At 76.4% G+C, this 57,671-nt stretch carries 40 protein-coding genes and 1 rRNA gene; 24 read left to right on the forward strand and 17 right to left on the reverse strand.

All coding sequences use genetic code 11. From position 1 onward, the window contains the following. The 13 genes from rrf to ACFYUY_RS30590 form a co-directional block, all read left to right on the forward strand. Window positions 1-75: ribosomal RNA gene (rrf, locus tag ACFYUY_RS30530) — 5S ribosomal RNA — on the forward strand; the annotation flags it as partial. A 597-nt stretch (window positions 76-672) separates the two neighbouring features. Further along, window positions 673-2,691: a winged helix-turn-helix domain-containing protein gene (locus tag ACFYUY_RS30535; RefSeq protein ID WP_387905434.1), complete on the forward strand. Its 2,019-nt coding sequence runs from the start codon at window positions 673-675 to the stop codon at window positions 2,689-2,691. Between the two features lie 302 nt (window positions 2,692-2,993). Further along, window positions 2,994-5,012 (forward strand): non-ribosomal peptide synthetase, encoded by a 2,019-nt coding sequence (locus tag ACFYUY_RS30540; RefSeq protein ID WP_387905436.1) that lies wholly within the window; start codon window positions 2,994-2,996, stop codon window positions 5,010-5,012. Then, window positions 5,009-8,359: an amino acid adenylation domain-containing protein gene (locus tag ACFYUY_RS30545; RefSeq protein WP_387905437.1), complete on the forward strand. Its 3,351-nt coding sequence runs from the start codon at window positions 5,009-5,011 to the stop codon at window positions 8,357-8,359. Before ACFYUY_RS30540 ends, ACFYUY_RS30545 begins: the two co-directional genes overlap by 4 nt. Next, window positions 8,356-11,403 (forward strand): type I polyketide synthase, encoded by a 3,048-nt coding sequence (locus tag ACFYUY_RS30550; protein ID WP_387905440.1) that lies wholly within the window; start codon window positions 8,356-8,358, stop codon window positions 11,401-11,403. The genes ACFYUY_RS30545 and ACFYUY_RS30550 overlap by 4 nt, the downstream gene beginning before the upstream one ends. Continuing rightward, the gene (locus ACFYUY_RS30555; RefSeq protein WP_360209550.1) at window positions 11,400-11,579 is read left to right on the forward strand and encodes an MbtH family protein; all 180 of its coding nucleotides are present in this window, start codon (window positions 11,400-11,402) and stop codon (window positions 11,577-11,579) included. Before ACFYUY_RS30550 ends, ACFYUY_RS30555 begins: the two co-directional genes overlap by 4 nt. Before the next feature lie 31 nt (window positions 11,580-11,610). Further along, window positions 11,611-17,940: a condensation domain-containing protein gene (locus ACFYUY_RS30560; RefSeq protein WP_387905443.1), complete on the forward strand. Its 6,330-nt coding sequence runs from the start codon at window positions 11,611-11,613 to the stop codon at window positions 17,938-17,940. Between the two features lie 38 nt (window positions 17,941-17,978). After that, complete coding sequence (locus ACFYUY_RS30565; RefSeq protein ID WP_360209556.1) at window positions 17,979-19,346, forward strand: MFS transporter; 1,368 nt, start codon at window positions 17,979-17,981, stop codon at window positions 19,344-19,346. Then, complete coding sequence (locus ACFYUY_RS30570) at window positions 19,343-19,591, forward strand: acyl carrier protein (RefSeq protein WP_360209559.1); 249 nt, start codon at window positions 19,343-19,345, stop codon at window positions 19,589-19,591. The genes ACFYUY_RS30565 and ACFYUY_RS30570 overlap by 4 nt, the downstream gene beginning before the upstream one ends. Then, the gene (locus ACFYUY_RS30575) at window positions 19,588-22,227 is read left to right on the forward strand and encodes a 3-oxoacyl-[acyl-carrier-protein] synthase III C-terminal domain-containing protein (RefSeq protein ID WP_387905446.1); all 2,640 of its coding nucleotides are present in this window, start codon (window positions 19,588-19,590) and stop codon (window positions 22,225-22,227) included. Before ACFYUY_RS30570 ends, ACFYUY_RS30575 begins: the two co-directional genes overlap by 4 nt. 14 nt (window positions 22,228-22,241) lie before the next feature. Beyond that, a complete protein-coding gene (locus ACFYUY_RS30580; RefSeq protein ID WP_387905448.1) occupies window positions 22,242-24,128 on the forward strand; it encodes an HAD-IIIC family phosphatase in 1,887 nt (628 codons plus the stop codon). After that, window positions 24,121-24,432 carry an acyl carrier protein gene (locus ACFYUY_RS30585; protein WP_387905450.1) on the forward strand — a complete coding sequence of 104 codons (312 nt, stop codon included), beginning with the start codon at window positions 24,121-24,123 and terminating at the stop codon, window positions 24,430-24,432. Before ACFYUY_RS30580 ends, ACFYUY_RS30585 begins: the two co-directional genes overlap by 8 nt. After that, window positions 24,429-24,857 carry a VOC family protein gene (locus tag ACFYUY_RS30590; protein ID WP_360209571.1) on the forward strand — a complete coding sequence of 143 codons (429 nt, stop codon included), beginning with the start codon at window positions 24,429-24,431 and terminating at the stop codon, window positions 24,855-24,857. The genes ACFYUY_RS30585 and ACFYUY_RS30590 overlap by 4 nt, the downstream gene beginning before the upstream one ends. A 9-nt stretch (window positions 24,858-24,866) precedes the next feature. Here the strand turns inward: ACFYUY_RS30590 and ACFYUY_RS30595 are convergent, their stop codons facing one another. The 3 genes from ACFYUY_RS30595 to ACFYUY_RS30605 all read right to left on the reverse strand — a co-directional run bounded on the left by ACFYUY_RS30595 (window position 24,867) and on the right by ACFYUY_RS30605 (window position 30,065). Continuing rightward, on the reverse strand, window positions 24,867-26,471 hold the full coding sequence (locus ACFYUY_RS30595; protein ID WP_387905453.1) for a phytoene desaturase family protein: 1,605 nt from the start codon (window positions 26,469-26,471) through the stop codon (window positions 24,867-24,869). Between the two features lie 121 nt (window positions 26,472-26,592). Further along, window positions 26,593-29,253, reverse strand: coding sequence for a TIM-barrel domain-containing protein (locus ACFYUY_RS30600; RefSeq protein WP_387905456.1), 2,661 nt, complete (start codon window positions 29,251-29,253; stop codon window positions 26,593-26,595). A 176-nt stretch (window positions 29,254-29,429) separates the two neighbouring features. Next, window positions 29,430-30,065 (reverse strand): SDR family oxidoreductase, encoded by a 636-nt coding sequence (locus tag ACFYUY_RS30605; protein WP_360209580.1) that lies wholly within the window; start codon window positions 30,063-30,065, stop codon window positions 29,430-29,432. Between the two features lie 188 nt (window positions 30,066-30,253). Between ACFYUY_RS30605 and ACFYUY_RS30610 the strand changes: the two genes are divergently transcribed. Next, window positions 30,254-30,967, forward strand: a complete 714-nt coding sequence (locus ACFYUY_RS30610) for a TetR/AcrR family transcriptional regulator (RefSeq protein WP_387905646.1) — start codon at window positions 30,254-30,256, stop codon at window positions 30,965-30,967. Between the two features lie 52 nt (window positions 30,968-31,019). Here the strand turns inward: ACFYUY_RS30610 and ACFYUY_RS30615 are convergent, their stop codons facing one another. Both ACFYUY_RS30615 and ACFYUY_RS30620 read right to left on the reverse strand, forming a co-directional pair. Next, window positions 31,020-31,919 (reverse strand): hypothetical protein, encoded by a 900-nt coding sequence (locus tag ACFYUY_RS30615; RefSeq protein ID WP_387905459.1) that lies wholly within the window; start codon window positions 31,917-31,919, stop codon window positions 31,020-31,022. Next, window positions 31,916-32,929, reverse strand: a complete 1,014-nt coding sequence (locus ACFYUY_RS30620; protein ID WP_360209585.1) for an SPFH domain-containing protein — start codon at window positions 32,927-32,929, stop codon at window positions 31,916-31,918. The genes ACFYUY_RS30615 and ACFYUY_RS30620 overlap by 4 nt, the downstream gene beginning before the upstream one ends. 177 nt (window positions 32,930-33,106) lie before the next feature. On the opposite strand from ACFYUY_RS30620, the gene ACFYUY_RS30625 reads away from it, so the two are divergent. From ACFYUY_RS30625 to ACFYUY_RS30640, 4 genes are all read left to right on the forward strand, one after another. Next, window positions 33,107-35,872: an AAA family ATPase gene (locus ACFYUY_RS30625; RefSeq protein ID WP_387905461.1), complete on the forward strand. Its 2,766-nt coding sequence runs from the start codon at window positions 33,107-33,109 to the stop codon at window positions 35,870-35,872. A gap of 151 nt (window positions 35,873-36,023) precedes the next feature. Beyond that, window positions 36,024-36,977 carry a helix-turn-helix domain-containing protein gene (locus tag ACFYUY_RS30630; RefSeq protein WP_360209591.1) on the forward strand — a complete coding sequence of 318 codons (954 nt, stop codon included), beginning with the start codon at window positions 36,024-36,026 and terminating at the stop codon, window positions 36,975-36,977. 211 nt (window positions 36,978-37,188) lie between these two features. Then, complete coding sequence (locus tag ACFYUY_RS30635) at window positions 37,189-38,241, forward strand: alpha/beta hydrolase (RefSeq protein WP_387905463.1); 1,053 nt, start codon at window positions 37,189-37,191, stop codon at window positions 38,239-38,241. 196 nt (window positions 38,242-38,437) lie between these two features. Further along, a complete protein-coding gene (locus ACFYUY_RS30640; RefSeq protein ID WP_360209597.1) occupies window positions 38,438-39,463 on the forward strand; it encodes a helix-turn-helix domain-containing protein in 1,026 nt (341 codons plus the stop codon). Here the strand turns inward: ACFYUY_RS30640 and ACFYUY_RS30645 are convergent. From ACFYUY_RS30645 to ACFYUY_RS30670, 6 genes are all read right to left on the reverse strand, one after another. Beyond that, entirely contained in the window at window positions 39,460-41,745 is a 2,286-nt protein-coding gene (locus ACFYUY_RS30645; protein WP_387905466.1) for an ATP-binding protein, read from the reverse strand. The two genes, ACFYUY_RS30640 and ACFYUY_RS30645, sit on opposite strands and share 4 nt — an antisense overlap. A gap of 127 nt (window positions 41,746-41,872) precedes the next feature. Further along, a complete protein-coding gene (locus ACFYUY_RS30650) occupies window positions 41,873-42,616 on the reverse strand; it encodes a YoaK family protein (RefSeq protein WP_387905469.1) in 744 nt (247 codons plus the stop codon). Beyond that, window positions 42,597-43,121 (reverse strand): DoxX family protein, encoded by a 525-nt coding sequence (locus ACFYUY_RS30655; protein WP_387905471.1) that lies wholly within the window; start codon window positions 43,119-43,121, stop codon window positions 42,597-42,599. Before ACFYUY_RS30655 ends, ACFYUY_RS30650 begins: the two co-directional genes overlap by 20 nt. Before the next feature lie 59 nt (window positions 43,122-43,180). Beyond that, on the reverse strand, window positions 43,181-43,843 hold the full coding sequence (locus tag ACFYUY_RS30660; RefSeq protein WP_360209607.1) for a hydrolase: 663 nt from the start codon (window positions 43,841-43,843) through the stop codon (window positions 43,181-43,183). An 84-nt stretch (window positions 43,844-43,927) separates the two neighbouring features. Beyond that, window positions 43,928-45,805, reverse strand: coding sequence for an amidohydrolase (locus ACFYUY_RS30665; protein WP_387905649.1), 1,878 nt, complete (start codon window positions 45,803-45,805; stop codon window positions 43,928-43,930). A 373-nt stretch (window positions 45,806-46,178) separates the two neighbouring features. Next, window positions 46,179-47,015: an alpha/beta hydrolase gene (locus ACFYUY_RS30670; protein ID WP_360209610.1), complete on the reverse strand. Its 837-nt coding sequence runs from the start codon at window positions 47,013-47,015 to the stop codon at window positions 46,179-46,181. 233 nt (window positions 47,016-47,248) lie between these two features. On the opposite strand from ACFYUY_RS30670, the gene ACFYUY_RS30675 reads away from it, so the two are divergent. Continuing rightward, window positions 47,249-48,238, forward strand: a complete 990-nt coding sequence (locus ACFYUY_RS30675) for a hypothetical protein (RefSeq protein WP_387905474.1) — start codon at window positions 47,249-47,251, stop codon at window positions 48,236-48,238. 46 nt (window positions 48,239-48,284) lie between these two features. Here the strand turns inward: ACFYUY_RS30675 and ACFYUY_RS30680 are convergent, their stop codons facing one another. From ACFYUY_RS30680 to ACFYUY_RS30690, 3 genes are all read right to left on the reverse strand, one after another. Further along, window positions 48,285-49,031: an FAD:protein FMN transferase gene (locus ACFYUY_RS30680; RefSeq protein WP_387905651.1), complete on the reverse strand. Its 747-nt coding sequence runs from the start codon at window positions 49,029-49,031 to the stop codon at window positions 48,285-48,287. 31 nt (window positions 49,032-49,062) lie between these two features. Then, window positions 49,063-49,569, reverse strand: a complete 507-nt coding sequence (locus ACFYUY_RS30685) for an FMN-binding protein (RefSeq protein ID WP_387905477.1) — start codon at window positions 49,567-49,569, stop codon at window positions 49,063-49,065. 147 nt (window positions 49,570-49,716) lie between these two features. After that, entirely contained in the window at window positions 49,717-51,072 is a 1,356-nt protein-coding gene (locus tag ACFYUY_RS30690; protein ID WP_360209621.1) for a ferredoxin reductase family protein, read from the reverse strand. Between the two features lie 229 nt (window positions 51,073-51,301). Here ACFYUY_RS30690 and ACFYUY_RS30695 point away from each other — a divergent pair, with 229 nt between their 5' ends. Together ACFYUY_RS30695 and ACFYUY_RS30700 are read left to right on the forward strand one after the other, a co-directional pair. Next, a complete protein-coding gene (locus ACFYUY_RS30695) occupies window positions 51,302-52,018 on the forward strand; it encodes a response regulator transcription factor (RefSeq protein ID WP_360209623.1) in 717 nt (238 codons plus the stop codon). Beyond that, complete coding sequence (locus tag ACFYUY_RS30700; RefSeq protein ID WP_387905480.1) at window positions 52,015-53,514, forward strand: sensor histidine kinase; 1,500 nt, start codon at window positions 52,015-52,017, stop codon at window positions 53,512-53,514. Before ACFYUY_RS30695 ends, ACFYUY_RS30700 begins: the two co-directional genes overlap by 4 nt. Here ACFYUY_RS30700 and ACFYUY_RS30705 read toward each other — a convergent pair. Beyond that, entirely contained in the window at window positions 53,486-54,511 is a 1,026-nt protein-coding gene (locus ACFYUY_RS30705) for a DJ-1/PfpI family protein (RefSeq protein WP_360209627.1), read from the reverse strand. The genes ACFYUY_RS30700 and ACFYUY_RS30705 overlap by 29 nt on opposite strands. Window positions 54,512-54,672: 161 nt before the next feature. Between ACFYUY_RS30705 and ACFYUY_RS30710 the strand changes: the two genes are divergently transcribed. From ACFYUY_RS30710 to ACFYUY_RS30720, 3 genes are all read left to right on the forward strand, one after another. Next, window positions 54,673-55,263: an isochorismatase family protein gene (locus tag ACFYUY_RS30710; protein ID WP_387905484.1), complete on the forward strand. Its 591-nt coding sequence runs from the start codon at window positions 54,673-54,675 to the stop codon at window positions 55,261-55,263. A 205-nt stretch (window positions 55,264-55,468) separates the two neighbouring features. Next, on the forward strand, window positions 55,469-55,936 hold the full coding sequence (locus ACFYUY_RS30715; protein WP_360209631.1) for a DUF6325 family protein: 468 nt from the start codon (window positions 55,469-55,471) through the stop codon (window positions 55,934-55,936). A gap of 74 nt (window positions 55,937-56,010) precedes the next feature. After that, a complete protein-coding gene (locus ACFYUY_RS30720) occupies window positions 56,011-56,289 on the forward strand; it encodes an SHOCT domain-containing protein (protein ID WP_387905487.1) in 279 nt (92 codons plus the stop codon). Window positions 56,290-56,369: 80 nt separating this feature from the next. Here ACFYUY_RS30720 and ACFYUY_RS30725 read toward each other — a convergent pair whose 3' ends face one another. Both ACFYUY_RS30725 and ACFYUY_RS30730 read right to left on the reverse strand, forming a co-directional pair. Then, entirely contained in the window at window positions 56,370-56,870 is a 501-nt protein-coding gene (locus ACFYUY_RS30725) for a hypothetical protein (protein ID WP_387905490.1), read from the reverse strand. Window positions 56,871-56,959: 89 nt separating this feature from the next. After that, window positions 56,960-57,481 (reverse strand): hypothetical protein, encoded by a 522-nt coding sequence (locus tag ACFYUY_RS30730; protein ID WP_360209637.1) that lies wholly within the window; start codon window positions 57,479-57,481, stop codon window positions 56,960-56,962. Window positions 57,482-57,671 lie beyond the last annotated feature (190 nt).

The following is a 57,671-nucleotide window of genomic DNA, read 5'->3' on the forward strand; positions in this document are numbered from 1 at the left end:
AACCCGGAAGCTAAGCCTCACAGCGCCGATGGTACTGCAGGGGGGACCCTGTGGGAGAGTAGGACGCCGCCGAACAATCATTCACGAAGAACCCCTGATCCGGTCCGGATCAGGGGTTCTTTGCGTTTCCGGGTTTTTCCCTCTGCGATCAGCGCCGCCGGACGGGCCGTAGCAGATCGGCCTGATCATGACGATCAAGTCGATCAAGCCGCGCGGGCTGCCGGCCGGAGGTCGGGACGGCTGGAATCGACGGAGAACGATCAGCCTCCCTGCCCGGACGGCAGTGGCCGACAGCGCCGCCACGAGGCGGTATGACCCACGTCACAGTGCCGAACCCTGGCTGTGCGCAGAACGTTCACATAATCTCCCGGAGCGAGTTGCCGAAGCGTGCGGTCGCGGACTGCCGGATTGCCGGTGTCCGCAACGGGGGGCCGGAGAGGGCATCTGCACATGTCGATGTTCATCGAAATCGAAGTCGAATCGGCATCCCCCTGTCCCTCGTGCCGGCTGATCCGCCGCACTTGAGGAAAACGATCCACCTGGCGAGCCGAGGCCGACCCGTCCGTCGGCCCCCTCGGTCAGGTGTTGCGTGCACAGAATGAAATGTCCGCGAACGACTTCATTCGGAGGATCGACGTGAACCTGGGCAGATACGTCGCGTCAGGCGACCGTGTGGCCGCGGAACTCCTGCTCGCCGGCAACGGTGACCCCGTGGCCGACCAGGGAGTGTCCGGCATCGGGGGAGTCCCCGCACCCGACGGGGCACCGTCCGGCCTGCGGGCGGTACTTACCGCCTACGCGACCAGCGGGCTGGCCGAGGCGGTCGCCGTGCTGGGCACCGTCCGGGACGAGGGTCTCGCGGTGCGCGACCGGGTGCAGCTGGCCTGCCTGGCTTCGGTCTGGTACCGCAGCTGGGGCGACGTGGACCGCAGTGCGGCCTGCGCGCGCCGCGCGGTCGCGGAGGGCCGCGGTCTGGACGCCGCGAGCCGGGCGGCCGGGCACCGGGCGATGGCCCTGCACGCCGGCCACACGGGCGACGAGGCGCTCGGCGACGAGCACCGTCGATTAGCACTGGACCTCGCGCCGTCCGGCCACCCGGCACTGCTGGGGCTGATGACCAGTCTGTACCGCGCCCGGCACGCCATCGACCGCGAGGAGTTCGGCGTGGCCCTCACGGAGGCGGAGGTCGGGGTCCGGTTGTGCCGGACCGGCGGGCACCTCGGCCTGGAACCGTTCGCACTGAGCGTCGGTGCGGACGCGAAGTCCCGGGCGGGCCGGCTCGACGACGCGCTGGTGGACGCCGTGCATGCCGCAAGACTGCGCGAGACCACGGGAGTCCGGCACGACGAGGCCTACGGCCTGCTCGTCCTCGGGGCGGTGCACCGCCGAAGACGGGACCTCGGGCAGGCCAGGGCGGCGCTGGAGGCGGCGGCCAAGGAGCTGCCGCCCGGGCCCGCGGCCCGGGCGCTGGACGCCGCGATTCACGGCGAGCTCGGCCGGGTGGTCGTCGCCGACGATCCGGTGCTGGCCCGGCAGCACGTCCAGTCGGCCGTGGCCGGTGCGGACGGCGCCGGGCGGGCCGCCGCGCTGCTGGCCCGGGCCTGGGTGGCGCTGGTCTGCGGGGACACCGGCACGGCGATGGCGGACGGCGAGGAGGCCAGGCTGATCGCCGAGCGGCGGGAGCAGCCCGCGACCGGCGCCGAGGCCATGGAGCTGTTGGGCCTGGTCGCGGTGGATCCGCGGGCCGCCGCCGCCCTGTTCGAGCAGGCCAGGCTGGGATACCGCGCGGTCGGGGACCGCCCGGGTGAGGCGCGGGTGCGGACGGTGGCGGCGGCCGAGCGCGGCGCGACGGGGAGCCGGACGGCCCGCTCCGAGGAGGAGACCCTGCGTCACCGGGGGGTGTCGCTGGCCCCCGGGGTGGCGGACGCGCTCACGGTCGTGGCCCGGCGGACGCCGCTGATCGCCGTGCTCTGCCTCGGCGGGTTCCGGGTACTGCGGGCCGGATCCGGCATCGCCCCGAACGAGTGGCAGTCGAAGAAGGCCCGCGACCTGCTGAAGATCCTGGTCTCGGCCCGCGGCCGCCCGGTGCCGCGTTCGAGGCTGATGGAACTGCTCTGGCCCGGCCAGTCCCCGGCCGCGGGCGGCAGCCGTCTGTCGGTCCAACTCTCCACGCTGCGAAGGGTGCTGGACCCGGACCGGCGGATCCAGCACGCCAGCCTGATCGACGCCGACCGCTCGGCGGTCGCGGTCAACCTCGACCTGGTGCACGTGGACGTGGAGCGCTTCCTGATCGCCGCCTCCGACGCGTGCGCGGCGCACCGGCACGGTGACGCCGCCGCCGACGAGCTGCTGGTGGCGGCCGAGGCCCTGTACGTCGGTGAGTTCATGCCCGACGACCCGTACACCGACTGGACGCAGGAGCTGCGCGACGAGGCCCAGACGGCCTACGTCAGCGTCCTGCGCGCCCGGGTGACGCGCTCCTCCGACGTCGACCAGCGGGTCTCGTGCCTGCTGCGGATCCTGCGCTGCGACTCCTACGACGAGGAGGCGCACATGGAGCTTGTCAGGGTCCTGCGGGGTGCCGGCCGGCACGGGGAGGCGCGGCGGCGCTACCGCTTCTACGCCCGCTGCATGCAGGAGATCGGCGTCGCCCCGGCCGCACCGCACGAGTGGGCGCCGGAACCCGCCTGACGCGGAGCTCTCCCCGGGCCGGCCGGCGGGCCCTCGAAACCCGCCCCCCGGTACCGCTCCCACCCCTCTCCCCACCCTCTCCCGGTACCTCTCCCCACCGTTCTCCCCACCGTTCTCCCCGGCGTCCCGCGGTCGGCCGTCAGGGCCGTGACCAGCCGTTCCAGGCCCGCCGGAAGGCGACTCGAAGAAGACTCGAAGGCCACTCGAAGGCCGCTCGAAGACTGCCTGAACCGCCCCTGAAGAAAACCGGAAAGCCCCCTGGCGAGACTGGCCGCGCACCACCTCGACAGGGAGGAACGACGGTGAGCGACCGGCGTGATCAGGAGCGGTCCGACCGGACCACGGCGAGCGTGTCGCCCTACCCGGGCGACCGCACCGTGCACGGACTGCTGGAGGACTGGGCGGACGGGACGCCGGACGCGCCGGCGCTGCGCTACGGCGAGGCGGCGCTGACGTACCGGCAGCTGGACGAGCGGGCGAACCGCCTCGCGCACCACCTGCTCCGCAACGGGGCCGGTGCCGAGGCGAGGGTCGGTCTGGCCGTCCGCGACGAGAACTGGGTCGTCGGCGCGCTGGCCGCGCTGAAGGCCGGCGCCTGCTACGTGCCGCTGGACCCGGAGTACCCGGCCGAGCGGCTGGCGTACATGGCGCGGGACGCGGGGGTCGACGTCGTGCTGAGCACCCGCCGGCACGACGTCGACCTGCCCGGGCGGCGGATCGACGTCGACGCGCCGGACCTGGCGGCCGAACCCGCCACCCGGCCGGACGCCCGGGTCGGCCCGCAGTCCCTCGCGTACATCATGTACACCTCCGGCTCGACGGGCGGGCCGAAGGGCGTCGCCGTCACCCACCGGAACATCGTCCGGCTGGTGCGCAGCGCGGACTCGATCGAGGTCCGGCGCACGGACACCGCGGCGCAGGCGGCCACCATCTCGTTCGACGCGGCCACGCTGGAGACCTGGGGCGCCCTGCTCAACGGGGCCCGGCTGGTCGGGCTGTCCAGGGACGACGTGCTGGTGGCCGAACGGCTGCGCGGCGCGCTGGCCGCGCACGGCGTGGACGTGCTCTTCCTGCCCACCGCGCTGCTGCGGCAGGTGGCGGCGGAGGACCCGGCGGTGTTCCGCGGGCTGCGCAGCCTCTCCTTCGGCGGGGAACAGGCCGACGCCCGCACCCTGGCGAGGGTGGCCGCGCACTGCCCGGACACCGAACTGGTCAACCTCTACGGCCCCACCGAGATCACCACCTACGCCACGGCCCACCGCTGCGGGGACGTGACCGGCGCGGACCGGACGGTGCCGATCGGCCGGCCGGCCGCCAACAGCGCCGCGTACCTGCTGGACGAGGACCTGCGGCCGGTGCCCGCCGGAACCCCGGGGGAGCTGTTCCTCGGCGGGGACGGTGTGGCCCGCGGCTACCTCGGGCGGCCGGGGCTGACGGCCCGGCGGTTCCTGCCGGACCCGTTCGCGGCGGAGCCCGGCGCGCGCATGTACCGCACGGGCGACCTGGCCCGGAGGCGGGCGGACGGCGCCCTGGAGTTCCTGGGGCGGGTGGACCGGCAGGTGAAGGTGCGCGGGCACCGGGTGGAGCCGGCGGAGGTCGAGGAGGTGCTGCGGGGGCTGCCCGGTGTGGTCGAGGTCGTGGTGTCGGCCGACCGGGACCCGCACGGTGGCCTGAGGCTGGTCGCCCACGTCGTCCTGGACGGCGTCGGCCCGGCGGACGTGCGGGCCGGACTGGCCGGGCGGCTGCCCGGGTACCTGGTGCCCGCGGTGTTCGTGGTGCTGCCGCGCCTGCCGTTGAACGCCAACGGCAAGGTCGACCTGGCCGCTCTGCGGGTCCCGTCCGCCGACGGGGGCGACGACGGGAGGTCCGACGCGGACCCGGACACCGGGGCGACGCCGGCCGAGCGGGAGCTGCTGGCCATCTGGCGCGAGTCGCTCGGGGTCCCGGTCCACGGGGTGGACGCCGACTTCTTCGACCTGGGCGGCAACTCGCTGGCCGCGGCCCGGGTGCGCTCCCGGCTGTCCGCCGCCACCGGGGTGGAGGTGCCGCTGCACCTGGTCTTCGACCACCCCACGGTCGCCTCGCTCGCCGCGGCCGTGGCCGCGCTGACGCCGCCGCGGGGCCCCGCGGGCCCGGTCGCCGCCGAGGCCGCAGCCGAGGCCACCCCCGCGGTGGAGGGAGCGCAGCGCGACGTGGCCGACCTCCTGGCGGAGTTCGAGGGCCTGGATCCCGTCGGCCCCGAGCCCGCGGGCCCGGAGGCCGCGGCGGCCCCCGTGTCCGTGCGTGCCGGCCGCCCGCGAGCCGAGGAGACGATCCGATGACCGCGCCCGACCCGCTCGACCGGCTGCGCGCGCTGCCGGACGACCGCAGGACCGCCTTCCTGCGCAGGCTGCGGCAGGAGCGCGCACAGTACGACCTGCACCCGCTGACCGCCGCCCAGCGCCGGATGTGGCTGCACGACCGGCTCTGGCCGGGCAGCCCGATGTGCCAGGTGCACTTCCGCTTCGAGCTGGCGGGCCCGCTCGACGAGGCCGCCCTGGTCGAGGCCTTCGACCGGGTGCTGGCCCGTCACCAGGCGCTGCGCACGGTGTTCCTGGAGATCGACGGCGAACCGTGGCAGTGGGTGCTCCCGCGGGCGCCGGAGGGCGCACGGCTGCGGCTCGGCGCCGACCACGAGGGTGGGCCGTTCGACCTGGCCGCCGCACCGCCGGTGCGGGCGACGCTGGTCCAGGACGGAGCGGAGCGCCGGGTGCTGCACCTGGAGCTGCACCACATCGTCTGCGACGGCTGGAGCATGGGCCTGCTCTTCGACGACCTCTCCCGCGCCTACGGCGGCGCGCTCCCGGGGCCGGCGCCACGGCACGTCGACGTGGCGGCCGAGTCGGAGGCCGAGGAGCTGGTGGAGTTCTGGCGCCGGCACCTCGACGGGGCGCCCGCCGCGATCGGCCTCCCGACGGACCTGCCGCGGCCGCCGGTGCTGGACGAGTCCGGCGCCGAACTGTCCTTCGACTGGCCAGCCGAACTCGCCCACGGTACGACCGGGTTGGCCGCCGAGGTGGCCGGCACGCCGTACATGGTGCTGCTCGCGGCCTGGCAGGCCGTCCTGTCGCGCTACGGCGGACCGGACTTCGTGGTGGCGACGCCCGTCGCCGGGCGGACGACGCTGGCGGCCGAGGGTGCCGTCGGGCTGTTCGCCAACACCGTCGCGCTCCGGGCCGCGGTGCCGGGCACGCTCACCTTCCGCGGCCTGCTGGAGCGGGTCCGCGGGACCACGCTCGCCGCGCTCGCCCACCAGGAGCTGCCGTTCGACTCCCTGGTGGACAGGCTGCGGGTGGAGCGGGACCCGGGCAGCACACCGCTCGCGCAGGTGATGTTCGCGATGGAGAGCGGCTGGGCGGAACGCCTGCGGCTGCCCGGCGTCACCGTGCACGGCGTCGAACTGCCCACCGGCACGGCGATGTTCGACCTCACCCTGACCCTGACGCCGGGGCCGGACGGCATCGCGGGCCGGCTGGAGTACCGCACCTCGCTGTTCACCGCCGCCACCGCGGCCCGGATCGTCGGGCACGTGCGCACCCTGCTGACGGCGGCGCTCGCCGACCCGGACCGCAGGATCGAGGACCTCCCGCTGCTGACGGCGCAGGAGCGGCGGACCGTCGACGCCTGGAGCGGGACCCGGCCGCCGGTGGCGCCCTGGCGTCCGGTCACCGAGCTGATCGCCGCCGTCCCGGCGGAGCGGATCGCCGTGGTCCACGGCGGCCGCCCGGGGCCCGGCACTCCGGGCGGCGACGGACCCGGCCGGGAGGGCACCGACCGCCACGGTACCGGGGAGCGGCTCAACGGCACCCGCGAGCGGCTCAGCTACGGCGAACTCCGCGCCCGGGCCGAGCGGATCGCCGCCGCGGTGCGCGCCGCCGGAGCCGTCGACGAGACGCCGGTCGGGGTGTGCCTGCGGCCCGGGCCGGACGCCGTGGCGGCGTTCCTGGGGATCCTGGCGGCGGGCGCGGTGTACGTCCCGCTCGATCCCGACCTGCCGGCCGAGCGGCTCCGGTACCTGGTCGAGGACTCCGGCACCGCGCTGGTCCTCGCCGAGCCCGGCACGTTCGCGCTGCTGCCCGAAGGACCGACCGTGCTGACATCCGGCCCGGAGTCCGGCCCGGCCCGCGACGGTGCGCGCGACCCGCAGCCCGCCGCGTCCCGACCCGCCGTCACCCTGCGCCCGGACCAGGCCGCCTACCTGATCTACACCTCCGGGTCGACCGGCCGCCCCAAGGGCGTGGTCAGCACGCACCGCGGACTGACCAACCTGGCCGACGCGATCCACGACCTGCTGGCGATCGGACCGGACGACCGGGTGCTCGCCTTCCACGCGCCCGGCTTCGACGCGGCCGTCTCCGACCTGCTCACCGCCCTGTGCGCCGGCGCCGAACTGCACCTCGCGCCGCGCGCGGAGCGGATGCCGGGCCCCGACCTCGCCCGCACCCTGCGGGAGCGGCGCATCACGATGGTCGACGTCCCGCCGATCGCCCTGCAGGCGATGGACCCGGCGGAGCTGCCCGACCTGCGGGTGCTGACCGTCGGCGGCGAGGCCTGCCCGGTGGACGTCGCCGAGGTGTGGCGCGCCGGACGCGCCTTCCACAACACCTACGGCCCGACCGAGGCCTCGGTGATGGTCACCGGCGGCCGCTACCGGGGCGGTCCGACGGTGCCGATCGGCCGGCCGCTGACCGGCACCCGGATCCACGTGCTGGACGACGCGCTGCGACCGGTGCCGATCGGCGTGGTCGGGGAGCTGTACCTCGGCGGGGCCGGGGTCGGGCGCGGCTACCTCGGGCGCCCGGGGCTCACCGCCGCGGCCTTCCTGCCGGACCCGTTCGCGGGCGGCGGTGCCCGGCTCTACCGCTCCGGGGACCTCGCCCGCTGGCGTGACGACGGCACCCTGGACATCCTCGGCCGCCGCGACGGACAGGTGAAGATCCGCGGCAACCGGGTCGAGCCCGGCGAGGCCGAGGCGCGGTTGCGGGAGTGCCCCGGGGTCGCCCGGTGCGCGGTGGTGGTCCGGGAGGACGAGCCGGGGCGCCGACGGCTGGTCGGCTACCTGGTGCCGGACGGCGCCGGTGCGCCCGGCGCCGACTCCCTGCGCGAAACCCTGCTGCGCAGCCTGCCGGACTACCTGGTGCCGGAGGCGTTCGTGGTCGTCCCGGACCTGCCGACGACCCCGAACGGCAAGCTCGACCACCGCGCACTGCCCGTGCCGACGACCGCCCGGCCCCGGCTCGGCACCCCGTACCGGGCGCCGCGGGGGGCCACCGAGACGGCCGTGGCCGCGGTCTGGCGGGCCGTGCTCGGCCTGGACCGGGTCGGCGCCGACGACAACTTCTTCGACCTGGGAGGGAACTCGATGCTGGTGGTGAAGGTCCACACCGGGCTGCGGGAGGCGCTCGGCGTGCGGCTCGCCGCGGTCGACCTGTTCCGCTACCCGTCCGTCGCGCGGCTGGCCCGCTTCCTCGACGCCGACGGGGGCACCGGGCGGGACACCGCCGCGCCCGCCCGTCCGGCCGCGGCCGCCACTGCCAGCACTGCCGCCACCGCCACGACCACCGCCCCCGGACGGCGGGCCCTGGCGGCCCGCACCCGGCGGCTGCACGCGGGGGAGGGGCAGTCATGACCGAGGACGGTGGACTGGACATCGCCGTCGTCGGGCTGGCCGGCCGCTTCCCCGGCGCCGAGGACGTGACGGCCCTGTGGCGGGCGCTGCTGGACGGCCGCCCGACGACCAGCCGGTTCACGCCGGAGGAGCTGGCCGGCTCGGTGCCCGCCGCGGAGTACGGGCGCCCGGACTACGTGCCGGTGTTCGGCGTCCTGGACGGCGCGGACCGCTTCGATGCGGGCTTCTTCGGCTACTCACCGCACGACGCCCGGCTGATCGACCCGCAGCAGCGGGTGTTCCTGGAGTGCGCGTGGCAGGCGCTGGAGTCGGCCGGGCACGTCGCCGACGTCGACGAGCTCGCCGTCGGGGTCTACGGGGCCACCGGGATGAGCGGCTACCTGCTCCACCACCTGCTGCCCGCGGGGGAGGCCGTCGGCTCGGAGTACGAGATGTCGGTGGCCAACGACAAGGACGCGGTGGCCACCCGGGCCGCCTACCACCTCGGTCTGCGCGGCCCGGCGATGGCCGTCCAGACGGCGTGCTCCTCCTCGCTGGTCGCGGTGCACCTGGCCGCGCAGGCCCTGCTCGCGGGGGAGTGCGACGTGGCGCTGGCGGGGGCCGCGCACGTGCGGCTGCCGCTGCGGGCCGGCTACCGGTACGAGGCCGGCGGCATCATGGCCCGCGACGGGGTGTGCCGCCCGTTCGACGCGTCGGCCACCGGGACGGTCGGCGGCAGCGGGGTCGCGGTGGTCGTGCTGCGGCGCCTCGCGGACGCGCTCGCCGACGGCGACACCGTCCACGCCGTGCTGAAGGGCTCCGCGGTGAACAACGACGGCCGCGCCAAGGTCGGCTACACCGCGCCGAGCGTCGAGGGCCAGGTGGACGTGGTGCGCACCGCCCATCTGGCGGCCGCCGTGGACCCGGCGACGATCGGGTACGTCGAGGCGCACGGCACCGGCACCGCCCTCGGCGACCAGGTCGAACTCGCGGCCCTGCGCGAGGTGTTCGGCTCCTCCGGGGGGCGGCGCGCGCTCGGCTCGGTCAAGGCCGTCACCGGGCACCTGGACGTCGCGGCCGGGGTCACCGGCCTGATCAAGGCCTGCCTCGCCGTGCGGCACGGCGTCGTCCCGCCCAGCCCGTACTTCGCCACCGCCCACCCCGACCTGGCCGGGGACGCCTCCTTCCTCGTCGGCACCGCGCCGGCGCCGTGGCCGGTGGTGGGACCGCCCCGGCGGGCCGGCGTCAGCTCCTTCGGGATCGGCGGCACCAACGCCCACGTCGTCGTCGAGCAGCCGCCGGAGCCCGCGGTGCTCCCCACGGCCCGCACCGAGCACGTGCTGGTGCTGTCGGCCAGGACGGCGCCGGCGCTGGACCGGGCCCGGGAGGAGCTGCGCGCCCACCTGGCCGGGGCCGGGGCGGACCTCGAACTCGCCGACGTGGCGCACACCCTGAGCCGCACCCGGCGCCGGTTCGAGCACCGGCTCGCGCTGGCCTGCCGGAGCACCGGGGAGGCCGTCGACGCGCTCTCCCGCCCGGCGGCCCTGGACACGGCCGACGGCGAGGACACGGACGGCACGGTCGCCTTCCTCTTCCCGGGCCAGGGCGCGCAGCACGCGGGCATGGGCGAGGAGCTCTACCGGACGGAGCCGGTCTTCCGCGAAGAGCTGGACCGGTGCGCCGACACGCTCGCCCCGCTGCTCGGCCTCGACCTGCGCGACGTCCTCCACCGGGCCCCCGACGACGACCTGCTGCGGCAGACCCGGATCACCCAGCCGGCGCTGTTCGCCGTCGAATACGCGCTGGCCAGGCTCTGGGAGCACCGCGGTGTGCGGCCCGCGGCGGCCGCCGGCCACAGCGTCGGCGAGTACGCGGCGGCCTGCCTGGCCGGGGTGTTCCGGCTGCCGGACGCGCTGGCGATCGTGGCCGCCCGGGGGCGGCTGATGCAGTCGCTGCCGCCCGGCGCGATGCTCTCCGTGCCGCTGCCGGCCGCCGAGTTGGCGGCCCGGCTGCCGCAGGGGGTGGAGCTGGCCGCGGCCAACGCGCCGGCCCTCTCCGTCGCCTCGGGTGCACCGGGGCCGGTCGCCGAACTCGCCGCGAAGCTGCGCGCCGAGGGCCTCGACTGCCGGGAGCTGCGCACCTCGCACGCCTTCCACTCGGCGATGATGGAGCCGGTGCTGGGCGAGTTCGCGGAGTTCGTCGGCCGGTTCGAGGCGCGGGCCCCGCGCTTCCCGGTGCTCTCCGGCCTCGACGGGGAGCCGCTGTCCGCCGCCGACGCCGCCGATCCGGCCTACTGGGCGAGGCAGTTGCGCGAGCCCGTCCGGTTCGACGCCTGCGTCCGGCGGCTGCTCGCCGGGCCGTCCGCGCTGCTGGAGGTCGGCCCCGGCGCCGCCCTGACCACCCTGGTGCGTCAGCACCGGGCCGGCGGGGGGCGGAGCACGCCCTCGCTGCCCGGGCCCAGGGAACGGGGCGGCGAACGGCTGGCGATGGCCGCCGCGACCGGCCGGCTGTGGCTGGCCGGGGTCGACGTCGACCTGCACGGGGGCGGGCCGGCCGAGCGCCGCCGCCGGGTGCCGCTGCCGACCTACCCCTTCGAGCGGGAGCGGCACTGGGTCGAGCAGCCCGGCGCGGCCGCGCCGCGGACCGCGGAGCCGGCCGCCGCACCCGGGCCGGCCGGGACCCCGGAGGAGGTCGTCCGGCGGATCTGGAGCGACCTGCTCGGCATCCCCGAGATCGGCCCGGACCAGGACTTCTTCGGTCTCGGCGGGCACTCGCTGCTGGGCACCAAGGTGGTCGCCCGGATCCGTGAGGCGCTCGGCGTCGACCTGCCGGTCGGCGCGCTGTTCGACACACCCACCCTCGGCGGCCTGACGGCCACCGTCACCACGCTCCTGGCCGGGCGGGACGGGCCGCAGGAGCCCGCCGTGCAGGAGCCCGCAGCGCCGGAGCAGCCGGACGGCCTGGCCGGGCTGCTCGCCGAGATCCGGGCGATGACGCCCGCACAGGTCAGACAGGAGCTCGGCGGCCAGGCCCCGGGCGGGACACCGAGGGAGGACCGGCCGTGACCGGGGACCAGCACTACCGGGTCGTCGTCAACGACGAGGAGCAGTACTCGATCTGGCCCGCCGACCGGGAGGACGCGCCGGGCTGGCGCGACGCCGGGTACCGCGGCACCCGGGCGGACTGCCTGGAGCACGTCGAACGCGTCTGGACCGACATGCGCCCGCTCGGCGCCCGCTGACACGACAGGGAAGAGGAAGGGGTACGGACCGATGGCACAGGACGTGTCGGCGCAACTCGCCGACCTGACACCGGACCAGCGGGAGCTGCTGCGGTTGCGGCTGGCCGGGCGCGAACGGCGCCCGGAGCGGTTGCCGCTGTCGTTCACCCAGGAACAGCTCTGGTTCCTCGACCGGATGGACCCGGGCACCGCCGTCTACAACGTGCCGTTCGCCCTGGAGCTGGACGGGCCGCTGGACCGGGACGCGCTCGCCGCCGCCCTGAACGCCGTGGTGGCCCGGCAGGAGGCGCTGCGCCTGGTCTTCGCCGAGGACGACGACGGGCCCCACCAGTACGTCCTGCCCGCGGCCGAGGTCCCGCTGCCGGTGGTGGACCTGCGGGGGCTGCCCGCCGAGGAGCGCGCGGCGCGGGCCGACCGGACCGCCGCCGAACACGGCCTGGTCGCCTTCGACCTGACCCGCGGCCCCCAGCTCGCCGCCTGCCTGCTGGCCCTGGCCGACGACCGGCACCGGCTGCTGGTGACCGTCCACCACATCGTCTACGACGCGTGGTCCGGCGACGTCTTCGCCACCGAACTGGTCGAGCACTACCGCCGGTTCGCCGAGGGCACGCCGGTGGACCTGCCGGTGCTGCGCACCGGCTTCGCCGACCACGCCCGCGGCCAGCGCGAACCGGCCGCGCTCGCCGCCCTGGAGGAGCACCTGGCGTACTGGCGGGAGCGGCTGGCCGACGCCCCGCTCACCAGCACGCCGCGCCCGGACCGCCGCCGCCCGCCGGTGCAGACGCACCGCGGCGGCCGGCACGTCCGGGCCTTCCCGGCCGAGCTGACCGCGGCGATGACCGCACTGGCCCGGGAGGCCGGGGTCACCTTCAACGCCGTCGCCCTCGCCGGGTTCGGCGCTGCGCTGTCGCAGCACACCGGCCACCGCGACCTCGTCCTCGGCACCCCCGCCGCCGGGCGGCCGCGGGTCGAACTGGAGCCGCTGATCGGCTCCTTCGCCAACATGCTGGTGCTGCGGATCGACCTGTCCGGCGATCCCTCCGTGCGCGAGGCCGTCCGCCGCGCCCACCGGACGACCGGCGAGGCCTACCGGCACCAGGACGTGCCCTACGCGCGGGTGGTCGAGGAGGTCGCGCCGCCCCGCGACCCCGGCATCAACCCGCTGTTCCAGGTGCTGTTCACCGTCACCGACGCCGGCGCCGCCGAGCTCTCCGCGGCGGGCGTGCGGTTCTCCCCGCTGCCGGTGGACAACCGGCTCACCGACTTCGACCTGTTCGTGACGCTGTCCCGGCGGGCGGGCCGGGACGAACTGGTCGTCGACTACAACGCCGACCTCTACCTCGCCGGCACCGTCGAGCGCCTCGCCGAACGGGTGGCCGCCGTGCTGGCGGACATGGTGCGGGCGGCCGACGAGCCGCTGCACGCCCTGCCCTCGACGGCCCGCGCCACCGTCGCCGTCGGCGCCACCTTCACCGCCGACCTGATCGCCGACCCGCTGCGGCTCTGGCTGGACCTGCGGCAGGCCCCCGCCGACGTCCGGCTCGCGCCCTACGGCCAGCTCGTCCAGCACCTGCTGACCCCGGACGACGCGGCCGCCACCGTCGGTCTGCTGCGCTGGGAGGACTGGCTGCGCCGGTCCGCCGGGGACGCCGATCCGGCCGCGGTGCTGGACGCGGCCATGCGGGACTTCGAGGCCGCCGTCGCGGGCTACCGCCGCCGCACCGGCGCACCGCTGGTCCTGCTGCGCTGCCCCGCCTCCCCGGCCGCCGCCGAACGCGGCTGGAGCGGCCTGTTCGCCCGGCTGGACGACCGGCTGGCCGCACTGCGGCACGCGGTGCCCGGGGTGTCCGTCGACTGGGCCGAGGAGCACCCGTACCCGGTGCCGCACGACCCGGTGACCGACCGGATCGGCCACATCCCCTACCCGCCCGAGTACTTCGCCGCGCTGGCCGGGCTGGTCGCGCGGCGGCTGCCGGCCCCGGAGCCCGAGCCCGAGCGGGCCGCCTGCGCGGCCGCCCTGCTGGACGACCCGGCCGAGGCGGCCGCCCGGGTGGCCCCGCGCGCGGTGCGGGCCGGCGACGGCGCGGCGCCCGGCCGTGAGCCGGGCACGCCCACCGAGGTCAGGCTGGCGCAGATCTGGCGGGAGGTCCTGCGGGTCGCCGAGGTCGGCGCCGACTCGGACTTCTTCGCGCTCGGCGGGCACTCCCTGCTGGCCACCCAATTGCTCTCCCGGCTGCGCCGCGAGTTCGGCCGGGAGGTGTCGCTGTACTCCCTGTTCACCCACCCGACCCTGGCCGGGCTGGGCGCGGTGCTCGACGCCGCCGAGGGCGCGGCGGCGGAGGCGCTGGAGCCCGCGCCGCCCGGGGCGCAGCCCGTCGCCTCCTCGATCCAGCAGCGCCTCTGGGCGACCAGCCGGCTGGACAGCGAGGACGCCCGGCACAACACGATGTCCGCGATGACGCTGCACGGCCCGCTGGACGTCGCGGCGCTGGAGCGGGCGGTCGAGGAGGTGGTGCGCCGGCACGAGGCGCTGCGCACCACGTTCACCGAGCACCGCGGCCTGCCGGTGCCGGTGGTCCACCCCCGGCTGCCGGTCTGGTGCGAGCCGGTCGACCTGACCGGCCCGGCCGGCGGCGACCGGGAGCGGGCCGTCGCCGAGCGGATCGAGCGGCTCGCGGCGCACCCGTACTCGCTCGCCGACGGCCCCCTGGTGCGGGTCGAGCTGCTGCGCACCGCGCCGGAGGAGCACCGGCTGCTGATCGGGATGCACCACATCGTCTGCGACAGCACCTCCTGGGGGATCCTGCTGGACGAGCTGTCGGTGCTCTACGGCGCGTACACCGCGGGGCGGCCGTCCCCGCTGCCGGAGCCCGTGCTGCAGTTCGGCGACTTCGCCCACGACCAGCAGCGGTGGCTGGCCGGGCCGGAGGTCGAGACCCACACGGCGTTCTGGCGGGAGCGGCTGCGCGGCGCGCCGGCCCCGGTGGAACTGCCCGGCGACGTCCCGCCCGGGTCCGCGGGCACCGGGGCCGCCGGAGCGGACGGCACGGAGGAGGGCGTCGCCGGGCGGGCCGGGCGGCTGTTCCCGGCCGAGCTCGGCACGGCCGTGCGCGACCTGGCCAGGGCCGAGGGCGTCACCCCGTACAGCGTGCTGCTCACGGTGTTCGCGGTGCTCCTGCAGCGCGAGTCCGGCCGGAGCGACCTGGTCATCGGGATGCCGACGACCGGCCGGGACCGGGCCGAACTGCAGGGCGTGGTCGGCTGCTTCGCCGACCTCCTGCCGCTGCGCCTGGACCTCTCCGGCGACCCGGCGTTCCGCCGGCTGGTCCGCCGTCTGCACGCGGGCGTCAAGGACGCCCAGGCGCACCAGCGCCTGCCCTTCCCGAAGATCATGGAGGCGCTGCGGCTGCCCCGCGACTCCTCCCGGCACCCCCTGCGCTGCGTGCTCAACTACGCCGACGCCCCGGACGAGCCGCCGACGCTGCCCGGCCTCACCGTGGAGCCGCTGCCGGCCGGCCCGGCCGGTGCGGACTTCGACGTGCTGTTCACCGTGGACTGGCAGGGCGACCGGCTGGAGGCCGACTTCACCTACTCGGCCGAGCTGTTCAGCCACGGGCGCGCGGAGGCGGTGGTCGCCCGGTTCGGCGAGCTGCTGGCCGACCTGGTCGCCGCGCCGGACACGGTGATCGTCACGGACCGCCCGCCGGCCGCCGACCGGCCCGTCCAGCGGATCGGCGTGGCCTCCTCCTTCCCCACCGGGGAGCTCGGGGCGACCCTCGGCTTCTGGTCCGGGCTGCTCGGCGAACCCGCCCTGGAGGTGTCCGCGGCGCCGCCGGGCCAGGTGCGCCGGCCGCTGCTCGACCCCGACGGGCCGTTCCGGGCGAACGGGCTGGACGTGCTGCTGCTGCGCTGGGAGGACCTGCTGCCCGGCACCCCCGCCCGGCCCGACGGCGCCCCGGCCCTGCCGGCCGGCGTCGCCGCCCTGGAACGGGCGCTGGCGGAGCTCGCGGCGGCGGTCGGCGCCCACCGGGACCGGACGGACGGCGAGCTGGTGCTCGGCCTCTGCCCCGCCTCGGCGGCCTACGCCGACGACCGCTGGGCCGGGGTGTTCGGCGGCCTGTCCGACCGGCTCACCGCCTTCGCCGCGACCCTGCCGGGCGTGCACGTGCTGACGATGGACCGCTGGGCCCGCCGCTACGGCCTCGGCGCACCCCACCCGGGACGGGACGGCCTGCCCTACTCCGCAGCCTTCGAGACGGTGCTCGGCACGGTCGTCGCCCGGCTGGCCGGCCGGCAGCGGCACCGGCCGGTGGACACGGTGGCGGCCGACCCCTGCGCCTTCGGGCCGGAGCTCGTCCCGCTGCTGCGCGAACAGCTCGGCCACGGCCGGGAGGTGGTGCTGACGGCGCCGCCGTCGCTGCCGGAGCTGGACGCGCTGGTCGCCGTCGGCGCCGTACGGGTGGGCGGGGCCCCGGAGGGCGCCGTGCTGCTGGACCCGGCGGTGGCCCCGGCGCACCTGTGGCCGCTCGACGCACCCTTCCCCGGCCCCTCGGGGCGGCCGTCGCAACGGCTGTCGCCGGGCTTGGGGCAGGGCTCGTCGCAGGGCGTGACCCAGGGCCCGTCGCAGGGCCTGACACCGGGCCTGGCGCAGGGCCCGTCGGGAGGCCCGTCGCCGCTCCCGCCCCTGCCGCCCGAGCTGCTCGCCGACATCGCCACCGGGCTGGCCACGGCCGAGGACGTCGCCGACGCCGTCCGCACGGGAGCGCGCCGCCCGGCCCGGCGCACCGCGGCCGCCCCGCGCACCGAACGGGAGCGGGCCCTGGCCGCGATCTGGGCCGAGGTCCTGCACCTGGGCGAGGTCGGCATCCACGACGACTTCTACGAGCTCGGCGGGGACTCCCTGCTGGCCATCACCGTGGCCTTCCACGCGGCGGAGGCCGGCATCCGGCTGTCCGCCCGGCAGCTCACCGAGCGCCGCACCATCGCCGAACTGGACCTGGACGCCGCGGCGCCCACCACCGGGCACGAGGTCGCCGAGGGCGAGGTGCCGCTGACGCCGGCCCAGCTCTGGTGGTTCGAGTCGGTCGCCACCACGATGGCCGAGCCCTCCTGGTTCAACCACCCGTACTACCTCGACCTGCTGCGGCCGGTCGCGGTGGAGCACCTGCGGGAGGCGGTGCGGCTGCTCGCCGACCACCACGGTTCGCTGCGGCTGCGGTTCCGCCGCACGGAGGACGGCACGCTGCGCCAGCACCACGCCGATCCGGCCGACGCCGTCCCCTTCGCGAGCCACGACCTGTCCGCGGCCGCCCCCTCGGAGCAGGACGAGGCGATGCTCGCGCTGGCCGCCGCGGCGCAGCGCACCCTCGACCTCACCGAAGGGCCGACCTGCCGGGTGCTGCACTTCGCGACCGGCCCGGACCGCCCGGACCGCCTGCTGATCATCGCCCACCACCTGGTCGTGGACGCGATCTCCCGCGACCTGCTGCTCGGCGACCTGCGGACCCTGTGCACCCGGCTCGCGAACGGCGAGCCGCCGCGGCTGCCCGCCCGGACCACCGCGTACAGCACCTGGGCCCGCCGGCTGTCCGCGCACGACCTGAGCGGCGAACTGCCGCACTGGCTGGCGCAGACCTCGGCGGCGGCCACCCTGCCGCCGCCGGACCACCCCGACGGCGTCACCACGCTCGCCGCCGGCGCGATGACCAGCACCACCCTGACCACCGAGCAGACCGACGGCCTGCACGAGGCGGTCCGCCGGCTGCGGGTCAACGTCCGCGACCTGCTCGTGTGGAGCGTCGCCGAGGCGGCCGCCGCCCGCGCCGGGACGGACGAGTGCCTGCTCGCCACCACCGGGCACGGGCGCGAGCACCTCTTCGCCGACGTCGACCTGAACCGGACCACCGGGTGGTTCCAGGTGATGTACCCCGCGCTCCTGCGGCTGCCGGAGACCGCCGACCCGGGAGCCCGGGCGGCGGCCGTCGCCCGGCAGCTGGCGCGGGTGCCCAACAACGGCATCGGCTACGGCGTCCTGCGCTTCGCCGGGCCGGACCGGGAGGTCCGCGCGCGGCTGGCCGCACTCGTCCAGCCCCGGATCGCCGTCAACTACATGGGCAACTTCGGGTTCGACGAGGTCGCCCGGGCCGACGACCTGTTCGAGGTCTGTGACGCCCCCTACGGCGAGACCGACGACGGCGTCGGCCGCTGGCCCTACGACCTGGACGTCGGCGGCGTGATCGTCGGCGGCCGGCTCCGGCTCGACGTCGGCTACGCCACCACCGTCTACGCGGCCGGGACGGCACGGGAGTTCCTCGACGAGCTCCGCGCCCGCCTGGTCGGCCTGATCGGCCCGACCGGCTGAGCCCTCCGACCAACACCAGTGGAAGGACCTGCACGACCATGCGACGTCCAACCGGATTCGCGGCATTCGCCGTGCTGTGGTGCGGTCAGTTCCTGTCCGTCGTCGGCACGCGGATGACCAACTTCGCGGTCAGCGTCTGGATCTGGGACCGAACCGGCAGCACCACCCAGTTCACCCTGAGCCTCTTCTTCGCCTTCGCCTCGACGGTGCTCTTCAGCCCGGTCGCCGGCGCGTTCATCGACCGCTGGAACCGCCGGGTGACGATGATGATCTCCGAGCTCGGCTCGGCGGTCGCCACCGGGGCGCTGCTGATCCTGTTCCTGAGCGGGTCGACCAGCATGTGGCCGCTCTACCTGGTCAACTTCGTCACCGGCGCGTTCGTCGCGTTCCAGGTGCCGGTGTTCCAGGCCACCATCACCCTGATGATGGAGCGCGGGAACTACGCCCGGGCCAACGCGATGATGTTCGCGGTGCGTTCGACCCCCGAGCTGTTCGCCCCGCTGCTGGCCGCCCTGCTGCTCACCGTCACCAGCATCAGCACGATCCTGCTGGTGGACACCCTCTCCTACGCCTTCGCCATCGGCACCGTGCTGCTGGTGGCCCTCCCGGCCACCCCGGACCGGCCCGACGGCGCCGCGTCGACCTTCTGGCAGGACTGCCAGTTCGGCTTCCGCTACATCCTGCGCAGCAGACCGCTGCGCAACCTGGAGGCCTTCCTGGTCGTCATCAACGTGCTCGCCTCGACCGGCTACCTGCTGCTGCGGCCCATGGTGCTGGCCAGGACCGGGGACAGCGCGGACTCGCTGGCGCTGGTGCTGTCCACCGGGGCCATCGGCGGCATCGCGGGCACCGTCCTGGTGGCGGCGCTGAAGTCCCCGCGGGACAAGATGATGTTCGTGCTCTGGGCCACCGTCGCGTTCAGCGTCGTCGGCCGGATCCTGTACGGCATCACCGACCTGGTGCTGTTCCTCGGCGTCGCCCTGATCGTCGTGCACCTGTGCATCCCGATCATCGACGGCTACACCAACACGGTCTGGCAGGAGAAGGTCGAACCGCACGTCCAGGGCCGGGTGTTCGCGGCCCGGCAGTTCGTCGAGGAGCTGTCCATCCCGATCGCCACCCTGGTGGCCGGACCGCTCGTCGACCACGTCCTCGGCCCGTGGATGGAGCCGGGGGCGCAGGGCGCGCGGATCTTCGGCGGCCTGGTCGGCACCGGGCAGGCCGGCGGCATCGGCCTGGTCTTCGTCGGCATCGGCGTGGCCGGCACCGTGCTCGCGCTCGGGGCGTTCCTGATGCCCAGCATCCGGCGCATCGAGAGCGTCCTGCCGGACGCCGCGGCGGAGCCCGCGCTCGAACCGGCCGGCGGCCCGGCCGGGGACGGCGCGGACCTGGCGGTGGCGCCGTGACCGCCGCCGCCGAACCCGCCCGCCTGCACGCGCTCGTCGCCGAGGTCCTCGACCTCGACCCGGCGGCCGTCACCGACGAGGACGGCCCCGCCACCCTGCCCGAGTGGACCAGCCTGCGCCACCTCCAGCTGGTGGTGACGCTCGAGGAGGTCTACCGGGTCTCCTTCGCCTACGAGGAAGTGAGAAACGTGCCGACCATCGGCCGGCTGCGCACGGTGCTGCGCGCCAAAGGGGTGCCGGCATGACCGCGCCCACCCCGTACCGCATCCGCACCGCCTGGCGGGAGCTGTCCCGCACCGGCCCGGCCCCGGTGCTGCGGATCGGCCTGCTCGCCAGCTACACCGTCGACCAGCTGCTGCCCTACCTCGGCGTGCCGCTGCACGAGGCGGGGCTGCCGGCCCGGTTCCGGGTCGGCCCGTTCGACCAGATCGTCCGCCAGTGCCTGGACGACCGGGGGGAGACGGCCGCCGGCGAACCGGACGTGCTGATCCTGGCGCCCCGCTTCGAGGAGCTCGGCCCGGCCGGACCGCGGTGGACGACGGACCTGCTGGCCGTCGCCGACGCCGCCCGCACCGCCGCCGAGCGCTGGGCGGGCACCGTCGTCCTGGTGCTGCCCGCGCTGCCGGACGAACCGGACCTCGGGATCGGCGACGCCGGCTCGCCGACCGGGAGCACCGCCCTGGCCACCCGGGCCAGGGAGGCCGTCCGGGCCCGGCTGGCTGCCCTGCCCGGCGTGCTGGTCGCCGACGCCGAGGACGCCGTCCGGGAGGTCGGGGCCGGGCAGGCGCACCACCCCACGATGTTCCGGCTCGCGAAGGTGCCCTACACGGAGGAGCTGTTCGCCCGGCTCGGCGCCCGGATCGCCCGGCTGCTGATCGGCCGCTTCGGTGCCGGCGTGCGCGCCGTCGCGCTCGACGCGGACGGGCTGTCCGGCGGGGCGGCCGCGGCCCTGCGCGGCCCGCTGCGGGCGCTGCGCCGCGCCGGCACCCGGGTGGGCCTGTGCGCCACCGACGAGGCCGTCTGGCCGGCGCTCGCCAAGGAGTGCCCGGAGCTCGTCGCCGCGGTGGACGCGGCCGTGATCGGCCCCGGGCCGATCGACGAGCGGCTGGCCGGGGTCGCCGCGGCCCTCGACCTGCCGGTGCGGGCGGTGGCGCTGGTGACGACGGACGCCGGCCTGCGCCCGGGGGCGTCGGTGCTGCTCGGCGAGCAGCCCGACGGCTGGGCCGGCACGCTGGCCGCGGCCGGGCTGTTCGACCGCCCGGCACCGCCGGCCGTGCCGCCGGTCCCGGAGCCGCTGGGGCCGGAGGAGCCGGTGGCGGGCTCGGCGGCCGGGTCGGTGGCGGCCTCGGGGGCCGGGTCCGCGGCCGTGTCGCTGGAGGGGTTCGTGGCCGGCCTCCAGGTGGTCGTGGACGTCCGGCCGGTGGCCGGGCAGCTGGACGCGGTGGCCGAAGTGGTCGCCCGCGCCAAGGACTTCACCCTCGGCAACGAGCAGGACGCGGAGGACCTCGCCGGGTACGCCGGGGAGCTGCTGGCCGTGTCGGTGCGCGACCGGTTCGGCGACTACGGCCTCAGCGGCGCCGTCGGGCTGCGCCGCGCCGACGGCGTGTGCACGGTCGACCTGTTCTCGCTCTCCTGCCCGGTGCTCGGCCGGCGCGTCGAGGACGAGGTGCTGGGCGAGGTGGTCCGCCGGGCCGAGGGCGCCGACGTGGTGTTCCGCTACCGGGAGACCGGGCACAACGGCGCCGCGGTGGCCTTCCTGCGGGCGCTGCCCGGGACCGGCGGCACCGGCGCCGGGCAGTCGGCCCGGCTGCACGCCCTGACCTGGGACGCCCCCGCACCGGCGGCCGGACCGGCGGCGGCCGGCGTGCGCTTCGGCGTCGTCGCCCTCGGCGAGTCGCTGCCCGAGGCCTGCTCCGTCGCCGAGCTGGCGCCCTCGTACACCGCCGACCTGGACCGGATCCGCGGCTGGGGCTACCGCTCCTTCCACCGCGCGCCCGACGGGACCGGCCTCACCGACCTCGCCGTCGAGGCCGGCGAACGCGCCCTGGCCGAGGCCGGGGTCGCCGCCGAGGAGGTCGACCTGGTCGTGCTGGCCGTCGCCGACCTCGCCGAGTACCTGTACTGGGACCCGGCGGCCGCCACCCAGGCCCGGCTCGGCGCGCGCCGGGCCGAGGCGGTGCTGGTCAACCAGGCCTGCGGCGGCGGCGTCGCCGCCTTCGACCTGGTCGCCGGCCGGTTCGCCGTCCACCCGGACTACCGGACGGCCCTGCTGATCGGCGCCAACCGGGTCTGCGAGCCGTACTGGAACCGGATGGAGATCAACACCAGCGTCTACTCCGACGGCGCGGCCGCGGCCGTGCTCCGCCGCGACCACGGCGGCTGCCGCTGGCTGGCCACCGAGACCATCACCGACGGCGACTACGCGGACTTCATGCGGATGGACGTCGGCGGCGCGGCCGAGCCGTTCCGCGCGGGGGCCGCCGAGCAGCCGGGCGTGCGCAACCCGCAGGACCGGCTGGACGACTTCTTCCGGGGCGACGTGCGCGCCATGTACCGGTTCGTGTCGATGATCCGCAGCCGCGGCCGCGAGGTCGTCGACCGGGCCTGCGCGAGGGCCGGCGTCGACCGCCGGGACCTGCGCCGAGTGATCCACTTCAACGACAACGGCCGGCAGCTCGCCGACCTCGCCAGGGACCTCGGCGTCCCCGTCGAGCGGACCAACGTGGACTCCGCCCTGGACCACGGCCACATCGGCTGCGCCGACCAGCTGGTGACGCTGCGCCGGCTGCTCGCCGCGGGCGAACTCGCCACCGGGGACCTGGTGGCCCTGACCAGCACGAGCAGCGGCATGCACTGGGTGTGCACGCTGCTCCAGGTGTGAGAGACGGAGACGACATGGACACCGACGAGACCGTCCTGGCCCGGATCCGCGCGCTCCGGGACGAGGACGCGCCGCCCGACCCCGGGCTGCCCGCCGCCCTGGCCGCGCTGAGCGCGCCCACGGCACTGCGCGACGCCGGCCGCCTGCTGGCCGGTGTCGCCCCGGAACGGGTCGTGCCGCCCGGCCGGGCGCCACGGCCGCTGCGGATCGCGATCGCCGCCACCTTCACCGCCGAGAACGTCGAACCGCTGCTGCGGGTCGAACTGCTGCGGGCCGGCATCGCGCCGGAGATCCACGTCAGCGGCTACGACCAACTGCTCGTCCAGCTCACCGACCCGGGCTCCGAGCTGGCCCGCTTCGCCCCCGACGTCACCCTGTGCCTGCTGCACGACGAGGCGCTGCTTCCCGCCGACTGGGACCCGTCCGACCTCGCCACGCTGACCGGTCCGGCCGGCGAGCGGCTGGCCATGCTGGAACAGGCGGTGACCGGCTTCGCCGAGTCCTCCGGCGGCGCCGTGGTGCTGCACACCGTGCCGCTCGCCCGCTCCCGGCAGCGGCGCGTGATCGGCTACTCCGCCCGGGCCGGACTGGGCGCGGCCTGGCGGGACGTCAACCGCCGCCTGCTGGAGCTGGCCGGGCGCCACCCGGCCGTCCACGTCCTGGACTTCGAGGCGCTGCTGGTCGACCACCCCGGCCCGGTGCGGGACGAGCGGCTGCACCGCTTCGCCGGCATGGCCTGGACCTTCGGGGTGGAGGCGGAGTACGCCCGGGAGGCCGCCGCGCTGTGCCGGGCGGCGGCCGGCCTCGGCCGCAAGCTGCTCGTGGTCGACCTCGACAACACGCTGTGGGGCGGGGTCCTGGGGGACGACGGCCCCGAGGGCCTGCAGATCGGCGGCGGCTACCCCGGGAACTGCTACACCGAGCTGCAGCGCGGCCTGCTGGCGCTGCGGCGCCAGGGCGTGCTGCTCGCCGTGTGCAGCAAGAACGAGCGGTCCGCGGTGGACGAGGTGCTCGCCACGCACCCCGAACTCCTGCTGCGGCCGGACGACTTCGTGGCCAGGGCCGCCAACTGGGGCCGCAAGGACCACAACATCCGGCAGATCGTGCAGACCCTCAACCTGGGCCTGGACAGCGTCGTCTTCGTCGACGACAGCCCGTTCGAGTGCGACCTCGTCGCCCGGGAGATCCCGGAGGCCCGGGTGGTCCGGCTGGGCGGGGATCCGGCGGGGCACCTCGCGGCCGTCCTGGAGCCGCAGTTCTTCGGCGCGCTGACGACGACCGCGACCGACCGGGAGCGCACCGGCCTGTACCGGGCCCGTGCCGAGCGGGAGGAGTTCGCGGAGTCCTTCGCCTCCGCCCACGACTACCTGGCCGGCCTCGGACTGCGGGTCACCGTCACCCCGGCCGACGAGTTCGACCTGCCCAGGATCATCCAACTCGCCGCCCGGACAAACCAGTTCAACCTCAACCCGGGAGCGCACGGCGAGCGCGGCACCCGGGCGGCGGCCGCCTCGCCCGACCACCTGCTGCTCGGCTTCGAGGTCGCGGACCGGTTCGGCCGCGAGGGGCTGGTCGGCGCGGCCTGGATCGCCACGGGGCCGGACGCCTGGCTCGTCGAGAACTTCGTGATGAGCTGCCGGGTCTTCTCCCGCGGGGTCGAGCACGCCGTCCTCGCCCACCTGGCCGGCCTCGCCCGGGCCGGCGGCGCCACCACCCTGCACGCCGACTACCGCCGCGGCGACCGGAACGGACCGGCCGCCTCGCTGCTGGAGTCCTTCACCCCGATCGGCGGCCCCGCGGCCCCCGGTGACGCGACCCGCTACGCGCTCGACCTCACCGCGGCCGACGTGGCCGCACCCGACTGGATCGTCCTGGACGGAAGGGAGCCCTCCCATGTCTGAAACCACCGGAACCACCGGAACCACCGGAACCACCGGCACGGCCGGCAGCACCGCCGGCACCACCCGCACCACCGACGTCACCGGCGCGCTCGTCGGCCTCGTCGAACGGGTCACCGGGCTGCCCGGCCTCTCCCCGGCCTCGCGCTTCCAGCAGCTCGAGAACTGGACCAGCCTGGCCGCACTGCGGCTGCTCACCGACGTCGAGGACGCCTTCGGGGTCCAGCTCGACCTGCGCACCTACTTCGCGGTCGCCGACGTCGCCGGACTCGGGGGCCTCGTGACCGCCGCGCTGGCGGACCGGTGATCCGCCGCATCGACCACGTCGGGATGGTGGCGGCGGACCTCGGGTCCGCGGCCACCGGCCTGCGGATGCTCACCATGAGCCCGGACGCCACCGACGCGGTCGCCACCTACGACGTCACCTGCCAGTTCTGGCGCCGCGCGGGCGACCCGACCGCGATCGAGATCGTCACCCCGTCCGGCCCGGCCAGCCAGGTCACCGGCCACCTGGCCCGTAGCGGGCCGGGCCTGCACCACGTGGCCTTCGAGGTCGACGACATCACCGCCGAACTGGCCGCGCTGAGCGCCCGCGGCGCGGTGCTGGTCGACGACGAGCCCCGCCCGGGCGGCCGGCCCGGGCTGCGCATCGCCTTCGTCCACCTCGGCCCGGCCACCGGCCTGCTGGTCGAGCTGGTGGAGTACGCGGACCGCCGGGAGGTGCGGTCGTAGGGCCCGCCGTCACCGCGAGGGGCGGCCGCCGCCGGCCAGGTCCTCCAGGACGGCCCGGGCCGCGTTGTGGCCCGGGATGCCGCTGACGCCCCCGCCGCGCACCGCCCCCGCCCCGCAGAGCAGCACGTCGGGGCGGGCGGTCGCCACGCCCCAGCGGGCGGCGGCGGTGCCGGCGGTGTCGGCGGTCTCGGTGCGGTACGGGAAGGCGAGGTCCCGGTGGAAGATGTGGCCGCCGGGCAGGCCGAGCTCCCGCTCCAGCTCGGGCGGCGTCCTGGCCTCCAGGCAGGGGCGGCCGGCGGAGTCGGTGGCCAGGCAGTCGGCGAGCGGTTCGGCGAGCACCTCGTCCACCTGGGCCAGCGCGGCGGCCAGGGCACGGTCCTTGGCGGCCGGGTCGGTGAACAGCCGGGCGGGCAGGTGCAGGCCGAACAGGGTCAGGGTGTGCAGGCCCTGGCGGAGCGCCTCGGGGCCGAGGACGGAGGGGTCGGTCAGGGTGTGGCAGTAGATCTCCGAGGGCGGTGCGCCGGGCATCCGGCCGGCCGCCGCCTCGGTGTGGGCGGTCTCCAACTGCCGGTAGCCCTCGGCGATGTGGAAGGTGCCCGCGAAGGCCTCCCGGGGGTCCGCGGCGGGGTCGCGCAGCCGGGGCAGCCGGCGGAGCACCATGTTGACCTTCAGCTGGGCACCCTCGGGGGCGGGCCCGGGGTGTTCGCCGAGCAGCCGGGCGAGCGTCGCCGGGGCGGCGTTGACCAGCACCCGGCGGCCCACCGCGACCGCCTCGCCGCCCTGGTGGCGGTAGCCGACCTCGGCGTCGCCGCGGCCGTCGGTGGCGATGCCGGTGACCTCGCAGCCGGTGCGGATCGTGGCGCCGGCCGCCAGCGCCGCCCCGGCCAGCGCCCCGGTGACGGCGCCCATCCCGCCGACCGGGACGTCCCAGTCGCCGGTCCCGTTGCCGATCACGTGGTAGAGGAAGCACCGGTTCTGGCGCAGTGACGGGTCGTGGGCGTGGGTGAAGGTGCCGATCAGTGCGTCGGTGAGGACGACGCCGCGCACCAGGTCGTCGGCGAAGGTCCGCTCGATCGTCTCGCCGAGCGGCCGTTCGAACACGGAGGTCCAGGCGTCCTCGTCGGCGACCCGCCGGCGCAGTTCGGCGCGGGTGGGCAGCGGCTCGGTGAGGGTGGGGAACACCCGCCGGGCGAGCCGCCCGGTCGTCTCCTGGAAGCGCTGCCAGGCCTCCCACTCCCGGTCCGTGCCGGTCAGGGCCCGGAACGAGTCCCGGGTGCGCCCGGGGTCGGACGCGTCCACCAGCAGCCCGGTGGGCTTGCCGTCCCGGACGGCGGGCGTGTACGAGGAGATCCGCCGCCGCCGCAGCTCCAGCCGCAGCCCCAGGTCGGTGACCACCTTCCGGGGCAGCAGGCTCACCAGGTACGAGTAGCGCGACAAGCGGGCGTCCACGCCCGCGAAGGCGCGGGTGGAGACCGCAGCCCCGCCCACCCGCGGCAGCCGTTCCAGCACGAGCACCCGCAGCCCGGCGCGGGCCAGGTAGGCCGCCGAGACCAGTCCGTTGTGCCCACCGCCGACGATCACGACGTCGTACCGGGGTGACGCGTTCGTGTTCATCCGGCCACGCTACGCCACCCCGGCGGCCGCGGACAGGGTGCCCGGCGACGCGACCGGGCTCCCCCGCGGAGGTGCGCGGGGGAGCCCGGTCGGCGGGGGGAGCCCGGTGCGGGCCGGCCGGTCAGCGGCCGCCGCGGACGATCTCCACCGAGAACCCGCGGTCGGTGGGCAGGGAGGGCGTGCGGATGTGCGTCACCCCGGTCGCCGGGTCGTGGTACCAGCCCGAGGGGGCGGCGTCGAGCGCGGCCGCCGAGTCCAGCCGGGGCAGCGGGCCGCCCCGGGTGACGACCAGGCGCGGGGCGTCCTGGCCGTGCACGGTGAAGCGGTAGGAGCGGGCGGCCGGCTTGCCGGCGTACGTCCCCGTGCTGGCGCCGACCCGGACGCTGGTGACGGCGCGGTCGGCGTGCACGTCGACCCGCTGCGTCGCCGAGGAGCCGGCGGCGAACTGCCGGGTGACGCCGTCGTCCTCGTACAGCGTGTACGAGGAGTCGCCCTTCGGGTAGAGGTCGTAGTCGAGCTCGCCGCGGTCGCGGTCCTGCCAGGAGAGCGTGCCCTTGGGCCACATCGGGACGATGGCGCCCCCGCGGACGAACAGCGGCAGGGTGTCCAGCGGGGCGGCGTAGCCGTCGATCGTGGTGGGGCCCTGGTAGGTGCGTCCGGTCCAGTAGTCGGTCCAGGTGCCCTCGGGCAGGTAGATGCCGTTGCGCACCGAGGTGTCGGAGTAGACCGGGGCGACCAGGAAGTCCGGCCCGGCGAGGAACTCGTAGGTGGCGTTCGGGCCGAGGGCGGCCGGGTCGTGCGGGTACTCGAGGGCGAGCGGGCGCACGGCGCCGACGCCGGTCCGGGTGGCCTCCGCGGACAGGGTGTACATGTAGGGCAGCAGCCGCTCCTTCAGCTGCAGGTACTTGCGGTTGATCGAGGTGTAGGGCTCGCCGTCCAGCCAGGGCTGCTGGTCGCGCTGCTCCTTGCCGGTCATGTCGCGGGCCCAGCCGTCCATGGTCATGACGGTGGGCAGGAAGGCCTTCCACTGCAGGTCGCGGGTGTACATCTGCGGGTCGCGCCGGAAGATGGAGCCGATGTCGCCGGTGTTGTAGGCGATGCCGGACATGGTGGCGCCGGCGTAGGTGGGGATCTGCCAGCGGATGTAGTCCCAGGACAGGCTTTGGTCGCCGCTCCAGAGCACCCCGCAGCGCTGGGCGCCGGCCCAGGAGACCGGCAGCCAGACGAAGCCCCGGGCGTCGCTGCTGTCCTCGATGCCGGCCTTGGCCTGGTCGCAGGCGTTCAGGGCGAAGTCGTAGCCGTTGCCGACCCAGGCGACGTCGAGCTTGCGCACCCGGACGCCGGCCTTGACCTCGGCGGCCTGGTCGGGAAGGCCGTTCTGGGTCCAGAGGCCGAGCTGGGCGTGGTCCTTGCGCAGGCCCTCGCCGGTTCTGGCGAGGTCCTCGTAGCCGCAGCCGTAGCCGTCGTTGACGAGCATCCAGCCGAGCGGCATGCCGTGCTGGACGTAGCCGTCGGCGACCTTGAGCGCGTCCAGGGTGTGGCGCTCGCCGCGGTTGGCGTTGTGCAGGTAGCAGTCGGAGTCGCCGGGTTCCAGGCCGTAGACGGGCGGCATGAAGGGCTTGCCGACGAGGGCGGTGTAGCGGCCGATCACCGACTTGACGTCACCGGTGAAGTAGTAGGCGTCCAGGCGGCGTTCCTGCTGCCCGGTGTGCACGGGGGAGCCGAAGTCGTAGGTGCCGGGGGCGAAGGTGTTGCGGAAGACGCCGTAGCCGGCGGTGGAGACGTAGAACGGCTGGGAGTTGTTGTAGCCGCCCTCGTTCCAGTTCGAGCTGTTGGCGACGTGGATCGTCCGGTCGCGGTGGGAGAAGGAGCCGTTCTGCTCGCCGCCGCCGAAGAACTGCTCGTCGGGGCCGCGGACGAGGCTCTGCCGCAGCCCGCCGGTGCTCCAGCGCAGCGGGGCGGCCTCCTGCCAGAGGGCGGTGCGGTCGTCGGCCTTGTACAGGCCGAAGCGCAGCGGGTGCTTGTAGACCCGCAGCACCAGGCCGGGGGAGCGGATGCCGTAGTACGCGCCGGCGTCGAAGGTGCTCGTGTTCCGCTGGGGTGCGGGCTGGGTGCGGACGATGGTGCGGCCGGCCGGGTCGGTGAGGACGCCGTCGGGGGCGGCCTGCAGCCGGAGCTGGTCGTCGGCGAGGAAGTCCACCCGGGCCCTGAGCGCGCCGGCGGCGATGTCGTAGCCGCCCTGGGAGCCGGTGAGGGAGGTGAGGTCGCCGGCGTCGGCGGTCTGCGGCAGGTAGGCCCGGCCGGTGAAGGAGCCGCCGTGCACGTCGTAGGGGACGACCAGGACGTGGTAGGTGCCGGCGGCCTTCGGGATGACGGTGGCCTCGGGGTCGGCGGTGCCGGCGCTCTGGGCGACCTCCTTGCCGGCGTCGTCGTAGACGTACAGGTCGAAGTCGTCGGTGGGGTTCTGCCACTGCACGGAGACCGGGACGCCGCCCTCCGGGTTGTCGTCCCAGTAGCCGGCGGGGACGGTCACGGTCAGGTCGAAGCGGTCGCAGACGGCCCCGCCCGGGTCCTGGGCGGCGGGCGGGCAGGTGCCCGGGCCGCCGAGCGTCCCCTTGGCGTACTGGGCGCTCTGCCAGGTGACGCTCTGGTGGTCCTGGTCGAGGACGGCGGAGCCGGGGGTCGCGGCGCGGGCCGGCAGGGCGGGCCCGGCCACGGCGGCGATGCTGGTCAGGGCCACGCCGAGGGCGGCCCGGCGTAAGCGCTGGCGAACCTGGCGCACGGTGGGTTCTCCCGTCGATTGCGCAAGAGATGTTCACTTGCTGCGCGAAGTTGCTTGAAAGTAGGCAGTTTCAAGCAGCTTCACAGCTATCGCCGGGACATGTCAATGGCGGCGCCGCCCGTCGGCCCCGGGTCTGACCGGGGTCGGCGGACGGCGTCCGGGGCCGGGCGGGTCCGTCAGGCGCTCACGCCCACGGTGTGGCCGAAGGTCTCCGGGGCGGCGACGAGGTCGAGCATCGCCCGCGCGACGTCGGACCGGCTGACGGAGCTGGTGGGCGGGCCGGAGTCGACGCTCCGGCGGTAGTGGCCCCGGCCGGGTCCGTCGGTCAGTCGCGGCGGCCGGACGGCCGTCCAGTCCAGACCGCTCGCCCGCAGGACGCGCTCCATCGCCTCCAGGTCGGTGTAGACGTCCCGCAGGAACGCCCGGAGCAGCGGCGAGAGGATCCGGCCGGCGAGCACGGACTGGCCGGCCCCGGTGCGGTTGAGCGGCGCCGCGCTCACCGTGAGGATCCGGCGCACCCCGGCCTCGGTCATCGCCGCCACCACCGCCCGGGCGGAGGTCGAGGCGGGCTTCAGCGGGTCCGAGCGGCCGTTCGCGCCGATGCCGGAGAGCACCGCGTCGGCCCCCTCGACCACGGGCTTCAGGGACGCGGGGTCGAGGGCGTCCGCCCGGACGACGGTCAGCCGCTCGTGGCGGAGCGGCAGTCGCGCCGGATCGCGGACCGCCGCCACGACCTGGTGCCCGTCGGCCAGGGCGTGGCCGACCAGATGGCGTCCGACGCCTCCGGTGGCGCCGAGAACAGTGAGTCGCATGACTGCTCCCAGGGGGTGAGTGAATGCTTACTTCGATGGTGGGTGAGTGCTCACCCACCTGTCAAGGTAGGCTGGCGCCCGTGAACCGAGACGGTGCGGATCGAGACGACGGCAAGCGGGGCGACGGGGGCCGGGACGGCGCGGGCCGGGGCGACGGGGGCCCGGGCGGGCCGGCGGCCGCCGCGCCGCTGACCGGCGGGGCCCTCACCCGGGCGCGGGTGCTCGACGCCGCGGCCCGCCTGATCGCCACCGTGGGGCTCACCCGCACCACCACCAAGGAGATCGCCCGGGCCGCCGGCTGCTCCGAGGCGGCGCTGTACAAGCACTTCCGCGACAAGGAGGAGATCTTCGTCCGGGTGCTGCGCGAGCGCGCCCCGCGCCTCGCCGACGCGGTGGCCGACCTGCCGGGCCGGGCCGGCCTGGGCTCGGTCGGCGAGCACCTGGAGGAGGTGGTCCGGGTCGCCGTCCCGTTCTACCGGCAGTCCTTCCCGATGGCCGGATCGCTGTTCGCGAGCCCCGAGCTGCTCGCCGCCCACCGCGGCAAGCTGGGCGACGCCGGCCCGCACAACGTCAGTGCCCGGCTCGCCGACTACCTGCGCGCCGAACAGCGGCTGGGCCGGGTCTCCTCCGCCGTCGACCCGGACGCCGCCGCCATGCTGCTGATCGGGGCCTGCTTCCACCGGGCCTTCCTGGAGCTCTTCTACGCCGCCGAGGCCCCCGCCGAGGCGCTCCGGCCGGCCGGGGCCGAGGAGTTCGCGAGGGCGACCGTCCGGGCCCTGCTCGACGGGGTGCTCCCGCCCGGCCCGTCCGGCCTCGCGGACGCGTCCGGCTCGTCCGGCCCGTCCGGCCCGTCCGACCCCGGCGAGGCGCCCGGCCCGTCGGGCGCCTCCGACGCGCCGTAGGCCCTGCGGACCGCCGGCACCCGCCCGTGGGCCGGGATCCGCCGACGGTCCGTCAGACCACCAGCCGCAGCCGGTTCTCCGCCACGCCGACCCGGACGCTCTGCCCCCAGGTCAGCTCCAGGGCGTCCGACTCGACGCCGTCGCCGAAGGCCACCAGCCGGTCCGACTCGACGGTCAGCACCAGCCCGCGGCCGTCGTCGAGCACGCCGTGCACCCGGCTGGTGCCGGTGGTGGGCGAGGGCCAGGCCTCGCGGACGAACCAGGCGAGCGACGGCGCCACCGCCTCCGGCAGCGGCACGGGGCCGCCGCGCTCCAGCCAGGCGGAGCGGCACCAGCCGGTGGCCCCGGTCCCGGTGCCGATCAGGACGCCCGAGGAGGCCTGCGGCTCGGCCTCCTCCCCGTCCACCGCCAGCCGGTACCGCGCGGTCTGGTGGCCGGGCTGACCGAGGTACACCTCGTTGAGCGCGAGCAGCCGCTGGGTGTCGTCCGCGACGGCCTCGACCATGGTGCGCTCCTCGACGTGCCGGTCGCCGCCGCGGGCGACGGCGGCCGCCAGCAGGACGGGCAGTGCGGAGGCGCGGTGGCGGACCAGGATGCCGGGGTTGCGGCCGGGATCGGCGTCGACCCCGATCACCGGCTGCCCGTCGAGGTACTTGGCGGCGTTGGCGACCAGCCCGTCCTGGCCGACCACGACCACCACGTCCCCCGGTTCGAACAGGAAGCGCGGCAGGTCGGCGCGCTCGACCCGGGTGCGCCGCCAGTCCAGCGGGACGGCGGCGGCGGCCCGGGCCAGCGCGGCGGCCTGCCGGTGGTGGCGCTGCTCCACCTCCTCGACCGAGCGGCCGCGGGAGGAGAGGAAGAAGGCGGCCTGCCCGGGCGTGCCGTGGTGGGCGAGCAGCTCCTCGTACTCCGTCCGGCGGTGCACCAGCACCGCCCGGGGGGCGAGGCTCACCGGTCCGTCCCGCCCGCGGGGCCGCCGAGCTTGGCCAGCAGCCCGGTCAGCACGTCGGGGGTGAGCGTGATGCTGTCGATCTGCGGCAGGTGCTCGGCCAGCCGCATCAGGGCGAGGGCCCGCAGCACGGCCGGGTCGGCCTGCTGGTGGGCGGTGAGCCAGGCCGCCTCGGCGGCGGCGCGGGCGTCGCCGAGGGCGCGGGCGGCGTCCGCCTCGGCGCCGGCGAGCCGGATACGGCGTTCGGCCTCGGCGTCGGTGCGGACCCGCCCGGCGACGGCCTCCTCCTCGGCCTGGAGCCGGCTGTTGGCGCCCTGCTGGGCGAGCAGCTGTTCCTCCCGGCGGGCGAGTTCGATCCGGTTGGCGAGCTCGTTCTCGGCGATGCCGCGCTCGTGCTCGACGGCGACGGCGCGCCGTTCGAAGGTGGCCCGGTCGGCCTCCTGCTGGACCAGCTCCCGGGCGGGCGTGCGCAGGGCCCGCTCCACCTCGGGTTCGGGGCGCAGGGCGACGACCCGGACGGCGATCACGGCGAGGCCGGTCTCGGCGATCCGGGGTTCGGCGGCGAGCCCCTCGGCCATCCGGTCCCGCACGGCGCTGACGCCGTCGACCAGGGCGGCGGCGAGGGTGGTGCGGGCGAGCAGTCCGAGCGCGTGCTGCTGGGCGGTCTCGGTGAGCAGGGTGGCGAGCTGGTCGAGCGGGGCGGCGCGCCAGGCGCCGGTGTCCGGGTCGATGCCGAAGTCGACGCGGCTCGCGGCGACGGCGGGTTCGGTGATCCGGTAGGTCAGCGTGGCCTGCACGGTGACGTCCTGGAAGTCGGAGGTGCGGGCGTGGAAGAGCATGGCGAGCTCGCGGTCGTCCACGGGCACCTCGGAGAGGGCGGCGGTGAGCGGCCGGAACCAGAACGCCAGGCCGGTGCCGTCGTGGACGACCTTGCCGCGGTTCAGGTGGCGGATGTGGGCGGTGGGGACGGCGCGCAGGTGGCGCAGTCCGAAGCGTCTGGTGATGTCGGCCATGGGGAGGAGCACCTCTTCTCGTCATGAGGACGATAAAGGTCCCGGGTGCATCTCGTCAAGATGACGAGAAGGGGTGGTGAGGGCCCGTCGCGCACGTCCGCCAGGCCCGCTGACGAGCGATAACCTGGGGAGGCCGGGGCAGCGAGCAGGCCGGCCGACCCGGGAGGAACGAGAGTGGTGGACGAGACGCGGGGCCCCGCCCTGATCGGCCGGCGGCGGGAGACCGGGCTCCTGGAGGCCGCCCTGGTCCGGGCGGCCGGCGGCGCCGGCGGCACCGCCGTGCTGCTGCGCGGCGAGGCCGGGGTCGGCAAGAGCACCCTGCTGGCCTGGACCGAGCGGCAGGCGCGCGGACGCGGCTTCACCGTCCTGCGGGCCGTCGGCGCCGAAGCGGAGACCGACTTCGCGTTCGGCGCGCTGCACCAGGCCGTCTGGGCCCTCCTGCGGCGCTCGGACGGCCTGTCACCCCACCAGCGGGACACCCTGGAGAGCGCGCTCGGCGTCCGCGCCGGCACCCCGAGCGGCTTCGCCGTCGGCGCCGCCACCCTCGCGCTGCTGGGCGACGCGGCGCGCACCGCCCCGGTCCTGCTCCTCCTGGACGACCTGCACTGGGTGGACTCCTCCAGCGCGGCCGTCTTCGCCTTCCTGCGCCGCCGCTGCGCCGAACTGCCCCTGGTGATCGTCGGGGCCGGCCGCCCGGCGGGTTCGGCGGCCTCGAGCTGGTCGGACGAGCCGGTCGACGTGCGCGCGCTCGACCGGGCCGACGCGGCGGCACTGCTGGCCGACCGGCACCCGGGGCTGGCCGCGACCACGGCCGACCGGGTGCTGGCCGAGGCCGTCGGCAACCCGCTGGCACTGGTCGAACTGCCCCGGCAGCTGGCCGGCGCCCAGCAGCGCGGCGCCGCCCCGCTGCCGGACCACCTGCCGCTCGGGCGCACGCTGGAGCGGATGTTCGCCGAGCGGCTCGGCGGGACGACCCCGGAGGCCGGCCGCCTGCTGCTGCTCGGCGCGCTGGCCACCGGCGCGGACGCCGGTAGTGGGTGGCTGAGCGCCCTCGCGGACGAGGACGCCCGCCGCAGCCTGGAGCGGATCGAGGCCGACGGGCTCGCCCGGCTCGACCCGGCCGGCCGGCTGGTGTTCCGCCACCCGCTGGTGCGCAGCGCGGTGGTCGCGGGCGCCTCCGACGCCGACCGGCGCGCGGCCCACCGCACGCTCGCCGCCGCCCTCGCCCCGGACGACCCGCGTCGGCTGGTCCACGAGGCCTCGGCGGCCCTGTTCCCGGACGCCGCCCTCGCCGACCGCCTCCAGGAGGTCGGCCGCCGGCTGGCCCGCCGCGGCGGCGACGCGGAGGGCGCGCTGCTGCTGGAGCGCGCCGCGGCCCTCAGCCCGGACCCGGCCGACCGCGCCCGCAGGCTCACCTGGGCCGCCGTGATGGCGGCCCGCGGCGGGCAGCTGCGGCACAGCGCCGAGCTGGTCGCCGGGCTGTCCGGCGCACCCGTCCCGGCGGACGTCGCCCCGCTGTTCGCCTACGCCCGGGTGTACGTCGACCAGAGCCACCGGGTCGACTTCGCGTCCTCCGCGGCGCTGCTGCCCGCAGCCCTCGACGCGATGACCGCGCCGGGCGCCGACACCTTCGGCGGGCTGGTCGAGCAGGTCTACTTCAAGCTGCTGCTGTCCGCCACCCACACCGACGACCCCTGCGCCTGGCGGGCCCTGGAACGCCACCGGGGGAGCGTCTCCGAGGCGGGCCGGCTCTGCCTGCGGGCCTGGACCGACCCGGACCCGGCGGTGGCCGGGGAACTGCGCGCCGTCGCCGACGGGATGACCGAGGAGCAGGAGGCGGGCGCCTCCTGGCTGCTGCTGTGGACCGCGTCGGCGCTCGACTGCCCCGGCGGCGACCTCTGGCAGCGGCTCACCGGCCTGCACGGCTTCGCCACCCAGGGCTCGGTGGCGAAGGCCAAGTGCCACGAGGACTTCCTGCTCGGCCGCTGGGAGCAGGCCGCCGTCTGCCTGCGCGAGGCGGCGGTCGCGGACGAACTCGGCTACCACGCCAACGCGCTGATGTTCCGCTACTACCACGCCCAGTTCCTGGCCGGCCGCGGTGACGAAGAGGGGCTGCGAGAGGTCGAGCGGGCGATCGGGCCGACCGCCACCCGGGCCAGGATGCGTTTCGTCCTCGACCGGCTCGCCCACCTGCGGGGCCTCGCCGCCCTCGCCCACGGGCGGTACGAGGAGGCGTACGCGCAGCTCGCCCCGGTCGCCCCGGGCTCCGCAGTCCCCCCGGCGGCTCCGGCCGAGCGGCCGCCCGTCGGGCCGCCCTGGCGGCACGCGCTGGTCCTCGACCTGGTGACGGCCGCCGTGCACACCGGCCGCCACGCCCAGGCGCGGGCGCACCTGGCGGCCGCGCGGGCCGTCGGCGCGGCCGGGATCTCCGGCCACCACGCCTTCCTGGTCGCGGCCGCCGCCGCGGTGGCCGCCGACGACGCCGGTGCCGACGAGGCGTACCGGGCGGCCTTCGCCGTACCCGACGCCGAGCGGTGGGTGTTCGACGCCGCCCGGCTGCGGCTCGCGCACGGCTCCTGGCTGCGCCGGCGGCACCGGCCGGGCGCCCGCGAGGTGCTGCGCGCGGCGTACCACGCCTTCCGCCGGCTGCGGGCCGACCCCTGGGCGCGGCGCTGCCAGGAGGAGCTCCGGGCCGCGGGCGAGCAGGTGGCGCCCGAGCCGGGCGGCCCCGCCGCGGCCGCCGAGGAGGGCGCAGGCCCCGCGGCCCTGACCGGGCAGGAGCTGCGGATCGCCCGGCTGGCGGCGACCGGCCTGACCAACAAGGAGATCGGCGGGCTGCTGCAGCTGTCGCCGCGCACCGTCGCCGCGCACCTCTACAAGGTCTTCCCGAAGCTCGGCATCACCTCGCGGGCCGCGCTCGCGCACGCCCTCGGCCCCGGCTGACCGGCCCGGTCCTGTCCTCCCCGTGCACCGTGCCCGGCCCCGGGGCGCACCGCCGCGACGGGGCAGTCAGATGACCTAACCCGGCGTCCGACCCGCGGAGCAGGCTGGCCGCGCAGGGCTTCGGGGAAAGGGCGGCCGGGTGGGCTGGCAGGTGACGACCGCGTCGGTGGCGGACGGTGAGAAGGCGGCGTTCTGGGGCGAGGCGGTGTCACGGACGGTGGTGCCGGTGGAGGTGGTCCCGCTCGCCGCGCGGCCGTTCGACGGCCGTCTGGCGTCGCACCGGCTCGGGTACGTCCGGGTCTCCACGCTGGAGGCGGACGCGGCGCGGGTGTCCCGGACCGCCGGCCTGATCGCCCGGTCGCGGACCGAACCGCAGGTGGGCGTCGGGGTGCAGGTGTCCGGGCGGGCCGTGCTGGAACAGGACGGCCGACGGGCCGAGGTGGCCGGGGGCGGGCTGGTGCTGTACGACACCGCGCGGCCCTACTCGCTCGACTATCCGGAACGCTTCCGCACCCACCTGTTCCACCTGCCGCGCCGGCTGCTGGGGGTGTCGGAGGGGGAGCTGCGGCAGGTGGCGGGCACGGCCGTCACGCCCGGCGAGGGGTGCGGCTCCGTCCTGCTGCCCTTCCTGGGCACGCTGGCGGCGTCCGCCCACTCCTACCCCGCGCCGATCGGCGACCGGCTGGCCGGCAGCGTGGCGGACCTGCTCAGCACGCTCGTCGGGCAGCTGACCGGCCGGGCGGTGGAGGAGCCGGAAGCCCCGAACGACCACCTGGTCCGCCGGATCCGCGCGCACATCGACCGCCACCTGCAGGACCCGGGGCTGTCGCCGGAGAGCGTCGCGGGCGCCCACCACATCTCGGTGCGCTACCTGCACCGGCTCTTCGAGGGCGAGGGGCTGACGGTGAGCCGGTTCGTCCAGCGGCGCCGGCTGGAGGCCTGTGCCGAGGAGCTGGCCCGCCGCGGGCGCACCGCGCCGACCGTCTCCTCCGTGGCCCAGCGCTGGGGCTTCGTCAACCCGGCGCACTTCAGCCGGGCCTTCCGCGCCGCCTACGGGGTGTCGCCGCGCGAGTGGCGGGCGACCGGGGGCGGCACGGCCGGCTGACCGGTCGCACGCCGACGGCCGCCCCCCGGTCCGCCCCGGCGGGAAATCCGTGCGCGGACAGACCAGGCGGGGCGGCCCGCCCGCAGTACGGTCGAGCGGCGCGTCGGCGGCGGGGGCCGCGGGCCGACGCCCCGCCCGGTGCGCACCGGGCTCCGGCCGTGGCGCCCGTCGGGCGCGGCGGCGTCCATCCGTCCACGCCAGGAGATCAGCGTTGTCCGACACCACCACCCCCTCGCACGGCGGCCGACCGGTGCTCGACCGGGCGCTCCAGGAGTTCCTGGACGCCCGGGCCGGGAGCCCGGCGGCGGAGCTCCCGGACCTCGGCTTCCTGGCCGCGGAGGACGGCCCGGCCCCGACGCCCGGTCCGACGGCGGGGCCGGCGTCATGGCCGGGGGAGCCGGCCGGGCGGCTGCCGGGGGACGGCGGAGCGGACGACCCGTACGGCACCACCACCCGCTGGTTCGAGCTGCCCTGCGGGCCGACCGGGCGGGTGCGCGTCCAGGTCACCAGACCGGCCGGCACCGTCGAACCGAGCCCGGTGGTGCTCCTCCTGCCCGGCCTCGGCTGGGCGCTCGGGGACGCCGCCTCCTACCGCCGGCTGATCACCGAGTTCGCCCTGGGCGCCGACGCCGCGGTGGTCTACGTCGACTACGCCGCCGCCCCGCTCGCCCGCTACCCGGTGGCCGTCGAGCAGTGCCACGCCGTCGTCCGCTGGATCCACGCGCACGGCGACCTGCTCGGCCTGGACGGGCGGCGGATCGCCGCGGTGGGGGACTCGGCCGGCGCCAACCTGGTGGCGGCGCTGACCCTGCTCGCCCGCCGGCACGGCGACGCCCCGCTGCTGCACCAGGTGCTGGTCTGCCCGGTGACCGACGCCGACCTGGACACCCCGTCCTACCACCGCTACGCGACGGGCTACTTCCTGCACCGCGACCACATGCGCCGCTTCTGGGACGCCTACGTCCCGGAGCCGGAGCGGCGGCTGGAGCCCACCGCCGCCCCGCTGCGGGCCGGGCTGGACCAGCTCGCCGGGCTGCCCCCGGCGCTGGTGCTCACCGCCGAGGCCGACGTCCTGCGGGACGAGGGGGAGGCGTACGCGGCCAGGCTGCGCGCGGCGGGCGTCCCGGTGGTGGCGACCCGCTACCAGGGCGCGGTGCACGGCTTCCTGCTGCTCGCCGGCCACTGCCCCACCGGGACGGCCCGCGCGGCGCTGATCCAGGCCGTCGACACGGTACACGTCGCCCTGCACCGGCACTCCTGGTGACGACCCGCCGGGCCGGCGGGGGCGTTCCGGTCCGGGCGGCGGGCGAAGTTCCTCCTGTTGTTCCTCCTGGTCCGGGGCACCGCTGCGGGGTGTGATGGAGGAGCCGGCGGGCGCCGTCCCCGCGCCCGCCGCCCTCCCCGCCCGTGCCGCCGGACCGGCTGGTCCGACGTGCCCGACAGCCGTCGTAGGAGCGTTGATGACTGTCGTCCTCGACACCGCCCCGATCCCGCCCGCCGAACGCGCCGAGTACTGGCACGAGGCGGTCTCCCGCACCTTCATCCCGCTGGACGTGTCCCTGCTCGAGGCCGAGCCCGCGGCCGCGACCATCACCAGCCGGCGGCTGGGCGCACTGCAGGTCTCCCGGGTGCGGGGCGGCCCGCAGCGGGTGGTGCGCAGCGCCGGCCTGATCGCCCGGGGCGGTGAGGACCACATCACGCTGGCCCTGCAGCACCGCGGCCGGGCCCGGCTGCTCCAGAACGACCGCCAGGTGCCGCTGGACCCGGGCACCTTCGCGATCTCCGACGCCGGCCGGCCGTTCGTCAAGGAGCTCCCGGAGCACTTCGAGTTCACCGCCTTCCACTGGCCGAGGACGGCGGTCGGCGTCTCCGACGAGGACCTGCGGGTGCTCACCGCGACGGCCTTCGACGGCTCCGCCGGCACCGCCGGGCTGGTGGCCGCCTACCTGGAACGGCTGGCCCGCTCGGCCGGGGAGCTGGAGCCGGCGGTGGCCGGCCGGCTCGCCACCACGGCGCTGGACCTGCTGGCCGTGCTGGCCCAGGAACGCCGCGGCCGGTCGGCCCCGCCGGCCCCGGAGGCGGCGCTGGCCACCCTGGCGCGGATCAAGGACCACATCCTGCGCCACCTGGGGGACCGCGACCTCGGGCCGGAGCGGATCGCGGCCGCCCACCACGTGTCGGTGCGCTACCTGCACAAGCTCTTCCGCTTCGAGGGCGTCACGGTGGTCCGCTGGATCCAGCGCCAGCGGCTCGACATGTGCCGGCGCGACCTGGCCCGCCCGGCCGCGGGGCGGCCCACCGTGGCGGCGGTCGCGGGCCGCTGGGGGTTCGTCAGCGCCAGTCACTTCAGCCGGGCGTTCCGGGCCGCCTACGGCGTCTCGCCGAGCGAGTGGTCGGCGAGTACGGCGGCGGAACCCGCCCTGCGGGCCGGGCTGCCCCGCCCGGTGGCCGGGCCCGGCGCGCCCACCCGCCGGGACGGCGCTTAGGGACGGTCGGTCCAGTCGGCGAGCAGGGCCGTGGCCTCGGCCTGCCGGACGGTGTCGCCGGCGGTGTCCGCGGCCGCCCGGGCCTCGCGCGCCGCGGCGACCGCGCGGTCCCGCTCGCCGAGGGCGTCCAGGGCCCGGGCCTGCCCGACCGCGGCGATGCCGGTCAGCATCGGGACGCCGACGCGGTCGCTCACCCGGCGGGCCTGCGTGAAGGCGGCCTCGGCCTCGGCCGGTCGGTCGAGGCCGAGCAGCGCCCGCCCCTTGCCGATCAGCGCGTTGGCCGTGGTGAAGTCGACGATGTGCGCCGCGCCCGGCGCGGTGGCGGGGTCGGCCAGCAGCCCGAGGATGGTGTCGGCGGTGGCCAGCGAGTCCGCCTCCGCGCCCTGCCGGTGCTGGGCGGCGGAGAGCGCCATCAGCGCCTGCGGGTGGCCCTCGCGGTCGCCGGCCGCGGCGAACAGCTCGGCGGAGTGCCGGGCCCGCCGGACCGCGGTGTCGAGGTCCCCGAGCCGGTTGGCGGCGCTGGCCGCGTAGAAGCGCGCCCAGGCCTGCTGGACGGTGTCCCCCGCCCGGTCGGCGAGGTCCGCGGCCTGTCCGGCGGTGGCGAGCGCCTCGCGGGGGCGGCCCAGGCAGGAGAGTTGCGCCCAGGCGAGGTAGTTGGTGTGGGTCGCCTCCGCGGCGGTGTCGCCGAGCGCGCGGGCGGCGGTGCGGGAGAGACCGAACACCTCGGGCCAGTGCCCCCAGTACGTCCAGCGGTCGGAGAACCAGTGCATGGACTCGGCGGTCCGCACCACCTCGGGGTGCCGGCCCTCCACCGCGGCCCGCCGCAGTGCGGCGAGCCAGTTGGCGCTCTCCGCCTCCAGCCACAGCTGGGCGGCCCGCGGCGTGGCGAAGGCGCTGCCGGGCCGGGGGCCGTCGGGCTGGAAGCACTGGCCCGCGGCGGCGGCGGTGTCGAGCAGCCAGCGGTGCAGGGCGGTGTCGGCGGCCAGGCGCTCCTGCGCGCCCTCCTCCTCGTCGAGCCGCTCGCGCGCGTAGAGGCGGAGGAGGTCGTGGAACAGCATCCGGTCGCCGGCGGTGGTGCCGAGCAGGCCGAGTTCGAGCAGTTCGTCCAGCATCTCCTCCACCGGGCCGGGACGCAGACCGGTGAGCACGGCGCCGGCGGCGGCGTCGAAGTCCGGGCCGGGGACGAGGGCCAGGCGGCGGAACAGACGGCGCTCGGGCTCCCCGAGCTGCTCGTAGGAGAGCCGGAAGGCGGAGCGGATCCGCAGGTCGCCGGCGGCGAGGCGGTGGAGCCGCAGGTCCTCGTCGTCGAGGCGGTCGGCGAGGTCGCGGGCGTCCCAGGCGGGCCGGCTGAGCAGCCGGTTGCCGGCGATGCGCAGGGCCAGCGGCAGGTGTCCGCACAGGTCGGCGACCCGGGCCAGGGCGGCGGGGTCGGCCGGGTGGCCGCCGCCGGCCGGCCGGTCGTCCCGGGCCGGGTGGTCGTCGCGTTGGGCGAGGATCGCGCCGAGCAGGGTGGTGGCGGACTCGGCGGGCAGCGGCTCCAGGACGAGGCGCCGGGCGTGTTCGATGCCGGTGAGCGAGCGGCGGCTGGTGACCCAGACGGTGCCCCGGCCGGGCCCGGGCAGCAGGGCGCGCAGCTGGCCCTCGTGCGCGGCGTTGTCCAGGACGACGAGGGCGTCCCGCTCCCGCAGCAGGCCGCGGTAGAGCGTCTGGCGTTCGGCGGTGTCGACCGGGAGGTCGCGTTCGCGCACCCCCAGGGCCCGGAGCAGGCTCGCCAGGGCGTCGTGCGGGGGGACCGGGTCGGTGTCCAGTCCGCGCAGGTCGAGGAAGAGGCAGCCGTCGGCGAAGCGCTCGCCGAGGGCCCGGCCGGCGTGCAGGACGAGTGCGGTCTTGCCGAGGCCGGGGGCGCCGGAGACGATCGACACCCGGTGCGCCCGGGGGTCGGTGGTGGTCCGGGCGAGCCAGTCGGTCTCGGTCGCACGTCCGGTGAAGTCGGGTACGGCGGGAGGGAGTTCGCAGGGCCGGGCGGTGACGGCCGGCTGCCGCCGGCGGCCGGATCGGGCGGCGGCGAGCAGGGCCGCGGCGTCGTCCGGGGGGAGGCCGAGGGCGGTGGCGAGGGCGTCGACGGTGCGGGGCTGGGGGCCCCGGCTGTGGCCGCGTTCCATGTCGCCGATGGCTCGCGCGCTGACGCCGGAGCGCTCCGAGAGCTCCTCCAGGGTCAGCGTGGCGGCGTGCCGGTGGGCGCGCAGCAGCGGCCCCAGGGCCTGCGGCGCCTGCTGGTCCATGAACCCCCCAACTGTTGAAAGATCATCATACAGAGGGGTATGGGCGGTTGTGCCGCCGCGGCGACGACGGGGGCACACGGCTGAAGGGCCGCCGGACGGCGGCCCTTCAGCGGTCCCGGCCCGCGGCTCAGGCCACCGGCGGCGCCCACGGGGCGTCGGGGGCCGAGACCCGGTGGGCCGTCACGGCGGTGGCCAGCAGCAGCGCCGAGGCGAGCCCGAGGGCCGCCACCAGCAGCCCGTGCAGGACGAGGACCCCGCCCGCGACGCCGCCGAGCATCATCGCCAGCGCGGAGAGGATCCGCCGGCCCGGGCGGGGCGCACCGCCCCCGGCCGGAGCCGAGTCGGCGGCGAGCCCGGTCAGCGTCAGGGTGAGCACCGTGGTCGTCAGGTCGGGCACGCCCAGCCGCCGGGCCACCGCGTTCTGCAGCCCCATGCCCAGCCCCAGCAGCACGATCAGTGCGTACCCGGCGCCGCCGGACGCGGTGGCCCCGGTGCCGGAGGCGGCCGCCGTGGCGGTGGCGGCGGCGGTCAGGACGGCCTGGACGGCGGCGGCCCGGGCCAGCAGGCGCCCGCGGTGCGCCGCCAGCCGGGTGCCGAGCCGGCCGCCGGTGAGCGCACCGGTCAGGAACGCCGCCAGCGAGACCAGCGAGGCCGGGACGGACAGCCCGGAGGCCCCCGCCAGGGCGAACCCCAGGAAGACCACGTTGCCCGTCATGTTCGCCACGAAGACGTGCCCGAGGCCGAGGTAGCTCACCGCGTCGACCAGACCGGTGGCCACCGTCAGCAGCAGCATCAGCGGCGGCAGCGGGCCGTGCCGGTCCGCCCGGGGCGGCCGCACCGTCCGCAGCGCGTCAGCCAGCAGGGCGCGCACCGGCGGCCGCCTCCTCCCCGGTCGGGGGGCGGTGCAGCACCGCCCGGGTCAGCAGGCCGCTGGCGAGGCCGAGGGCGACGGCCAGGGCGGACAGCCAGAGCGGCCACCCGGGCAGGCCGAGCGCGTGGTCGGCGGACCACCGGCCCGGGCCGGTGAGCGCCAGCGAGCCCGTGACCACGACCAGCACCAGCGGGTACTCGTAGCCGTCGTCCTGCACCCAGAGCCCGTTCGGGCGCTTGACGGTGATCGCCACCGTCATCACGCCGATGGCGACCATGGCCGCCAGGGGCGTGAGCGCCCCCAGGGCCAGGAACAGGCCCGAGCCGATCTGGCCGGCCCCCGCGGCGAGCGCGGTGAGCGGGCCGCCGAGGAAGCCGTCGTGCCGGAACTCCTCCGTCCCGCCCGCCAGGCCGTGGCCGCCGAGGCGGTGGCTCACCTTCTGTACCCCGTGCCCGGCGATGAGCAGGCCCACCACCAGCCGGAGGACCAGCAGTCCGGTATCCATCGTGTCCGCTTCCTGTTCCTGTCCCTGGTTCCTGATCGGGTGTCGCGCGCCGGCGGGGCTCAGCCCGCCGCGTGCGCCCCGATGACGGTCTGCGCGTAGACGACGCCCAGGCCGTACGCGCCGGCGTGCTCCTTGACGACCTCCATGACGGCGCCGTACGTCTCCGCCCGGGCCCAGTCGCGCTGCAGTTCCAGCAGCACCTGCACCCAGGTCACCGGGACGGCGCCGCCCTGCGTCATGCGCTGCACGGCGTGCTCGTGGGCCTGCGGGGAGACGCCGCCCGAGGCGTCGGTGACGACGTACACCTCGTAGCCCTGGGCGAGCATGGAGAGCACCGGCAGCACCAGGCAGACCTCGGTCCACAGGCCGGCGATGACGACCTTCCCGCGGCCGGTGGCCTTGACGGCGTCGACGACGGCCCGGTCCTCCCAGGCGTTCATCGAGGTGCGGTCGAGGACCTCCGCGTCGGGGAAGACGGCGGCCAGCTGCGGCAGCAGCGGGCCGGAGAAGGACTCGGCGGCGACGGTGGTCAGCACCACCGGCACGTCGAAGGCCCTGGCGGCCTTGGCGAGGCCGACCGTGGCGTTGATGATCGCGGTCCGGTCGCCGCTGCCGGTGCCGAAGAACATCTGCGGCTGGTGGTCCACGAAGAGGACGACGGCGTTGTCGGGGGTCAGCAGGTCCGGGCTCGGGGTGGCGCTGACCTGGTTCGCGTCGAACATGGGGGTTTCCCTTCGGTCGGGGGAGCCTCCACGCCGGTGGGGTGGAGGAGGTCGGGGTGGGGCGGTCCGGGGAGCCGGACGGCGTCAGAGCAGGAAGCAGGGGTCGAACGGCTGGGCGTGCTCCGTCAGGTCGCCGCGGTCCGCGCGCCACCGGCGCTGCAGCTCCGACTCGGCGACGACCTGTCCGAGCAGCTCCGCCTGGCGGGCGCCCGCGCCGCCGGTGCCCGGGTGGTGGGCCTGGTAGCCGCCGAAGCGGGCGACCGGGCTCCAGTCGGGGCTGACCGGCGGGAGCTCCTCCGCCATGCCCTCGTACTCGGCGGCGGCGTGGACGATCCGGCCGCCGACGACGGTCAGCACGGACTCGATGTGCGGGATGTCCGGCTCGGGGACGGTGAAGTAGTCCGCGGAGAGCACCGCGAGGTCGGCGTAGCAGCCCTCCCGGAGCACGCCCTTGACGTCCTGCTCGCCGGTCAGTTCGGCGCCGGCCCTGGTGTACAGGGCGAGCGCGGTCGCACGGTCCACCCGGTTCCGCGGCGGGCGCGTCGCCTGCCCGCCGACGGTGCGCCCGGAGACCAGCCAGTGCAGGGCGACCCAGGGGTTGTAGGAGGACACCCGGGTGGCGTCCGTCCCGGCGGCCACGGTCAGGCCGCGCTCCAGCATGGCTCGCAGCGGCGGGGCCCCGGCGGCGGCGTCGGCGCCGTACCGGCGGGCGAACGCCCCGCCCTGGAAGGACAGCCGGTTCTGCACGGAGAGCGAGCCGCCGAGCGCCGCGATGCGGTCGAGGCTGTCCGGGGAGACGGTCTCGGCGTGGTCGAAGAGCCACCGGTTGCCGGCGGGGAAGAGCCCCTCCGCGGCGAGCCGTTCGAACACCGCGAGGTCGCGCCGGATCGTCTCGTCGTAGGTGGCGTGCAGCCGGAAGCCCCAGCCGTGCTCCATGAGCAGGCGGACGGCCTTCTCGAACTCGGCTTCGTAGGGGCCGAGTTCGGGCCGCGGCTCGGCGAAGTTCTCGAAGTCCGCGGCGGCCCAGGTGAGGTTCTCGCCGGCCCCGTTCAGCCGCAGCCAGGCGTCGCCCTCGCCGGGGCGCACGGTCGCGACCCAGCGGGCCAGGTCGTCGAGCTCCTGGCCGGGGGTCTGCGGGAACAGGTGGTAGGCGATGCGCAGCGACAGCAGGCCGTCCCGGGCCAGTTCGGTCACCGTGCCGTAGTTCTCGGGGAAGTTCTGGAAGCCCCCGGCCGCGTCGATCGCCGAGGTCAGCCCGAACCGGTTCAGCTCGCGCAGGAAGTGCCGGGTGGAGGTGCGGCGGTCCTCGCCCTCCAGGGCCGGGGCCTTGGCCAGGGTGGAGTAGAGGACGAGCGCGCTCGGCGCCGCCAGCAGCACGCCGTTGGGCTCGCCGCCCCGGCCGCGGACGATCTGGCCGCCCCTGGGGTCGGGCGTGTCACGGGTGTACCCGACGGCCCGCAGCGCCGCGCGGTTGAGGATCGCCGACTGGTAGAGGTGCAGCACGAACACCGGGGTGTCCGGCGCGGCCTCGTTCAGTTCGGCGGGCGTGGGCAGCCGCTTCTCGGCGAACTGCTCGGCCGACCAGCCGCCGACGACCCGCACCCACTGGCCCGCGGGCGTGCGGGCGGCCTGCTCGCGGAGCATCGCCAGGGCCAGGCGCAGCGAGGGCACGCCGTCCCAGCGCAGTTCCAGGACGTAGTTGAGGCCGCCCCGGATCACGTGCAGGTGGGCGTCGTTGAGGCCGGGCACCATCCGGCGGCCCAGCGCGTCCACCACGACGGTGGACGGCCCGACCACGGCGGCGACGTCGGCGTCCTCGCCCACGACGGTGATCAGCCCGTCGCGGACGGCCAGGGCGCCGGCCTGCGGGCGGCGGGCGTCCCCGGTGTGGATCCGCGCGTTGCGGACGACGACGTCCGCGGCGGCCTCGACGGCGCGCGGGACCAGCCCGCCGACCGGCATTGCAGGCACCTCGACTACCTCCTGTGGTGGCTCCGGACCGCCGGCCCGGCGCGGGCGGCGGTGGTGGCGGCCGGACGGGCCGGGATGTACGGGGGCGGCCCGTCCGACCGCCTGACACGACGTTAAGTCGCCTCCGCACAACGGAGTTGGCGCTCCGTGCACCGCCCCCGTCCCCGGAGCGCACCGGTCCCGGCCGGGGTGCGCGGGCCGGCCCGCGGGAGCCCCGGGAACGCGACGGAGCCCCGTACCGGGCGTCCTCGGGGGGACGTCCGGTACGGGGCTCGGGGCTCGGCCGGTCGGGGTGCGGTGGGGGCGGTCGGCGGGCCCGCCCGTGCGGTGACGGGCCCGCGGGGGAGTCACCCCGCCGCGGCGGTCACTTCGCCAGGAAGGCCAGCAGCGCCGCGTTGACCTCCTCGGCGTGGGTCCAGAGCAGGCCGTGCGGCGCGCCCTCGATCTCCACGTACTCGGCGGAGGGGAGCGCCCGGTGGAACGGGCGGCCGGTGTTCTCGACCGGCAGGATTCGGTCGCCGGTGCCGTGCAGGATCAGGGCGGGCACGTCGACGCGCGGGATGTCCGCCCGGAAGTCGGTGTACCAGGTCGAGGGCGCGGCCGAGGCCGCGAAGGAGCCGCCGCTCGCCGCGGTGTTCCAGCTGTTGCGGACGGCCTCCTCGCTGATCCGGCTGCCGAGGTTCTCGTCGAGGTTGAAGAAGTCCTGGAAGAAGTCGCGGTAGTAGGCGTAGCGGTCGGCCTTCACCGCTGCGACGACGCCGTCGAAGAACTCCTTCGGGGCGGCGCCGTCCGGGTTGTCGTCGGTCTTGAGCAGGCAGGGCTCCAGGGAGGCCAGGAAGGCGACCTTGGCGATCCGGTCCGAGCCGTGGGCGGACACGTACCGGGCGACCTCGCCGGTGCCCATCGAGAAGCCGACCAGCACGGCGTCCCGCAGGTCCAGCGTCTCCAGCACGGTGTGCAGGTCGGCGGCGAAGGTGTCGTAGTCGTAGCCGGTGGTCGGCTGGGAGGACCGCCCGAACCCGCGGCGGTCGTAGGTGACGACCCGGTACCCGGCGTCGAGCAGGGCGGCGCTCTGCCGCTCCCAGGAGTGCCCGTCGAGGGGGAAGCCGTGGATGAGGACGACCGGCTGACCGGAGCCGTGGTCCTCGTAGTAGAGCTCGATGGCGGCGGTGTTCTCCTGGCCGACGGTGATGAACGGCATGGTGCGTGCTCCCTCGGGGACGGGGTGGGGTGGTGACGCGCTCCACGCTAGGAGCGGGCGGGCCGGGCGGTTTGCCCCTGAGGGAACGGCCTGTGCTCCCGGAGCGCCGTGCTGCCGGGGCCGCCCGACGCTCCGTCGGCCGGCGTCGGAAACGGGTGTCGCCCGGGGCGCCGGAACTCCAGAATGGGAGTCGGCTTCGAGGCGGGGGGACCTCTGTGGAGTGGTGGTTGGGGATGGGCGGGGCACTGCTGCTCGGGGTGGTGACCAACCTGGTCTACGACTTCGCCAAGTACGGGGGCTCGCGGGTGCCGCTGGCCCGGGTGCGGCGGGCGAGCCTGACACCGGGGGCGCGGGCGCACGACCCGGAGGCCGACGGGCTGGTGCCGCTGATCACCTGGTCGGCGACGCGGCCGCTGTCGCCCGCGACGCTGGTGACGGACTACGGCGGCCGGGTGGAGCGCCCGCACGCGCTGTCCACCCCAGCCTGGCGGGACGAGGTGGACCGGCAGCGCGCCGCCGGGGCGGCCGGGCGGACGGCGTACGTCTCGCGGCTGACGGTCGATCACGGCGAGCACAGCCGGGCCCGGGTGTGCGAGGTGCGGATCGCGGAGAGCGACTACGCGGAGTGCATGGCCACGACCCGGCTCGGCCGGGAGGACGCGGACTCGGCGCGGCGGGTGCGGGAGGCCCTGGAGCTCGGCCTGACCGGGTTCGTGGCCGTCGCCCCGCCGACCATGGTCAGCGCCTGCGTCGCGGTGCGGGACCGCGCGGGCCGGTTGCTGCTGCTGCGGCGCTCGCTGGCGGTGAACACCTTCCCGGCGCAGTGGACGGTCGGCATCAACGAGACGATGAAGTACCGGGACGAGCCCGGTGCGGCGGAGGACTTCTACGGCCTGGTGCACCGCGGGCTGGAGGAGGAGCTGGGGCTGCGCCCGGAGGACGTCGGGCCGCCGGTGATCAGCTGGCTGGGCTGGAGCGCGCCGGCGTCCTGCTTCACCCTGGTCGCCACCGTCCGCTCCGGGCTCGACGCCGCCGAGATCGACCTGCGCCGCGAGGCCTGCCACAGCACCTTCGAGCACGACATGGCGGCCTGGGTGCCGTTCACCCGCAAGGCCGTGTCGGCGCTGGTGGAGGGCGGCGAGTGCCCGGACGGCTCGCGGCGGTGGTCCTACCTGGCGCCGTTGGTCGCCCGGGAGGCGTGGCGGGCCGCGTCGGTCCGCTGAGCGCGGCCGCGGCCCGGGTTCCTCCTCGAACGCAGGCCCGGGCGGCTCAGACCGGCCGGAAGTCGGCGGGGCCGACGGCCGGGAGGTGCCGGGGCAGGCCGGGCGTCCAGCGCTTGGTGCCGTCGGGCAGCACGGCCAGGGCTTCGACGCCGGGGCGTCGCCCGGCCCAGGCGAGGGCGCGGTCGGGGCCCATCGCGAACGCGGCGGTGGCCCAGGCGTCGACGCGGGCGATGCCGGTGCCGGGGGAGCCGACCAGGGTCAGCGAGGCGAGGCCGGTCGCGGGGCGGCCGGTGTGCGGGTCGAGGACGTGCGCGCCGCGTTCGGCGGTGCCGGAGGTGGCCACGGCCAGGCCGTCGCCGGCCAGGACGGCGGCGAGCCGGCCGGTGCGCAGCGGGTGGGCGACGCCGATCCGCCAGGGCCCGCCGGCCGTCTGCACGTCCCCGCCGCCGCTGACGCAGTACTGCCGGGCCCCGGCGTCGCCCAGCATCCCGGCGGCCTCCTCGACGGCCCGGCCCTTGACCCAGCCGCTCGGGTCGAGCCGGCCGCCGGGGCGTTCGGTGAAGTAGCCGTCGGTCTCGTCGGCGACCTCGCGGCAGGCCGCCAGGGCGGCACGGACCTCGGGGTCGCAGTCGTCGACGCCGAGCTCGCCCCGGTCGAGGCGGCTGATCTGGCTGTCCGTCCGGTAGGGCGAGAAGACCGCGTCGATCCGGTGCAGCCGCCGGGCGATCCGGCGCAGCACGTCGGCGGTGTCCGGGCCCGGGTCGCGGACGGCGAAGGAGAAGACGGTGCCCATGACGGGCTCGGCGTGGCGGAGCACGGCGGCCTCACCGCCCGGCGCGGTCGAGCGCGCTCTGCAGGGAGCGGGCGTAGCCGTCGCTGGTGAAGGTGGCGCCGCTGACCACGTCGACGTGCGCGCTCTGGGCGGCCAGCGCCTCCTGGTTGAGCAGCGGCAGCGCGGAGCTGTTGATCTCCCGGTCGCGGCGGTCCTCGGTGGGGTACTCGACCACGTCGACGGCGGTGATCCTGCTCCCGCTGAGGGTGACCGCGACCTGGACCGGCCCGTAGCGGGTGTTCACGGCGTCTCCGGTGACCTTCCGGACGGTACCCGCGCCGCCCGTCCCGCCGGCCCCGGTGGGGGAGGTGGACGGGGCCGGGGTGGCGTCGGAGGCCCCGGCGGCGGACCCGGCCGAGCCGGACGCGGAGCCGTCGGAGCCGGCGGCCCCGCCCGAGCTGATCACCGGGGCGGGCCCGGCGGCGCCGTGCGGTTTGAGGGAGAGCAGCAGGACCACTCCGGCGGCGGTGGCGGCGGTGCTGACGACGGCTCGGCGCATGGGCGGGCCTCCTCGGGGTTCGGTGGTTCGGCGGTTCAGTGGTTCGCCGGGACGACGACGGCCGGGACGCGACGGCCGGGACGACGACGGGCAGGACGGCGACGGGCGGGACGGCGGCGTGGCCGGGCCGGGCCGGTGGGGGCGGGCTCAGAGGGCGAAGGACTCGTGGTGGATCCGCCCCGCCCGCACCCCGGCGGCCCGCAGCGCCCGCACCGCCTCCCCGGTCAGCGCCTCCGGCCCGCACAGGTAGACCTCGTGCTCGGCGAGGTCGGGGACGAGCCGGGCGAGCGCGGCGCCCAGGTCGCCGACCCGTTCCCGCGGGCCGACCAGTTCGTGCACCGTGCCGCCGCGCCGCCGGGCGACCTGCGCCAGCTCCGCCCGGAACAGCAGGTCCTGCGGCCGGGCGGCCCGCTGGACGAGGGTGAGCTCCCCCGGCAGCGTCTCGAACAGTGCCCGCAGCGGGGTGATGCCCACCCCCGCCCCGAACAGCAGCACCCGCTCGCGCCGCTGCAGCCGCCCGGTGAACGCCCCGTACGGGCCCTCGGCGCGCACCGGGGTGCCGGGGCGCAGCGCGGCCACCGCGGCGCTGTGCCCGCCGAGGTCCTTGACGGTGAAGCGCAGGAAGTCCGGGTGCGGCGGTGCGGACAGCGAGTACGGGTTGGCGGCCCAGCGCAGCCCGGGCGCCTGGAACTGCAGCCGGAAGAACTGGCCGGGCTCGGCCCGCAGGAGGTCCAGCCGCCGACCGGTGACGAAGAGCGACACCACGCCGGGGCCCTCCGGCCGGACCTCGGCCACCCGCAGCCGGTGGCGGCGGTCGAGCAGCCACGGTCCGGCCAGCCGGTACCAGCCGATCAGGGCGGCGGTGCCGAGGTAGAGGGCGTACCAGGCGGCGCGGGCCGGGCCGTCGCCGAGGTCGGCCCCGGTGGCCAACTGGTGGCCGAAGGCCAGGGCGACGGCGAGATAGGTCGCCAGGTGCAGGTAGTACCAGGTCTCGTAGGAGAGCCGGCGGCGGGCGGCGCGGGCGGACACCGCGCCGGTGCCCAGCATCAGCAGGGTGGCCAGGGCGGCCTTGAGCATCTCGGGGAAGTGGAGGACGATCTCCACGCCCTCGGCGAGCGGGCCGCGCCCGTCGGTCAGCGCGTAGCCCCAGACGACGGACAGCACGTGCACGGACACCGCGGCCACCAGCCAGCGACCGCCGAAGGCGTGCCAGCGGGCCAGCCGGTCGGCACCGACCCCGCGTTCCAGCGGCGGCAGTCGGGCCATCAGCAGGAGCAGCACCGGGGCCGCGTAGCCGGCGAGCAGGCCGGTGATCCGGCCCGCTCCGGTCAGCCACCCGGCCGGGCCTGCCACCACCGGAGTGTCTGACCACCAGAGCGCGAGGACGCCGAGCGCGCCGGCGGCGACCAGGGCGAGCACCAGGCGGGGCGGGGCGGCCACGGGTGGGCGGCGCGCCGCCCGGTGGGCCGGGCCGGCGGGTCGCGGTGGTGCTGCGGTGGCCATCGGGGATCACTCCTTCCGTCCCGGCGGCGAGCACCGCCGGGGCGCACCACGATCGCACCGCAACCTCTGAGCCGCCTCTGAACCGGGGCCGCTCCCGGCGGCCGCCCGGGCCGCGTTCCCGCAGGTCGGAGCCGGTGCGACAGGGTGCCCACCGGGCCCCGCGGTCTCAGGACTTTCTCATCGCGGGCGGTCAGAATGAACGCCGCCGACCGCGTACCGAGGGAGCACCGTGGACGACACCGCCGAGCGGCAGGAGTGGAGGGTCCTCGTCGTCGACGACGAGCCGGACCTGGTCGAGGTGGTCTGCGGCGCCGTCCGCTACGAGGGCTGGCAGGCGCGCGGCGCGACCACCGGCGGGGCGGCCGTGCGCGCCGCGGCGCTCTGGCGCCCGCACGCCGTGGTCCTGGACATGATGCTGCCCGACCTCGACGGCATGGAGGTGCTGCGCCGGCTGCACGCCGAGCGGCCCGAGGTGCGCGTACTCTTCCTGACCGCCCGGGACGCCGTCGAGGACCGGATCGCCGGGATCGCGGCGGGCGGCGACGACTACGTGACCAAGCCGTTCAGCCTGGCCGAGGTGGTCGTGCGGCTGCGCGGGCTGCTGCGCCGGGCGGCCCCGCCGGGTGCGGCCGGTCCGCCGCCCGCGCACGCCCTGGTGCTCGGCGACCTGGTGCTCGACGAGCGGGCCCGCGAGGTCACCCGCGGCGGGGAGGCGGTCGACCTCAGCCCGACCGAGTACGCGCTGCTCGTCCACCTGATGCGCCACCCCCGCCAGGTGCTGAGCAAGGCGCAGATCCTGGACGCCGTCTGGTCCTACGACTTCGGCGGGCAGGCGCACGTCGTCGAGCTGTACATCAGCTACCTGCGCAAGAAGCTGGACGCCGGCCGGCCCCCGATGATCCACACCGTGCGCGGTGCCGGGTACCTGATCAAGGCCGCGCCGTGAGCGGCGGGCCCGCCGGTCGCCGGCGCCGCGGTCTGCGCCGCCGGGCCGCCCGGCTGGTGCCGCGGACGCTGCGGGCCCGGCTGATCGCCGGCCTGCTGGTGCTGCTGGTGGTGACCTGCGCGGCGGTGGGCCTGGCCACCACGGCCGCCCTGCGGCACTTCCTGGTGGACCGGCTGGACCAGCAGCTCACCGACTCGGGCGGTCGCTACGCCGCCAGCCTCGAACACGCCGGCCAGGGCGGCGGCGGCACCGACACCCGGGCGCAGACCCCGGGCACCCTGGGCGTGCGGCTGCTGGACGGCCGGGTCACCGCGGCCGGCGTGGTCGACGGCGACGCCGACGACGCGGACGGCCTGGGCGACGACGACAGGGTGGCGCTCTCGCCCGCCGAGCAGCGGGCGCTGGCCGCACTCCCGGTCGGCGGGTCGGCGGGCACCGTCGACCTGGGCGGGGCGCAGGGGCGCTACCGGGTCCGCGCGGTCGCCGGCCGGGACGGCGACGTGCTGGTCAGCGGGCTGCCGCTGCGCCCGGCGGAGGACACCGTGGACCGGCTGGCGACCCTGGAGCTGACGGTCTTCGCGCTCGCCGTGGCCGGGGCGGGCGCCGCCGGAGCGGTCTGGGTGCGCTGGTCGCTGCGCCCGCTGGACCGGGTGGTGGGCACCGCCGAACGGGTCGCCGGCCTGCCGCTGGCCAGCGGCGCCGTCACCCTGGCGGAGCGGGTGCCGGACGACGACCCGCGCACCGAGGTCGGCCGGGTCGGCACGGCGCTCAACCGGATGCTCGGGCACGTGGGGGACGCCCTGGCCAGCCGGCACGCGGTGGAGGAGCGGCTGCGGGCCTTCGCCGCCGACGCCAGCCACGAGCTGCGCACCCCGGTGGCGGCGGTCCGCGGGCACGCCGAGCTCGCGCTGCGCCACCCCGGTGCGGTGCCGGGGCCGGTGCGGCACTCGCTGGAGCGGATCGACGCCGAGGCGGTGCGGATGGGCGCGATCGTCGAGGACCTGCTGCTGCTCGCGCGCCTGGACGCGGGCCGGCCGCTGGCCGACGCCGAGGTGGACCTCACCCGGGTGGCGCTGAACGCGCTGGCGGACGCGCGGGCGGCCGGGCCGGGGCACCGCTGGCGGCTGGCGCTGCCGGTGGAGCCGGTGCTGGTGCGCGGGGACGAGCACCGGCTGAGCCAGGTGGTGGTCAACCTGCTGGCGAACGCCCGGGCCCACACCCCGGCCGGGACGGGGGTCGAGCTGAGCCTGGAGCGCGCCGGGGCCGAGGTGCGGCTGGCGGTCGTCGACGACGGGCCGGGGATCGCCCCCGAGCTGGCGGAGCGGATGTTCGAGCGTTTCGTCCGGGGCGACCGGGCCCGCTCGCGGTCGACCGGCTCGACCGGGCTGGGCCTGTCGATCGTGCGCGCGGTGGTCCGGGCGCACGGCGGCACGGTGGACGCGGCCAGCGGCCCGGGGCGCACCGCGTTCACCGTGCGGCTGCCGGCCCCTCCGTAGCGGCTCCGGTGCGGAAGCGCTGCCGGTACTCGGTCGGGGTGGTGTCCAGGCGCCGGCGGAAGGCGCGGACCAGGGTGTCGGTGGTGCCGAACCCGCAGTCGGTGGCGATCCGGTCGAGCGTGGCGTCGGTGGACTCGAGGTGCCGGCGGGCGAGTTCGAGCCGGGCGGACTCCACGTAGGCGCTCGGGGTGGTGCCGAGTTCGGTCTTGAAGATCCTCGTCAGCTGCCGTTCGCCGATGTGCGCGTGGGCGGCGAGGTCGGGCACGGTGAGCCGGCCGGGCAGGTTGCGCAGGATGTGGTGGCGCAGCTCCTCGACCCGCCGGGTGGTGGACACCGGCTCCAGCGGGACGCTGAACTGGCTCTGCCCGCCGGGGCGCTTGAGGTACATCACGAGCTGGCGGGCGACCCGCAGCGCGAGGGCCTCGCCGAAGTCGTCGGCGACCAGGGCGAGGGCGAGGTCGAGGCAGGCGCTGATGCCGGCGCCGGTCCAGACCTCGCCCTCGCGGATGAAGATCGGATCGGCGTCCACCTCGATCTGCGGGTACTCGGCGGCGAGCCGCGCGGCCGTCGACCAGTGGGTGGTGGCGCGCCGGCCGTCGAGAAGCCCCGCGGCGGCGAGGATGTGCGCGCCGACGCACACCGAGGCGACCCGGCGCGAGCGCCCGGCGAGCGTGCGCACCCGGTCCACCACGGCCGGGTCGGTGAGCGGGTGGACCCGGCGCAGTTCGTCGACCTCGACCGACCCGGGCACCAGCAGGGTGTCGATGGGGCCCGCGGCGGCGGCCTCGTCGAAGGTGAGGTCGGGCAGGATCCGCACGCCCGCGGCGGTGGTCACCGGGGCCGTGGTCTCGGCGGCGAGGACGACGCGGTAGCCCGTCGCGTCGTCGGTCTCCCGCCGGACCAGCGAGAACACCTCCGGCGGTCCGGTGACGTCGAGCAGGTCGACGCCCTCGAAGAGGACGACGACGATCAGTCGTTGCTGCGTCACGGTGGTCATCTCCGGTCCTGCCCCGGCCGGTTCGGCCGCTCACACGCGATGTCGGAATCTGCATGTTAGGCGACATTGCCGACACCGGAGGGCCGGCCATAGCGTTCCGGTGCGGGCCACCGCAGCCGTGGCCGCCCATCCTCCAGACACCCGACCCGAGGCGGTACCCCATGCCCACGACCACCCTGCGCACCCTCAACGGCCTCGACGAGACGCCCGCCGCGCTCGCCGACGCCACCCTGATCCTGATCGACTACCAGAACACCTACGTCGGCGGGGTGATGGAGCTCGACGGCTGGCGCGAGGCGCTGGACGAGGCCGCCGCGCTGCTCGCCCGGGCGCGGGCCGCGGGGGCCACCGTGATCCACGTGGTCAACGACGGCGGGGAGGGCACCCCGTACGACGTCCGCGCCGAGATCGGCCGGATCCACCCCGGCGTGGCGCCGGCGCAGGGCGAGCGGGTCGTGGTCAAGAAGGCCCCGGACGCCTTCGTCGGCACCGGGCTGGGCGAGCTGGTCGACGCCGCCGGGCACCGGGACGTCGTGGTGGCCGGCTTCATGACGCACATGTGCGTGGCCTTCACCACCGCGGGTGCCTTCCTGCGCGGCAACCGGCCCACCGTCGTCGCCCGGGCCTGCGCCACCCGGCCGCTGAGCTCGGGCGGCACCGGGCTGAGCGCCGAGCAGGTCCACCGCGCCGCGCTGGCGACGATCGGCGACCTCTACGGGGTGGTCGTCGAGTCGCCGGCGGACCTGGGCTGACCCGCACCGTGCCGCGGCCCGCCCGTCACGGGGGTCGGGCGGGCCGCGGCGGCACCCGCGCGGTAAGGGCCGCGGCGCCCGGCCGGGGCCTCCGCGTCACCCGGTGCAGGTGATCCCCGGCGGCGCCGGGAGCCGTAGCGTCGACAGCAGAGAACCGGTCCGGCAGCGGAGCGGGCCGGGTGACGACCGCGGAGGGAGCGGTGCGATGTCCGAGGAGCAGGACGAGGAACTCAGGGAGATCGGGCCCATCGACTATCTGGTCGTGGAGTTCCCGGGCAACCGCATGACGGGCGAAGGGCTTCCGCTGCTGGTCGACCTCGTGGACCGGGGCATCATCCGGATCCTCGACTTCGCGTTCGTCCGCAGGGACGAGGACGGCAGCGTCCTGGCGATGGAGCTCACCGACCTGGACGGCGACGGGACCTTCGACCTGGCCGTGTTCGAGGGCGTGTCGTCCGGGATCCTGGACGCCGAGGACCTCGACGAGGCCGCGGCCCTGCTGGCGCCCGGCAACTCCGCCGGGGTGCTGGTGTACGAGAACGCCTGGGCGGGACCGCTCGCCGCCGCCCTGCGCCGGTCCGAGGCGCAGGTCGTCGCCAGCGGCCGGATCCCGGTCCCGCAGCTGCTGCAGTCGCTGGAGGCCCTGGAGGCCCGGGAGCCGTCCGGCGGCTGACACCGCCACGCCCGCGTACGAGCAGGACGCACGCGGACGCGGAGCACGCACACGTACGAGGAAGGAGCTCGGTCATGCCGGGACTGTTGCGCGGAGTCGCGCGTACCGCGGTCGTCGCCGGGACGGCGACCGCCGTGTCCAACCGGGTGTCGCGTCGCCAGGCCGGCCGGTGGGCCGCCCAGGAGGCGCCGCCGGAGCCCGCGCCCGCCGCGCCGCCGCCGCCCGCGGCTGCGCCCCAGCCGGGGATGGACGACAAGATCGGCCAGCTGCAGCAGCTGGCGCAGCTGCACGAACAGGGGGTGCTGACCGACGAGGAGTTCGCGGCGCAGAAGCAGCGGGTGCTCGCGGGCTGAGCCGTCGAACGGCGGATGACCGCCCCCGGCCCGTCCGGCCGGGGGCGGTCATCCGCACGGGACGCGGAACCCGCGGAACCTCAGACGCCTCCGCCGTCTCCGCGCGGGGCGCCCGCGACGGGCGGCGGCGGCCCGGGGTCGGCCACGGGCGGTGCGACCGGTGCGCCGTGGGCGGTCAGGCCGTAGATGCCCACGACGTCCACGGCGATGATCGTCAGCGACCACAGCGGGTAGGACGGCAGGAAGGCCATCTGGACGAAGGCGTTGACGACCAGGGCCACCACGCCGGTCCAGCGCGCCCACTGCGCCCGCTGGACGAGGATGCCCACCGCGGCGGCGGCCTGGACGGCTGCCACGGCCAGGACGACCCAGCCCCAGATCCGCAGGTCGCCGAAGACGTAGTGGGCGTCGCCGATGAAGACGTGCGAGTTGGCGATGGCGGCGATGCCGTCCAGACCGTTGAACAGGGCCAGCAGCGACAGCAGCACGCCGGCGAAGACCACCAGGCCGGAGCCGGCCAGGTCGGACTCGGAGTAGCTGATCGGGGGACGGGGTCCCCACTTCGGGGCGGTGGCGGCCATGGGTTCCTCCGGGTGTCGAGGGGGGGTGCCTGCCGGTTTTCGGTTGTGCGACCGGTCTCCGCCGTCCAGGCCGGAGTCCGGTGGGTCGGTCAGTGCCCGACCGCCACCTTCGCGGCGACGATGAGCAGACCGAGGAGGAGGTTGACGAAGCCTTCGGCGACGACCTGGCGCCGGGACGCACCGGCCCGGTGCGCGCCCAGGGTGGCCCAGGCCACCTGCTGGGCCACCGCGACGCCGAGCGCCAGCCAGGCGCTGTCGCCGGAGCCGAGCCAGGGGCTGACCAGCACCGCGAGGGCCGGCAGCGCGGCCGCCTCCACGATGGACCACTCGTGCCGGCCCACCTCGCGGGCGTCCCGCCAGCCCACCGTGCGCCCGGCCTCGCGGTCCCCGGCGAGGCGGGCGTACACGTGGGCCAGCCAGAACACGACACCGGTGACCACCAGCAGCACGATCAGCGAGAGCCGCGGCATCGACGCGTTCACGCCGGAGGCGGCGATCACCGAGGCGGCGAGCAGGGAGCCGTACACGGCACCGGCGTAGTCGGTGCGCTGCGGGCCCCGGGCCCGGTCCCGGGCGGGCGCGCGGGCCGGTGACCGTTCCGAGTGGGTCAAGGTCGCTCTCCTGTTCCGGCGGGTGCTCCGGAGGGCCGGACGGGCGCCGGCGCGGTGCCGATGGTCCGCCGGTGGTCGGTTCTCCCGGCCCGGGTCACCGGCCGGCTGGTTTTTCGGCCCGGCCCACCGGCCGGCCGGTCACCCCGCCCGCGGCCACCCGTTCGGGCACCGGTGCGACGGGCCCTCTCCC

The sequence above is a fragment of the Kitasatospora sp. NPDC004745 genome (assembly GCF_042873275.1).
GTDB lineage: Bacteria > Actinomycetota > Actinomycetes > Streptomycetales > Streptomycetaceae > Kitasatospora.

What these genes read in the sequence shown, in the direction of transcription:
- ACFYUY_RS30640 (WP_360209597.1), top strand. Translation starts at nt 38,438, where the DNA reads ATGACTGTCGTCCTCGACACCGCCCCGATCCCGCCCGCCGAACGCGCC.
- ACFYUY_RS30560 (WP_387905443.1), top strand. Translation starts at nt 11,611, where the DNA reads ATGGCACAGGACGTGTCGGCGCAACTCGCCGACCTGACACCGGACCAG.
- ACFYUY_RS30710 (WP_387905484.1), top strand. Translation starts at nt 54,673, where the DNA reads ATGCCCACGACCACCCTGCGCACCCTCAACGGCCTCGACGAGACGCCC.
- ACFYUY_RS30580 (WP_387905448.1), top strand. Translation starts at nt 22,242, where the DNA reads ATGGACACCGACGAGACCGTCCTGGCCCGGATCCGCGCGCTCCGGGAC.
- ACFYUY_RS30655 (WP_387905471.1), bottom strand. Translation starts at nt 43,121, where the DNA reads ATGGATACCGGACTGCTGGTCCTCCGGCTGGTGGTGGGCCTGCTCATC.
- ACFYUY_RS30705 (WP_360209627.1), bottom strand. Translation starts at nt 54,511, where the DNA reads ATGACCACCGTGACGCAGCAACGACTGATCGTCGTCGTCCTCTTCGAG.
- ACFYUY_RS30545 (WP_387905437.1), top strand. Translation starts at nt 5,009, where the DNA reads ATGACCGCGCCCGACCCGCTCGACCGGCTGCGCGCGCTGCCGGACGAC.
- ACFYUY_RS30680 (WP_387905651.1), bottom strand. Translation starts at nt 49,031, where the DNA reads ATGGGCACCGTCTTCTCCTTCGCCGTCCGCGACCCGGGCCCGGACACC.
- ACFYUY_RS30605 (WP_360209580.1), bottom strand. Translation starts at nt 30,065, where the DNA reads ATGCGACTCACTGTTCTCGGCGCCACCGGAGGCGTCGGACGCCATCTG.
- ACFYUY_RS30585 (WP_387905450.1), top strand. Translation starts at nt 24,121, where the DNA reads ATGTCTGAAACCACCGGAACCACCGGAACCACCGGAACCACCGGCACG.
- ACFYUY_RS30675 (WP_387905474.1), top strand. Translation starts at nt 47,249, where the DNA reads ATGGGCGGGGCACTGCTGCTCGGGGTGGTGACCAACCTGGTCTACGAC.
- ACFYUY_RS30645 (WP_387905466.1), bottom strand. Translation starts at nt 41,745, where the DNA reads ATGGACCAGCAGGCGCCGCAGGCCCTGGGGCCGCTGCTGCGCGCCCAC.
- ACFYUY_RS30690 (WP_360209621.1), bottom strand. Translation starts at nt 51,072, where the DNA reads ATGGCCACCGCAGCACCACCGCGACCCGCCGGCCCGGCCCACCGGGCG.
- ACFYUY_RS30595 (WP_387905453.1), bottom strand. Translation starts at nt 26,471, where the DNA reads ATGAACACGAACGCGTCACCCCGGTACGACGTCGTGATCGTCGGCGGT.
- ACFYUY_RS30725 (WP_387905490.1), bottom strand. Translation starts at nt 56,870, where the DNA reads ATGGCCGCCACCGCCCCGAAGTGGGGACCCCGTCCCCCGATCAGCTAC.
- ACFYUY_RS30665 (WP_387905649.1), bottom strand. Translation starts at nt 45,805, where the DNA reads ATGCCGGTCGGCGGGCTGGTCCCGCGCGCCGTCGAGGCCGCCGCGGAC.
- ACFYUY_RS30550 (WP_387905440.1), top strand. Translation starts at nt 8,356, where the DNA reads ATGACCGAGGACGGTGGACTGGACATCGCCGTCGTCGGGCTGGCCGGC.
- ACFYUY_RS30565 (WP_360209556.1), top strand. Translation starts at nt 17,979, where the DNA reads ATGCGACGTCCAACCGGATTCGCGGCATTCGCCGTGCTGTGGTGCGGT.
- ACFYUY_RS30575 (WP_387905446.1), top strand. Translation starts at nt 19,588, where the DNA reads ATGACCGCGCCCACCCCGTACCGCATCCGCACCGCCTGGCGGGAGCTG.
- ACFYUY_RS30660 (WP_360209607.1), bottom strand. Translation starts at nt 43,843, where the DNA reads ATGTTCGACGCGAACCAGGTCAGCGCCACCCCGAGCCCGGACCTGCTG.
- ACFYUY_RS30685 (WP_387905477.1), bottom strand. Translation starts at nt 49,569, where the DNA reads ATGCGCCGAGCCGTCGTCAGCACCGCCGCCACCGCCGCCGGAGTGGTC.
- ACFYUY_RS30720 (WP_387905487.1), top strand. Translation starts at nt 56,011, where the DNA reads ATGCCGGGACTGTTGCGCGGAGTCGCGCGTACCGCGGTCGTCGCCGGG.
- ACFYUY_RS30620 (WP_360209585.1), bottom strand. Translation starts at nt 32,929, where the DNA reads ATGGCCGACATCACCAGACGCTTCGGACTGCGCCACCTGCGCGCCGTC.
- ACFYUY_RS30670 (WP_360209610.1), bottom strand. Translation starts at nt 47,015, where the DNA reads ATGCCGTTCATCACCGTCGGCCAGGAGAACACCGCCGCCATCGAGCTC.
- ACFYUY_RS30715 (WP_360209631.1), top strand. Translation starts at nt 55,469, where the DNA reads ATGTCCGAGGAGCAGGACGAGGAACTCAGGGAGATCGGGCCCATCGAC.